The organism is Nocardia gipuzkoensis (assembly GCF_021183645.1).
Classification (GTDB): domain Bacteria; phylum Actinomycetota; class Actinomycetes; order Mycobacteriales; family Mycobacteriaceae; genus Nocardia; species Nocardia abscessus.
Window position 1 is genome coordinate 976895 of sequence record NZ_CP089225.1, and the last position, 57671, is coordinate 1034565.

Below are 57671 nucleotides of genomic sequence, written 5' to 3' on the forward strand. Positions count from 1 at the left end.
GCATCCCGCTGACCGGCGACCCGGTCCAGCGAGTCCGGGACGCCCGTGGGCGATCACCACGGGCGTGATCCGGTGCGTCCGTAGAATTGCGAGTTCTCCGCCGTCAGTCCTTCAGCGCGTCGAGCAGCGCCGCGCGCTGCCGCGCGCCGAGACCACCGATGCGGCGGTCCTCGGGGATCTCCGCCTGGTCCATCAGCTTGGCGGCCTTCACCGGGCCGACACCGGGCAGGGCCTTGATCACCGCGGCCACCTTGGTCTTCTTGACCAGCTCGTCGGAGTCGGCCTTCTTCAGCAGGTCCGCGACCGAAACCTTGCCCGCCTTCACCTTGCCGATCAGTTCGGAGCGTGCCTTGCGGACCGCGGCCGCCTTGGCCAGGGCCTCGGTGCGCTGCTCTGCGGTCATGGTAGGCAGTGCCATGTCTCCTCCGCTTCCACTCGTCACTCGAACATCTGGTTGACCGGACCGAGTAAACAGCACGGCACCGACAGCGCAAGCTCGACACACCGGGGCACGAACAGCGGAAATAGCGATGAATTTCCTCGCTCCACGCCGTCGGAATCGGTGAACGGCCGACGCCCGACGGGCGAAAAGGACGAAAGGAACACCACGTCATGGAGCTGTCCCTCACCCAGTTCGTCACGCTGGACGGCGTGTGCCAGGCGCCCGGCGGTCCGCAGGAGGACACCAGCGGCGGTTTCACCCACGGAGGCTGGTCGGTGCCGTTCGGCGACGAGGATTTCGGCGCGTTCGTCGATTCGGTCTTCGACCGGGTGGACGCGTTCCTGCTCGGACGGCGGACCTACGAGATCTTCGCCGGTTACTGGCCCAAGGTCACCGATCCGGATAATCCGGTGGCCACGAAGCTCAACTCACTGCCCAAGTACGTCGCGTCCCGGACCATGGAGCGCACCGAATGGGCGGGTGCCGAGCTACTGCGTGGCGATCTGGTCGCCGAGGTGACCGCCCTGAAACAACGGCCCGGCAGGGAACTCCAGATGCACGGCAGCGGGAACCTCGCGCGCGGCCTGCTGGCACACGGGCTGATCGACACCCTGTACCTGCTCACCTTTCCAGTGCTTCTCGGTACCGGTAAGCGCCTGTTCAGCGCCGATGTCCAGCCGACCGGCCTGCGGCTCACGGATTCGCGCGTGACCGGCAGCGGCATCGTCATCGGGACCTACCGCAACGCCGGTGCGCCTCGGTACGGCGACTATTCCGAAGCGGCCGCCGCCGCGCAGTAACACCGGGTGCACCATTCCCGACAGAGTCAGCGAACACCGAGCGCGGGTCACGGTTCAACGGCGAACCAGGTGGGGGATCAACGGCGATCCCCCGAATCCGGCGCAGTCGGCCCGCTCCGACGGCGCCGCTACCCGCGTCACACACCAGACCGCCGTCGCGGTTCCCCCGGCCGTGACAGCATGGCGGCATGGACCCGAGCACTCCGCCGGGAGCGTCCGCGGCACTGTGGCTGTGGGCCGGGCAGGCGATCTATCGCGGACCGTCGCTGCGCCTGGCGGCGCATTCGACCGCGGTCGACTGCCTTGCGGTCGGGGTGGACGCCCCGTTCACGCTCGAGGCCGACGACGTCGCGCGCACCGTACGCAGCGCGCTGATCCCGCCGCGCCGGGTACATCGCGTGCTCGCGGGCGGCGACCATATGATGTTCTGCTATCTGGATCCCGGATCGCGCACCGCTCACGCATGCCGCGACCGGATGATCCGGTGGCACGACGAATTCGGACTGGACCACCGGGCGGAGACCGCGCTCGTCGCGGCCGCGCGCGACGCATGTCCCGATCCGTGTTCCCTGGCGGAGCTCGTCGGTGCTGCGCCGGTGCCGGCATTGGACGACCGCGTGGCCGAGGCGATGGCGACCCTGCTGATCCATCCCGAGCGAGAACTCACCGCCGATCGGTTCGCCGCCGCCGCGCACCTCTCGGAGTCGCGATTCCTGCACCTGTTCTCGGCCCAGGCGGGCACCTCGTTCCGGAGGTACCGGCTCTGGGCCAGGATGCTCGGCGCCGGACGCGCGATCGCCGAAGGCGCGAACCTCACCGTCGCCTCGGCCGCCGCCGGATTCGCCAGCCCGTCTCATTTCAGTGACGCGTTCCGCGCGTTGTTCGGACTGTCGCCCACCGCGCTGCTGTCCACCGGAGTCCGGATCGTCGTGCTGGACCGAGCACACGGGGATCGAATCGGGCGCGCGAACTTGCTAGGCTGAAAACTAGAACACGTTTCACTTCAAAGGAGACTCGATGGCCAAGCAGATCCGCGACGTGGTCGAGCAGTACGTCAAGCTGGTCGGCTCGGGCCCGACCGAGGAGATCGTGCACCTGTACGCGCCCGACGCCATCGTCGAGGACCCGGTCGGCACCCCGCCCAAGCGCGGCCACGACGCCATCCGCGAGTTCTACGAGGTGATCGCCGCACTCGATCGAGAGACCGAACTGCGGCCCGAGGACATCAGGATCGCGGGCAACCAAGCCGCGTTCCCGTTCACCATCGTCACCAAGGTCGGCGGGCAGCGCTTCGTCCTCTCGCCGATCGACGTGATGCAGTTCGACGAGGAAGGCCGGATCACCGGGATGCGCGCCTACTGGAGTCAGGAGGACATGCGGGTCGAGCCCGAGTGACCCGCAGGGCCGCCGGGTGTGCCATGTCACAGCCGCGGCCCATCACATTCCGGCACGGTCTCTCGTCCGAGAAGTAGGAACCAGATCCGCTGATCGAAGGAGACCGCCATGGGCGTCACCCGCATCGCCGCCGTCACCCCGCAGCAGGCCGGACCGATGACCAAGCTGCTGTACCGGCTGGCCAAGCGCCGCTTCCGGGAAGTGCCGGAGCCCTTCGCCGTCACCGCCAACCATCCGAAGCTGCTCACCGCGAACGCGGTCCACGAGACCATGGTGGACAAGGCCAGTTCGGCCCTGCCCGCCGTGATCCGCGAAATCGCCGTCTACCGGACGGCGTGGACGATCGGCTGTTCGTGGTGCGTCGACTTCGGCGCCATGCTCATGCGCCTGGGCGAACTGGACGTCGCACGGCTCGAGCACATCGCGGACTACGCCACCTCGCCGCTGTACACCGACGACGAGCGCGCCGCCATCGCCTACGCCGACGCGATGACCGCCACGCCGACCGCGGCCACCGACGAGCAGGTCGCCGACCTCGAGCGGCGCTTCGGCCGAGCAGGCGTCATCGAGCTCAGCTATCACATCGCTCTGGAAAATTCACGCGCCCGGTTCAATTCGGCACTCGGGATCACCGCGCAGGGTTTCAGCACCGAGTCCTGCCGGGTGCCCTGGGCGTGAAAGTGGCCGCGGCGCTGTAAGAAAGGTCCAGCTGGCCCGGTACTTCAGCGTCGCGGGCACTCCGGACTGTCGCTGCGGCGTGGAATGCACTAAGAATAAGAGGTGTTGACCTCGCCGGCCGCGCCGTGGCCGGCGAGCTATCGTTTGCGAGCTCGGCTGAACGGTAGGCCGTACCGGCGTCCTCGGTTTCTCGAGTTCCCCTCCGCCCGACAGTTTGGAGCCGCATGCTCGACGAACAGACCCCGGACGACGACGTCGCACGGCTGGCGAGACGAGTCGAGAAGGCCCGCGGCCGCCTCGCCTACCAGTTCGACCCGGCACTGACCGGCGCTCTGTCGGAGGACGAACTGTTCGCCGAACGCGAACTGGCCGAACGGATCCGGACCCAGGATCGCGATCAGCGCTGGAAGCAGGCCGAGGCGTCCGCCGCGGCATCCGACCGGGCGCGGCACACCTCGGAGGCCATCGAGAAGGCCGAGATCAGGGATCTGCTGTTGGCGCGCAAGGCGATCGCCGCACAGCGCCGCGCGTCCAGCCCGCACGCCAGGCTGGCGTCGCTGTACCGGCACCGTTCGTGGTCGCTCGGTTCGCTGGCGGGCGTGGTCGCCGCCGGAATGCTGTGGTCGGCGGTCAACGTCCAGCACAACATCGCGCCGGGCGGGCCGACCGACCCGCTGTACTGGTTCAGCTACCTGCTCGAGGCGATGATCAGCGTGTCGCTGATCATCATCATGATCGGCACGAACAAGGTCACCGAGTGGGGTGTGCTGGACAACCGCAGCCAAGTGGCGGCGGCCGAAGTCTCCTTGCTCGCACTCACCGTGGCTCTGAACACCTATCCCTACGTGAGCGAGGGGCGGTGGTTCGACGCCGCCGTCCACGGGGTCGCTCCGGTGATGATCGGCGTCGCACTGCTCATCCACGACGCCGCGAGCGCTCGATACGGGCGCGCGATCAGCTACGCCACCGAGCAGGTACGGAATCTGCCCGACCCGATCGGGCACGAGCCCTTGCCGGAACGCTCCCCGGAAGACACTCGGTCCGGCGCCGACCTTCCGGTGAGTTTCCACGCTCAATTGGTCCACGGCGCGCACAGCTAGGCGGTACTTCGCGCACGCCGAGCGGTCCCGCGCAGCGGCGCGACGAAGGTCCCGGCAGGTCAGTACGGGTATCGCCGTTCGACCGCGTCCTTGGCCTCTTTCAACCCGCAGCCGGTGAGCTCGCGATACCGCTTGATCGCGTGAATCTTCTTGCCCTGCACCAGTAGTGCGTCGATCTCCGCCATGCCGTCGCCGCGCGGAATCGACGGCACGGCGCGCACCGGCGCGACCGGCGCCGGTGCCTCGATGCCCAGATGGGTCATGATCAGATCGAGCTTGACGTGCAATGCGTCGACCTTGCGCTCCAAGCGCCGGTTGGCAAACATGAACCGATCGTAACGACCGGCGCGCGGTTCAGGCGGCGGCGAGCACGGCGTCGGCGAGGCTCGGCATGACCTCGAAGCGCGCGCGATCACCGGCCAGCTGCAGCAGCCGGTCCACGCACCGCGGACCGGTGACCAGACGCAGCCTGCGACCGGTCTGCGCGAGCACGGAGCGTGCGTCGATCAGCACCTGCAGTCCGGGGACGCCGAAGAACGTGACTTTGGACAGATCGACAACCACCACCGGCGCCGCCGCGCCCAGCGAACCGATCAGCCTGCGGCGGAACACCTCGACGGTGAAGTGGTCGACCTCGCCCGCGAGCGCGCACAGCGTGACCAGGTCGCTCGGGGCGGTAACGGACATCTTGAGCCGCTCGGCCGGGTGATCGGCGTTGCGAACGGCGGGGAGAACGTACGTGGGGTTGGCCAAGCCTGTCGACATGAGGACCTCGGTCCTGTCGCCCGCGGCAATCTCGCACAGGTGCTCACGGGAATGATGCGCCCCGGACGAAACCCACGCCGGAACTGAGCTGTTTGCTCAACCCTCACGAAGAGGTACCCCCGCGAGAACGCCGCCACACCCGAACTACGCGGACTTCTCCCGGCGCTCCGCCCGCTGCGCCTTGCGCGGCACGATGGTGGGCAGGACGTTGTCGTTGACGGTGTCCGCGTTGACGACCACCTTGGCGACATCGTCGCGGCTGGGGATGTCGTACATGGCGGGCTGCAGGACTTCTTCCATGATCGCCCGCAGACCACGCGCGCCGGTGCCGCGCAGGATCGCCTGGTCGGCGACGGCCTCCAGCGCGTCATCGGTGAACTCGAGGTCCACCCCGTCCATCTCGAACAACCGGACGTACTGTTTGACCAGCGCGTTCTTCGGCTCGGAAAGGATCTTGACCAGCGATTCCTTGTCCAGGTTGGTCACCGAGGCGACCACGGGCAGACGGCCGATGAACTCGGGGATCAGGCCGAACTTGATCAGATCCTCCGGCATGACGTCCGCGAAGTGATCGGTGGTGTCGATCTCGGCCTTGGACCGCACCTCGGCGCCGAATCCGATGCCACGATGGCCGGTACGGTCGGAGATGATCTTCTCCAGCCCCGCGAAGGCGCCCGCCACGATGAACAGCACATTGGTGGTGTCGATCTGGATGAACTCCTGGTGCGGGTGCTTACGCCCACCCTGCGGCGGCACACTCGCCTGGGTGCCCTCCAGGATCTTCAGCAGCGCCTGCTGCACACCCTCGCCGGAGACGTCGCGGGTGATCGACGGGTTCTCGCTCTTGCGGGCGATCTTGTCGACCTCGTCGATGTAGATGATGCCGGTCTCGGCGCGCTTGACGTCGTAGTCGGCCGCCTGGATCAGCTTCAGCAGGATGTTCTCGACGTCCTCGCCGACGTACCCGGCCTCGGTGAGCGCGGTGGCGTCGGCGATGGCGAACGGAACGTTCAGCATCTTCGCCAACGTCTGGGCCAGATAGGTCTTGCCGCAGCCGGTGGGGCCCAGCATCAGGATGTTGGACTTGGCCAGCTCGACGGTCTCGCCGCGGCTGTCGCGACCCTTGTCACCGGCTTGGATGCGCTTGTAATGGTTGTAGACGGCCACCGCGAGAGTGCGCTTGGCGGTGTCCTGCCCGATGACGTAGTTCTCCAGGAAGTCCCGGATCTCGGCGGGCTTGGGCAGCTCATCGAGCTTGACCTCGCTCGATTCGGCAAGCTCCTCCTCGATGATCTCGTTGCAGAGATCGATGCACTCGTCGCAGATGTACACCCCTGGTCCCGCAATGAGCTTCTTGACCTGCTTCTGGCTCTTTCCGCAGAACGAGCACTTCAGCAGATCGCCGCCATCTCCGATGCGCGCCATCTCGTGGGTCCCTACTTCCTTGTCCGCGTGCAACCGTCCGTCCAGGTTGCCAGCTGTCCACCACTTTCGCAGCCGCAAACGCATCGGCTGATCCTGGACCGGTGGGCAGTGCTGTCAACCGGGAGCAAAGGTCCCTAGGTCGACCGTACCCGGTGTTCGGGATGGAGGTCGACAACTCGCGCATGTTTCTCGCGCGGGTTGTGCGTGTTGTCACGACGCCGAAAGACGATCCGCCCGCCGGACCGGCGATCGAGACCTCCCGACCGCCCGACACGCCGTCGCGAGGTTCGAACGAATTCTCGAACCTCGGCGGCGCGTGAGCGGTCCGGCCGGGCAGCATACCGCGTGGCATACTTCCCGGCCGGAATTCCCTGTTGCGAAGCAATTTCCAAGCGAACCGCCGCCGGGATCGGCAATTCGCCCTGTCGTCCCGGCCCGGCCGGAAACGACTATTCGCGACTTATTTCTGCGCGCTGAGCTTGCGGTAGTCGAAGACCGTGTCGATGATCCCGTACTCCTTGGCCTCTTCGGCCGTCAGGATCTTGTCGCGGTCGGTGTCCTTGCGGATGGTGTCGGCGTCCTTGCCGGTGTGCCGCGCGAGCGTGGTCTCCATCAGGCGACGCATGCGCTCGATCTCGGCGGCCTGGATCTCCAGGTCCGACACCTGACCCTGGATGCCACCCTCCAGCGACGGCTGGTGGATCAGGACGCGCGCGTTGGGCAGGCAGGCCCGCTTGCCGGGGGTGCCCGCGGCCAGCAGCACGGCCGCGGCCGAGGCGGCCTGGCCCAGGCAGACGGTGGCGACATCGGCGCGCACGTACTGCATGGTGTCGTAGATGGCCATCAGCGAGGTGAACGAGCCACCCGGCGAGTTGATGTACATGGTGATGTCGCGGTCGGGGTCCAGCGACTCCAGTACCAGCAGCTGCGCCATGACGTCGTTCGCCGAGGCGTCGTCCACCTGCACGCCGAGGAAGATGATGCGCTCCTCGAACAGCTTGTTGTACGGGTTGGACTCCTTGACGCCGAAGCTCGAGTGCTCGATGAACGACGGCAGGATATAGCGCGCCTGCGGGCTCTGCGGTGCGATGCCGGACAGGCCGGCGCGCGGGTCGATCGAATTGGCCATCTTCGTCTCCAAAGTCGGTGCGGCGGCCGGACGTTCGAGGTGTCCGGGGGCCTGTGGGTGATCCGGTGCGTTACTTCTTGGCGCCGTTGGCCTGGTTCGCGTGGCTGATCACGTGGTCGATGAAGCCGTACTCCAGGGCTTCGGACGCGGTGAACCAGCGGTCGCGGTCGGCGTCGGTGGTGACCTGCTCGACCGACTTGCCGGTGTGCAGCGCCTGCAACTCGTTCAGCTCACGCTTGGTGTGCGCGAACTGCTCGGCCATGATCGCGATGTCGGCCGCGGAGCCGCCGATCCCCGCGGACGGCTGGTGCATCATGATGCGCGCGTGCGGCAGCGCGTAGCGCTTGCCCTTGGTGCCCGCGGTGAGCAGGAACTGCCCCATCGACGCGGCCAGGCCCATGCCGTAGGTGGCGATGTCGCACTCGGCGAACTGCATCGTGTCGTAGATGGCCATGCCCGCGGTCACCGAGCCGCCCGGCGAGTTGATGTAGAGCGAGATGTCCCTGGTGGGATCCTCCGCCGAGAGCAGCAGGATCTGCGCGCACAATTTGTTGGCGATGTCGTCGTCGACCTGCGTGCCGAGGAAGATGATGCGCTCACGCAGCAGGCGCTCGTACACCGAATCACTGAGGTTGAGACCAGCAGTCGCGGTTGTCATGACCCCTGCCTGGTTGATTGTCACGGATACCTGCCTTCTCTCGCCGGCTCGTTGCGGATTGCCACATAGCCATCACTGGTTGGGTACGCCGCACCCGATCGGCCCGGGCGTATCCAACTTGCCGTCACAAACATTAACGAAGCAGGGCGGCACCGAACTCCCGGTACCGCCCTTTCTTCGCTCACAGCGCAATCAGCGCACCTCACGGGCGTCGACCACACCGACATTCCATGGAATTATTCGGCGTCCGCCGCGGCGGTCTCGCCCGCGTTGTCCTCGTCCGCGGAATCGGTGGGCTCACCGAACATTTCGGCGGTGTCCACCGGGTTGCCCGCGGAGTCGGTGACGGTCACCTTGCCGACCACGCCCGCCAGCGCCTTGCCGCGGCGCACGTCCGCGAACACCGCGCCGAGCTGGCCGGCCTGCTGCACCTGCTGGATGAACTGCTCCGGCGACATGCCGTAGCGCTGCGCCTGGAACAGGATCCGCTCGGTGAGCTCCTCCTGGCCGACCTGGGTGCCCTCCGCCTCGGCGATCGCGTCCAGCAGCAGCTGGGTCTTCACCGACTTCTCGGCGGCCTCCTTGGTGTCGGTGTCGAACTCCTCGCGGGTGCTGCCCTGCGCCTCGAGCGCCTCGGCGAACTTGGCCTCGTCGTGATCGAAGCCGTGCACCGCGTCGTGGGTCACGGCGTCGATCTCGGCCTGCACCACGGCCTCGGGCAGCGGCACCTCGACCTGCTCGAGCAAGGTCTCCAGCACCTTGTCGCGGATCTCGCCCGCCTGCTGCACCTTCTTGACCCGCTCGACGCGGCCGCGCAGGTCGGCCTTCAGCTCCTCCAGGGTGTCGAATTCGCTGGCCAGCTGGGCGAACTCGTCGTCGGCCTCGGGCAGCTCGCGCTCCTTGACGGTCTGCACGGTGACGGTGATGACCGCCTCCTTGCCCGCGTGCTCGCCCGCGACCAGCTTCGAGGTGAACTCCTTCGACTCGCCCGCCGACAATCCGACCAGCGCCTCGTCCAGGCCCTCGATGAGCTGACCGGAGCCGACCTCGTGGGACAGGCCGGTGGTGGCGGCCTCGGCCACCTCCTCGCCGTCCACGGTCGCGGAGAGGTCGATGGAGACGAAGTCGCCGTCCTGCACCGGACGCTCGACACCGGCCAGGGTGCCGAAGCGCTGGCGCAGCGACTGCAACTGCTCCTCGATGTCCTCGTCGCCGACGGTGAACGAGTCGACGGTGACCGCGATGCTCTCGTAATCCGGCAGGGCGATCTCCGGACGCACGTCGACCTCGGCGGTGAAGGCGAGCTCCTGGCCGTCCTCGATCTTGGTGATCTCGATCTCGGGCTGCCCGATGACCTTCACCTCGGAGGTGGTGACGGCCTCGCTGTAGCGACCGGGCAGCGCGTCGTTGACGACCTGCTCCAGGATCGCGCCACGGCCGAGGCGGGCCTCGAGCAGCTTCGCGGGCGCCTTGCCGGGACGGAAACCGGGGATGCGGACCTGCTTGGCCAGCGCCTTGTACGCACGGTCGAAATCGGGCTTCAGCTCATCGAAGGGCACCTCGACATTGATCCGGACCCGGGTCGGGCTCAGCTGCTCGACGGTGCTCTTCACGGACATGCTCCTTGTTCGTTGTTCGTACTGGTTGACGTTCGGTGTGCGGCGCGCCACCCCGCACTCCGGGGTCGGAATGGCGGACGAGGCGGCCCTACGCTGGCTGCCGCGCTCCCCCACCGGCGCCGATCCGAACCGGAGTCCCGGCCTCGGCCGAGACGACGAGGGGTGCGGCGTACGCCACGCATCCCGACCAGGTTAGTTGACCGGTCGAGCGGGCCTGCATCCGGCGGTGGCTCGGCGGGCCGCGCGGGCCGGGGCTACTTCCCCACCGAGACCGCGTCGGTGACGAAGACCAGCGTCTCGTACGGCGCGATGCCGCGCCCGCCCGCGCCGTAGCCGAGCTCCGGCGGCACGATCAACAGTCGGCGCGAGCCTTCTCGGACGCCGACGAGCCCCTGATCCCAGCCGTCGATGACCTGGCCTGCGCCGAGGTCGAGCTGGAACGGCTTGCCGCGATTGAACGAGCTGTCCAGCGTCTTCTTGTCCGACCAGGTCACCAGCGCGTAATTCATGGTCAGCGGCTGACCGGGCTCGGCGCCGGGGCCGCCGCCCTCGATCAGGTCCTTGGTGATCAGTTGCTTGGGCGGGTCGCAGTCGTCCGGGATGGTGACGGTCGGCGCGGCGCCGAAGTCGCCGGTGACGCGGATGTCGTCGGCGGTGCACTCCCGGCCCTTGCTCGGGGTGGCCGGGCGCTGCGCGGCGGAAGGGCCCACCGCCGCGGTGGTGTTCGTCGGGGAGACGGTCGCGGCGGTCGGTTCGTCGTCCGAGCCGCAGGCCGCCAGCGCGATGGTCGTCGCGGCGAGGGCGCCGATCCCGATGATCCTTCCCAGTATGTGCATGCCGCGGACCCTAGACCACGTGCGCCCGGTCCGCTCGGCCGGGCGCACGACCCTCCCGCGACGCGCGTGCGACGCGCCCGCCGCGGCGAAGCTCGCTAGGCTGGCGGTGAATTCTCCATCCGGCGTTGCCGATTGCGATCGGCGCCCGTGCACGACCCCGGGACAGTGGTCCCTCGAGACGCCGCTGTCCCCGATGCCCCGAATGTGAGGAGAGTCCGCGCATGACCCATATGGCAAGTGCAGGCGGCGATACTTCGGCGGACAACGTCGGCAGTACCGGTGGCCGTACCGTCGCCCCGCGTCCCTACCGGCTGGCGGACGTGCCGGGCCCACTGGCCCGCGACGAGTTGACTTCGATCGACGCGTGGTGGCGCGCGGCCAACTATCTCGCCGTCGGCCAGGTCTACCTGATGGCCAACCCGTTGCTGCGCGAACCGCTGCGACCCGAGCACATCAAGCCACGGCTGCTCGGACACTTCGGCACGGTGCCGGGCCTGAATCTGGTCTGGGCGCACGCCAATCGCGCGATCCGGCAGCGCGGCCTGAACGCCGTCTTCGTCGCCGGCCCCGGGCACGGCGGCCCCGGCCCGAATGCGTGCGCCTGGCTGGAGGGCACCTACTCCGAGTACTACAGCCACATCTCGCAGGACGCCGCGGGCATGGGTGCGCTGTTCCACCAGTTCTCCTTCCCCGGCGGGGTGCCGAGTCACTGCGCGCCGGAGACGCCCGGCTCCTTCCACGAGGGCGGCGAACTCGGCTACTCGCTGCTGCACGCGTTCGGCGCCGCCTTGGACAACCCCGATCTCACCGTGTTCTGCGTGATCGGCGACGGCGAGGCGGAGACCGGACCGCTGGCTACGAGCTGGCATGCGAACAAGTTCCTCAACCCGGCCCGCGACGGCGCGGTGTTGCCGATCCTGGCGCTGAACGAGTACAAGATCGCCAACCCGACCATCCTCGCGCGCATCCCGGAAGCGGAACTGCTCGCCTTGCTGCGCGGATACGGCTACGAGCCGATCGTCGTCGCGGGCGACGACCCCGCGGCGGTGCACCAGGCGATGGCCGCGGCCGTGGACACGAGCATGGACCGCATCGGCCGGATCCAGCGCTCCGCACGCGGCGGCGCCGACGGGGCGCGGACCACCTGGCCGATGATCGTGCTGCGCACGCCCAAGGGCTGGACCTGTCCGCCGACGGTGGACGGTGACCAGGTCGAGGGCACCTTCCGCGCGCACCAGGTCCCGCTCCCCGGCGCCCGCACCGACGCGGAGCACCGCGCGGTGCTGGAGCAGTGGATGCGGGCCTACCGGCCGGAAGACCTCTTCGACGACAGCGGCAGACCGGTGCCGGAACTGGCCGATCAGGTACCGCACGGCGATCGTCGGATGAGCGCCAATCCGGTCGCCAACGGCGGCACGCTCGTGCGCGACCTGCGCTTGCCGGACTGGCGCGATTTCGGCGTCGAGGTGCCCGCGCCCGGCGCCACCCGGCACGAGGCGACCAGGGTGCTCGGCACCTGGTTGCGCGAGGTCACCAGGAACAATCCGGCCAACTTCCTCACCTTCGCGCCCGACGAACTGGCCAGCAACCGGCTCCAGGACATCCTCGACGTCACCGGCCGGAACTGGCAGGCCGAGATCGACGCCCGAGACGAGAAACTCGACCGCGCGGGCCGGGTGATCGAGGTGCTGTCCGAACACATGTGCCAGGGGCTGCTCGAGGGCTATCTGCTGACCGGCAGGCACGGCGTGTTCACCTGTTACGAAGCGTTCATCCACATCGTGGACGCCATGTTCAACCAGCACGCCAAATGGCTCGACGCCAGTGCGGCGGTGCCGTGGCGGCGCCCGATTCCCAGTCTGAACTATCTGCTGTCCTCCCACGTCTGGCGCCAGGACCACAATGGCTTCACCCACCAGGACCCCGGCTTCCTGGACGTGGTCATGAACAAGAAGGCCTCGATCGTGCGGGTGTACCTGCCGCCGGACGCCAACACCTTGCTGTCCACCTACGACCACTGCCTGCGGTCGAGGCACTACGTGAACGTGGTGGTCGCGGGCAAGCAGCCGCAGGCCGACTGGCTGTCGGTGACCGAAGCCGCCGAGCACTGCGCCCGCGGGATCGGCATCTGGCCGTGGGCCTGTCACCGGGACGAAGCGGGCAGCGCACCGGACGTGGTGCTCGCCTGCGCCGGCGACGTACCCACGTTGGAGACCCTGGCCGCGGCCGCGATCCTGCGCGAACGACTGCCCGATCTGCGTGTCCGGGTGATCAACGTGGTCGACCTGATGCGGTTGCAGCCGCGGGACGAGCATCCGCACGGGCTGCCCGACAGCGAGTTCGACACGCTGTTCACCCGGGACCGGCCGGTGATCTTCGCTTTCCACGGCTACCCGTGGCTGGTCCACCGCCTGACCTATCGGCGCGCCAACCACGGCGGACTCCATGTGCGCGGTTACAAGGAGCGCGGCACCACGACCACTCCGTTCGACATGGTGATGCTCAACGATCTGGACCGCTACCACTTGGTGATGGACGTGATCGACCGCGTGCCGAGCCTGCGCGAGCGCGCGGCGAGGCTGCGGCAGGAGATGGTCGACGCGCGGTGGACAGCGCGAGCGTGGACCAGGGAACACGGCGAGGACATTCCGGAGGTCGCCGATTGGAGCTGGCCCTACCAGGACGCCTGAGCCTGCGGCCCGGTCGCCGGCCTCGTCACCGCTACGGCCGGTCGGGCGCAAGGTGCCGGGTGGAAAGTACGATCGACCGTATGGAAGGTGTCCAGCGAAACGCCGAGATCACCGACAAGCGGCTGCTGCGCGGCGCGCGAACTCGCGCCACCGTGCTGCGGCACGCGGTCGACATCGCCTCGCTGAACGGGTTGGAGGGCCTCAGCTTCGGCAGGCTGGCCGCGGACACCGGGCTGAGCAAGGCGGGGATCCAGACTCTCTTCCGCACGAAGGAAGCGCTGCAACTGGCCGCGGTCGACCACGCGCGCGACCGGTTCGTGGCGGCCGTGGTGGAACCGGCCCGGTCCGAACCGCACGGGGTGGCGCGGCTGCGCGCCCTGATCGAGCACTGGATGGTCTACGCCGAGACGCCGCTGTTCGCGGGTGGATGCTTCCGTGTCGCGACCATGGCCGAGTACGACAGCAAACCGGGGCCGGTGCACGATGCCCTGTTCCGGGATCAGCGGGACTGGGTGCGACTGCTGGCGCGAGAGTTGCGCGCGGCGGCGACCGCGGGCGAGATCGCCGAGCTGGATGCCGATCTGGCCGCCTTCCAGATCGATGCGGTGCTCTGCGCGACCAATACCGCGCTGCGGCTCGGCGATACAGAGGCCGCCGACCGCGCCCGCCGCATCGTCGAGGGGTTCCTCGCACCGGCGTGAGCAGATCCGATACGCATCGGGTATGACGCGCACCGAATCGTGAAAAGTCCAGGATATCCGGAACGTTCGGACAAATACCCCGCTCACCTTGTATGTTGCGGACAACGCGTGCAACGCGTTTCCGTAGCAACTCCCCATCCGTCGCCGTTGCCGGAGGGCGCGCAGAAGGGCGGTTCCCCATGAACCATGCAGCCGAAGCAACCGGGTTGGAAATCCTAGGCGCGATACTGATGGTGGCCTGGATGGTCGTCATGTGGGCCGCCGTCGGCGTCTTGGTCGTCGCCTTGCGTAGACCATTGCGGCCGTGGATGTTCCGCACCGCGCTCGGTGTGATCGCGCTGGGCGTGATCGCCCAGATCGGCCACTTCCAGGAGCACGTCGCCCAGGTCGGGTACTGGATCCAGCATCCGAACTCACCGGCGTGGATGACCCCGTGGGGCACCGGCTTGGCCAACGGTTTCGGTCAGGTCAACCACATGAAGCCTGCGCTGGGTATGGAACTGCTGCACCTGGTGGGCAACTTCCACTTCCTCGCCGGACTGGTCGGCATCGCCCTGGTCACCCATCACGCATTGGAGAGCAAGGCACGCAAGTGGGGTCGCATGGGCGTGCTGATGCAGGGCATCCACGGGCTCGAGCATCTCGCGCTGACGCTGACGGTCGCGTTCGGCACCAAGGCGATCGGCCTGTCGACCATCTTCGGCCTGCTCGACCCCGGAGCCGGTGCGGCGACCTACCGCATCTGGTGGCACTTCCTGGCCAACGTGATCGGCACATCCATCTTCGCCGCCGCGCTGTACTACCTGTGGCGCGAGCGCGCGATGATCGAGGCCCCGTTCCGCGACCCCGCGGCCGCGAAGCCGAGTCGCGCGACCGCGGCCAAGGACCCGGTGGCTCCCGCCTACGCGGCGGTCACCGAAGCCTGATCGACCCGTCCCGCACGCTCGCCATGCAGTAGCGGCGTGCGGGCGTTCCGACAACGACATAAGCCGTTACGGCCAGGACCGTAGCGGCGATCCGAGAAGAAGAGGGCGTCCGCCATCCCGGCGGGCGCCCTCTTCGCGTACGGGTTCGAATCACCATGCGCAGGGCCGCTTCCGGATCGCCCGAAAAGTTTTCCGCTGCCCGCGTGGTGAGTCGCGAGCGTCACCGCTGGTCACGACGTCGACTCCGCGACGGAAGACCATTCACTGTTCCCAGGCGTGAGAAAGCACTCGACAAGACATCGACCCGTCGATTAATGTGACGTTATCCAACGGCACGATAGATAGGGAACCGCCGATCGGACCTCACCGGCCCGATCCCCGATCCCGAGGTGGCGAGATGAACGGACGCGAACGATGACCGGCATCACGCCGCACCAGCGACGGACACAGACCTGGCTCGTCCGCCCGCTGATCGTGAGCGCGATTGCGGCCACGCCGGACACCCCGGCGCCGACCGAAGCGCTGGCCGGGCCCGACGCGACCGTCGCGGCACCGCGCCCCGCAGACCCGGGCCGCCACGGATACGACAGGCCGGGCTCCTCCCATCCCGACGACCGGGACCGAGCCGAACGACACCGCCCCGCGGACGACACCCCCGCGACGGATGCCGCCCCGATCCCTCCCCCGCCCCCACCTTGCGCGGCAACTCCGACCACCGACGTTCGCCGCACCGCCGCCTCGCGCACCGTGCCGCCACGCACAGCGCGAATTCCGAACGGAGACTTACGATGACCGCCAAGACCACCCCCCACGCCGCTCGGCGACTGCTCACCTGTGCCGCGATCGTCGGCGTGCTCACCGCGGGCGCCGCGGGGATCGCGGGTGCGGAGTCGCACTCGGGTCCCTCGAACCCGCGCAACGGCACCGGCGACACCACGGGCTGGCACCACATCGACCCCATGGGCCAGCACCACCGCAACAGCGATCGGCTCGACGCCGAGGAGGCCGACCAGGCCATCCGCGACTACCGCCAGCGGCAGAACCAGGCCGCGCCGGGCACCGTCACGAGCGACAACTCCAACGGCTCGAGCTGGTCGCGCGTGGCCCGCCCGGACGGCAACGGCTACACCGTCTGCCGCCCGCAGGCCAGCTGGTGCCAGTAACCACAGGCCCAGCACGCTCCCTCGCACCCGAAACCTTCCGTGACGTCCGCCTGGACTGATCGTACCGCTACCTATCGGCACATTACTTGAAGTATCACCATCCCGGAAATCCACTCCGGCCGGGATAGCACGAAAGAGAACACTCATGATCAAGATCAACGGGCTTCGCCGGACGACCGCGTGTCACAAGCGCGGCGGCACGGCACGGACGCTCACCCTGCTGGCGGCGGCAGCGGTGGCGGCGGGCGGCCTGAGCCTCGGCGCGGGCACCGCCGAGGCTCAGGGCGCTGCCTGCCTCTGGGCCGGTGGCGCCTACGGCCAGGGCACCACGGTCGTCGCGGGAGGCTGGACCTTCGCCTGCGGAACCGACGGAATCGGCGCTCCCTACTGGCACCGCGGACACGCCGTGCGGCAGGCCAGCACCGTGCCCAACCCGGGCGCATACGCCCACCCCGCGGGCCTGTTCAGCCCCGGCGCACGCCAGTACGGCACGGAATACAACGACTACTGCGTCGGAAGCCAGCTCATCGAAGGCTCCGAGGACGTCTACCAGGTGGTCTCGGACGGACGCGGCTCCGTGTGGTGGAAAGCCGCGGGATCGATCGACCAGTGGGCCTTCGATCCCGGCACCGGACCGGAGCGGTCCTGGCGGTCGTCGAGCCTGTGCTACGACGGCTCCCTGACCTGATCCACCGCTCTCACACGCCCGTAACCGTCGCGACGGTTACGGGCGTGTTCGCGTTCGCGCCGGCCTTCGCTCGGACTCCAGCCGGATCCGCTCGCCGAGGTGATCCGGTACGTGCCAGCTGATATCGGCCCTGGTGGCCGCGATCAGCTTCCGGCGCACGGACGCGACTTGGGCGTCGACCGTCCGGATCGAACTTCCCCTGCGCGCGGCGATCGCGCTGTTGGCCCAGCCCGCCGCCGCCAGCACGGCGACCTCGCGTTCGGCGGGCGTCAATTCGCCCCAGCGCGAGGCGGTCGACCTGACCTGCGGCCGGGGGCTCGGCAACTGGTCGGCGGGCAATCTGCCCAGTAGCAGCAATTGCAGTTCGTCGCGTTCGGGACGCAGGCGAGCGCCGCGCTGGACCGCCGCCGCATGGGCTTCGGCGCCGATGACCGCGGTGACCGCCGCGACGGCCTGGGCGGTGCCGCGGGCCACCAGCGTCACGCGGTCGGCGACGATGCCCATCGAGCGGTGCAGCGTCGCGATTCCGCCTTGCAGAGTGGCGATCTCGGTGGCGGCGGCGCATGCTTCGGCGCTGTCGGTGTCACCCGCTTCGATCCGGGCGGTCAGCAGGTAGGTCAACGCCATCATGCTGAAATGCGCGACCCAGCCGGCCGTCCAGGTGTCTCCCGTGGTCAGCAGGCGCTCCAGCGTGGACTGCCCGAGTCGCACCGCCTCCCGCGGATCGCCGTGCCGGGATACCGCGATCATCCAGGCCAGCTCCGCCCATGAGGTCGCCCAGCCCGCGTCGGAAGCGACGGCCCGGTCCAGGTGCCTGCGCGCGGCCCCCAGCGCGACGTCCGCGGTGCCCAGGTTCGCGTAGGTGAGCGCCTCGAACAGTTCACTGCGCTGCTCCCCCGCCCGGTCACCCAATGCCGCGAATTTCCGGCGCGCCCTGGCCAGCACGTCGACCGCGCGTAGGTCGAGGTGGATCAGCAGCAGTTCCAGACCCCAGGTGAACTCGACCGCGGCGGGCAGGCCGACGTCGGTCGCGGTCGTGTCGCGCCAGCCGCGGCGCAGGGCCGGGTCGGTCAGGCACTCCGCGGCGCATTCGTCCAGCAATTGTGCGGTGTAAGCGTGCCTGCCCTGCCAGATGGCGATCCATCCCACCAGCGCGGTCGCGTTGATGCGCAACCGGGTGGGCGGCGGCTCGACCTGCGCGGTGACTTCCAGCGCCTGTTCGGTCAGGCTGGTGATGGCGCGGTTGGACCCGGTGATGAACGGCACGCGCAACGCCATCAGCGTCGCGGCGGTCTCCAGGCCGACCACGGCCTCCTCGGGATCGGCGAGACTGGTCTCCACGGCGATGAGGATGTTGTCCCAGGCCGCCCGCGCCCACGCGATCCACTCCTGCTCGCGCGGGCCGTACCAGGTGGCCGGGCCCGCGGCTACCCGGTCCCGGTAGTGCCGCCGGTGCCGGGCGAGCAGGCGCGCCTGGTCCAAGTGGTCGCCGCGGGTGGACAGGCGGTCGCGCACGAACACCCGGACGCTCTCCAACAGGTAGTAGCGGACCGTGGCCGCGGTGATGTGAGCCGAGAGCAGCGAGCGTTCGACCAGGCGCTCCAGTAGTCCGCCGATCTCCTCCGCGGGCAGCGCCGCGTCCGCGCAGACCGCCACGATCGCGTCGAGTTCGGCTCCGCCGGAAGGGGTTTCGCCGTCGTCGGCATCGCATCCGGTGGCGAACACCGACAGGCGGTCCAGCAACAGTTGTTCCGGCGCGGTGCACAGACCGTAGGACCAGGCGATCACGTCGCGCACGCTGCGGTGCCGTTCCCCGACGCCGCCCCGGGCGCCGTGCGTCCACTGCAGGCGGCGATCATCGAGGTCGCCGGAGAGCTCGCGCAACACGATCGCGGGCGGCCGGTGCAGCAGCCGCGCCGCGGCCAAGCGGATGAACAGCGGATTGTTGTCGACGTGCCCGCAGATGCGCGTGGCGATGGCGAGCTGCCCTGGGTCCTCGGGAATCGGCCTGCCGGTGCGCTCGGCTCGCCGCCGGAACAATTCGAGGGCGTGCACGCTGGACAGCGGCGGCACGGTCACCAGGTGCTCATCGATCCAGCCGACCGGCTCCCGGCTGGTCGTGACGATGGTCAACCCGGGGACCGCCTGGAGCAGGCCGACGATGAGCGGGCCCACCCCGCCCAGCACGTGTTCGCAGTTGTCCAGCACCAGGATGGTCCGATGGGTCTCGTCGTCGGTGGCGCCCTCGGTGAAGGTCGCCATCAAGCCGTCCCAGGCGGAGCGGCCCGCGATGCCGTTCTTGGCGACGGACAGCAGGACCTCCTCGGCCACCGCCCCGGTCTCCACGCCGGCCGCGAGCCGGGCCAGGCGGGTCCAGTAGACCGCGTGCCGCGCCGCGCCGCGATACCGCCGCACGGCTTCGACCGCCAGCGTCGTCTTGCCGATGCCGCCGGGCCCGACCAAGGTGATCAGCCGGGCGCTCGACGAATTCAGCAGGGCATCGATCTGCCGTAGTTCGGCATGCCTGCCCACGAACTCACCGGGCGCGGCGGGGCCATTGCCGCCACCACTGTTCACCTCCGACATGCCGACACACCTACCGATCCGGGAAAACACCGCTCGGGCAGCCTAGTGGGCACGGCCGGGCTGAAGGGTTCGCAAGTACTACCGATCCCTGGTCACCCCTCGGCGGCGACGGCTGGGCCGCCGCTCGGACTCGTACCTGACTCGAGCGGCGAGTTCGTCGGGAATGTGGACGGCGATGTCGGCGCGGGAAGCGATCATGAGCTTCTGCCGGATGGCGGCGACCTGGGCGTCGACGGTCCGGACGGAGCTGCGCCGAGCGCCGGCGATCGCGCTGTTGGGCCAGCCCGCCGCAGCGAAGACCGCGACATCGCGTTCGGCCTCCGACAGATCGCTCCAGCGCGAGCCGGGCCGCCGCGACACCGGCCGGGAAGCGACCGGACGGTCCGGCCTCCGGGCGGCCGACGCCGGATCCTCGGTGGGACACAGCAGCGCGTCCAGCTCGGGACGCAGCCGGGTCCTGCGTTCGGCGGAGGCGTAGGCCCGGTCGCCGAGCACCGCGCGGGAGGCCTCGACGGCGCGGCGGATCTCGGCGGCGACCAGCGGAACCCGGTCGACGACGATGCCCATCGAACGCTGCCGGGTCTTGAAACCGCCCATCAGGTAAGCGATCTCCGTCGCGGCGTCGGCGGCCGCGGCGCGATCACCCCCCTCGGCCCGCTCGACGACGACCTGGGCCAGCGCGACGATGTGCGCGCCCACCGCCCAGCTCGCCGTCCAGGTGTCCTGCTCGCAGCGGTGGCGGGTGAGGACGCCCTGGGTCAGGGTCAGCGCCTCTGCGGCCGACCCGTGCTTGGCCAGCGCCACCGCGCGCGCGATCTCGGCCCACGCTCTGGACAAGGTCGATCCGGACGACACCGACCGCGCCAGGAATCGGGCGGTGTTCTCCAGCGCCTGCCGCCGGTCACCGACGAGCGCGGAGCAGAACGCCACGAACACGTCGCTGCGCTCGGCGCCGATGCGATCGCCCTGCTCGGCGAATTTGCGCCGGGCACGGGTGAGGACGGTGATGGCGCGCGAGTCGCCACGCACGAGCATCAGCTCGAGTCCCCACATCCACTCCACCGGGGCGGGCAGCCCGAAATCGATGTCGGTGTAGCGCGGGCCCGCGTCCGGGGGGAGGGCGGCGCGGTCCGCGAGCAGTTGCGGTATGTGCTCGGTGCGGCCTTGCCACAGCGAGATCCAACCGAGCAGTGCGGTGGCGAGATCGGCGAGCTCGGACGGACCGAGTCCGGCCGCCCGGGTGACTTCCAGGGCGCGTTCGGTCAAGCGGGTCAAAGCGCCGGCGCCGGACTTGACGTAGGGCACCTTCATCGAGAGCAGGACGGTGGCGGTCTCCAGCGCTACCACGGCCTCCGCCGGGTCGGCCAAGCCGGATTCGATGCCGAGCACGATGTCGTTCCAGGCCGACCGCGCCCACGCCAGCCAGGCCCGGTCCTGCGGGCCGAGCCAGATGGCCTGTCCGGCGACCACCTTGTCCCGGAAATACCGGCGGTGCCGGGCGGCCAGGCGGTCGAATTCCGCGCGGTCCCGACGGCGCAGCCGGTCGCGGGCGAACACCCGGACGCTTTCCACCAGGTACCAGCTGACCGTGGTCGCGGTGAGATGCGACGACAGCAGTGACTGTTCGGTGAGCCGCTCCAGCAGGTGTTCGATCTCGCGCGCGGGCAGGATGTCGTCGGCGCACACCGCGATCGCGGCGTCGAGTTCGATGGCGCCTCGTAGCGACTCGTCGTCGGTCTCGTATCCGGCGGCGAAGACCGACAGCCGTTCCAGCAGCAATTGCTCGGACGGGCTGCACAGCGCGAAAGACCAGGCGACCACGTCGTAGACACCGCGGTGGCGCTGCTCGGCGCCCGCCCGGGCCCCGTGCGTCCAGTGCAGGCGTTTGTCGTCCGCGTCGCCGCTGAGTTCGCGCAGCACCATGACCGGTGGCTGATGCCGCAGGCGCGCCGCGGCCAACCGGATGAACAGCGGGTTGTGGTCGACCCGGCGGCAGATCCGCGCGGCGACGGCGGTCTGCTCGCGCTCGTCCGGGATCGCCCGTCCGATGAGTTCGGCGCGCTGCCGGAACAGCTCGAGCGACTGCCGCGGCGAGAGCGGGGGCACGGCAAGGATGTATTCGTCGACCCAGCCGATCGGTTCGCGGCTGGTGGCCAGGATGGTCAGCCCGGGTGCGGCCTCGAGCAACTCGGCGATCATCGCCGCGACCGCGCCGAGCAGGTGTTCGCAGTTGTCCAGCACCAGGACCGCGCGCTCGACGGAACGCTCACCGCTGGTGAAGGTGCGTACCAGTGCGGCGCGGGTCGGTGGCGAACTCGGGTCGGTGCGCACGGCCGACTGCATCACATCCTGCGCGGTGGCGGTGCTGTCGGCTTCCAGCGCGGCCAGCCGCGCCCAGTACACCGGCCTGCGCCGGGCCGGCGCGCCGCGGCGCAGCGCCTCCGCGGCTAGGCGCGTCTTGCCGATCCCGCCCGGGCCGACCAGGGTGATCAGGCGGGCGTCGCCGTCCAGCAGCGCGCCCAGCCGGTCCAATTCGGTTTCCCGGCCGATGAATTCACTGGTGGATGCAGGCAGCACGTCGCCACGTGCCTGAACCAGGGACATAAAACGAAAGTTAGCCGACGACGCGGCAACGCGCTCGGCAATCAGAGGTTACATCGAGGTCAAGCCCCTGCTTTTGCGGGCGGCCCGCTCCTTTTCGTGTGGGTTGCTACCCGGCGGAGGCCATCTGCTGATAGTGCATCTGGACCACGGCGCTGTCGAAGGTCATCACGTCGACCAGTTGCAGCCCCGAGACCACCGCGGGCGTCGGGAACAGCGGAATCCCGCCGCCGAGCAGGATCGGATGCACGAACAACCGGTACTCATCGATCAGGTCGTGCTTCATGAACGCCGATGCCGTCTCCGCGCCGCCGAACAGGACCATGTCGCAGTCCGGCTGCGCGCGCAACGCCGTGATCTCCTCGACGAGATCGTCCCTGACCACGCGGGTGTTCCAGCCCGCGGTGGCCAGCGTGCGGGAGAAGACCAATTTTGGCGTCTGTTTCCAGCACCGCGCGAAATCCACGTAGAACTCCGAGATCGCCGGGTCCACGTCCGCCGTCGGCCAGAACGACGCCATGATCTCGTAGGTCTTGCGGCCGTAGAGGAACAGGTCGGCCGAGCGTAATTCGTCCAGGAACGACAAGCACAGTTCCTCGTCCACCACCGGCCAGTGGACTTCCTGATCCGGCCCCTCCGCGAAGCCGTCGAGCGACATCTGCATCCACAGTGTCACGGTTCCCATGTGCCCACACCCATCTGCTGCCCTTGTGCGACAGTCAGATTGTCGGGGTGAGCGACACTTCGGCGCATCGGTAGGTGGCCGCAAGACATACTTAAGTAGACGACCGTAGGTACCTTCGCTGAACTGCGAGCGCGCGGCGGACGACACCAATATACCGCTGATCAACGGCACGTTACTGCTACGTATCACCAATAATGGGAATCTGAAACAGAGATACTTCCGGTCGCCCCGACCGCACGGCGCCGGCCGATCAGGGCTGCGGCAAAGTCTCCGAGAGCTCAGCGTCCTGACCGAGATACCTTGCGACCAGCTGGTTTACCAGTTCCGCCGCGGAGTCGGCCGGGATCGCCCTGGTCTCCTCCAGCCGCCGCGCGAGTTCGGCGACCTGCTCCGGGCCACGCTCGGAATCCTGGAACGACGCCCACGCGGTCCGCCGGAACAGGTCCACGTAGCGGCGGGCGATCCGGTCCGCGTCGGCGCGCAGCTTCTCCAGCTCGCCGAGCGCCTCGTCGGCCGGGATGCCCGCGGCCGCCATGCGATCGAGGCTGTGCGCCAATCCGGGATCGGCGATCCGATAGTTCGCCGCGTCGACGGGTTCGTACAGACCCGCGGTGACGACCCGCGCCAGACCGTTGGGGACGTCGCTGTAACGCTCGGCGAGTTCGGTCGCCGCGATGGTGTCACCGGCGTCGGCGGTGAACGTCTCGTCCGCGCCGGGCTCGACCACACCGAGGATGTCCCCCAGGTCGTCACCCCGGTCCCAGGCGTTGAGCAATTCCTTGATGCCGTTGAGCTTGATCCCACGATCGAGCAACCTGCTGATGGTCCGCACCCGGTTGAGGTGGTCGGCGCCGTAGAACCCGGTACGGCCCTTGACCTGCGGGGGCGGCAGCACACCGCGTTCGTGGTAAACGCGCAGGCTGCGCACGGTCGTACCGGCCTCCCGCGCCAGCTCGTCGATCGTGTACTCCACACCCGCAGTCATACCTCAAGGAAACCACATCGCAACACGGGGCGACCGCCGGTGCACGGCCATTGTCCGGGCGACCGACCGGTCTCCGGCAACAAATTGGCAAACAGAGTCGGGGCCCGGGCGATCCGCCCTGCGAGGCGCGCCCGCCTGCGGCCCTTCCCGCCCCTGGAAATCCACTCGATGCCCCGCTGCGGCGCTGCGCCTATCCTTCCGGCATGGGTGAATCCGCGGGCCCTCCGGCCAGTCTCGCCGACCGCGAGCGCGCGATGCGCGAGCTGACCCACCACCTGGGCGCGGGCCGACTGAGCCTGACCGAGTTCGACGAACTCAGTGCGGTCGTCGCCGCCGCGACCAGCAAGAGTCAACTGGCCGAACTGTTCGCCGACCTCCCGGGCAGCACCCCGCCCGCACCCGAGGTCATCCCGGTCAACCCCCTGCCCCGTCTGGTCGTCCTGGCCGGGGCGGCGGTGATCTTCTCCGTAGTGCTCGCGGTGACCACCGGCAATTGGCTGTGGCTGCTGGTGATCTTGGCCGCGCCAGCGCTTTTCATGCTGGCCGCGCGCACCACCTGAGGCCGGTCACCACCTCGACTTCGGCCGCACGTAGTTGGCCAGGTCGACCAGCCGGTAACGGTGCAGACGATGCGGGGCGATCCGCGCGAGCGCCCGCAGGCTGGACTCGAGCCCGCGCTGCAGACCCATGGTCGTGAACGGGAAGCCGAGCAGGGTCGCCTCCGGCTCGGCCGCCTGGCCGCCCGCCCGTACCCACTCCAGCGCCGCGCCCACCACGATGACCTGCAGTTGCAGCGCCCGCGGTTCGTCCGGCGCCGCGTCCAGTCGCGCCGCCGCCTCGAGCAGGTCGGCTTCGGTGGTCTCCGGAATCGGTTGCGAGACCAGCAGCAGACATCCGGTCATCCGCGCCACGCTCTGATACCGCGACGCCTCCGGCACCTGATCCAGCACCTCCACGGCCTCCAGCAACCCACCATCGGCGGCGAGCCTGCGGGCCAAGCCGAAGGCCGCGCTCACCACGCCGTGGTTGGTCCGCCACACCGTGCGGTAGTACTCCTCGGCGAGCCGATTCCAGTGCTCGCCCGCGGCGTCCCCGAGGGACTGGAGGGTGAGTTCCGCAGTGGCCGCCAGGGCCAGCGCCGGGGCGATCTCGCCGGGCAGCATGCTGTGCACCAGATCGAAGTACTCGTAGGCGCGCTCGTACTGTCCGTCCAGCAGCGCGGCGACGGCGGAGTACCACTCGAGGCGCCAGTCCGTGCCGTAGTCGGGCCGCAGATCGGCGAGCCGATCGCAAGCGGGCACCACTTCGCCCAGGTCGAGGTGGGCGCGCACCGCGGTCAGCGTGCCCTCCAGTTCGAACGTCTCCGGCTCCGGGATCGTCCCGGAGACGATCCGGTCGGCGGTACGGCGCAGCGCGTCCAGTGCGTGCCTGGGATCGCCGTGCAGCAGCGTGGAGAGCAGGTCGGCGCTCGGATCTTCGCTGTCGATCAGCGGAACCGGCAGGGCCGCGACCACGCTGGGCGCGTCGAGGGCGGGCAGGCGGTGCCGTCCGTCGGTCATACCGTCGGTCTGCCCGATCAACGTCTCGATGCCGAAATCTCCGCGCATGGCGCCGAACTCGAGCGACGACTGCGGATGTTCCTTACCGGTGTCGTAGGCGAGCACCATGCGCAGGACACCGGCGAGCTGGCCGTACATCGCGTAGGCGGTCGGGAAGCGGCGCCGCGGATCCGGATCGGTCGCGCGGCACAGCAGCCGGTACAACGCAGGATATTCCCGCAGCAGCGGCTGATCCTCCGGCGAGGGGATGCCGGGCAGCTGGTGCCCGTTGGCGTTCTTGGGCATGTCCAGCACCAAGGCGGCCAGCGTCCGTCCGACGGTGTAGATGTCCGAGGCGACCGTCGGGCCGGTGTCGGTGATCTCGGGCGCTTGGAAACCGGGGGTGCCGTAGATGCTGCCGTAGGACTCCATGGCGGCGACCGCGCCGAGGTCGATCAGCTTGACCTCGTCCTCACTGACCATGATGTTGTCGGGCTTGAGGTCGTTGTAGGCCAGGCCGAACGAGTGCAGATAGTCCAGCGCGGGCAGGATCTCCATCATGAAGGCGATCGCCTCGGAGACCGGAATGCGGTCCGGTGCACGCAGATCCAGCATCTTCTTCAGCGAGCGCCCACCGACGTACTCCATGACGATGTAGCCGTCGGCCACGTCGCGCCCGGAACGGTGCTTGACGAAGTTGTGGATCTTGACGATGCCGGGATAGGCCACTTCGGAGAGGAATTGGCGTTCGGCGAGGGCGACCACGTGCGCCTCGAAGTCCAGCGGGTTCTGCAACCCTTTCAGCACCACCCAGCGGTCGCTGACGTTGCGGTCGACCGCGAGGTAGATCCATCCGAGCCCGCCGTGGGCCAGACAGCCCTGGACTTCGTACTGGTCGGCGACCATCTCCCCCGGCTGGAGCGAGGGCCGGAAGTTGAACGGCGAGGCGCATCGGCCGCACTCACCCTCCACGGCGCCGGCCCCCGCGTCGGTGGTGCGGCCGACCGGCTGCTGACATTTCCAGCAGAACCGTTTGTGCTCCGGCACTTCCGGGTTCTGCATGACCGCGGTGCGCGGATCGAGCGGGCTCACCTTGGGCATGGACACCAGACCGCCGCCCAGTCTTCGCACGCTCGGCCGCGAGCGCGCGCTGCGCCCGGAACCGGGTTCGGACTCGAGTTGGCCGAGCAGCAGCTCGGCGGTGCCGATGGTGTGCTCACCGGCGATGTCCGGGCCGGTGGCCGGTTCGACATCGCTGGGAGCCGAGTCGACGGCCAGGGCACGTTGTTTCTCGACGTACCGCGGTGTCGACCATGGGTTGGGGAGGGGCACCTCGGTTTTGAGCAGGTGCCGAGTTGCCCAGGGGTGGGAAGTTCGCCGAGGCACGTCGGTGCCGCGCATTCGCCGATTCGCCCATGGATGCGCAAGTGGGCGGTCGGATGCGCTGGGGTGCTCCGGCATACGAACCTCTCAGACCCGCCGTTGAATCGCGGTTTCATTCTGGTCCGCCGCCTGTCGATGCGCGCGAGTATTGTTCCCGGCATTGGGAATAGATCCGCCCCGGGCGCACGGCCCGGGGCGGATACTGCTTCACTCCTCGTCGTCGGGCTTGTCGAGGATCACCACGGTGTTGTCGCCGCTCGTCGCGCGGCGCTGGGGCCGCTCGGCCAGGACCGGGAACTGACCGGTGATGCCCTGGCGGATCTCCGCGATCTGCAGCACTCGCTTGCGGGCGAGGAACCAGCCGCCCACCAGCGCGGGAACCATGATGACGATCATCGCGATCACCGCACCGCGCTGCACGTGGTCGTCGCTGAACGCCATCAGCACGACCACGGTCGCCAGGAACACCAGCGTGGCGAAGCTGGTGTACGGAGCGCCGATCAGCCGGAACGACGGCCGTTCCACGCGGCCGGTGCGCGACCAGCGCCACAGCTGCAGCTGGCAGACCACGATCGCGGTCCACGCGAAGATGGTGCCCAGCGCCGACATGTTCAGCACGATCTCGAAGGCCTGCTCCGGCACCACCGCGTTCAGGCCGACGCCGATCAGCGCGACCGCACCGGTGGCGAGGATGCCGACGTAGGGCACGCCGCCGCCGGACATCCGCGCCGCGATGGTGGGCGCGCTGCCGTTCATCGACATCGAGCGCAGGATGCGGCCGGTCGAGTAGAGGCCCGCGTTCAGGCTGGAGAACGCCGCGGTCAGCACGACGAGGTTCATCACCGAACCGGCGCCGTCCACGCCGAGCCGGGAGAAGAACGTGACGAAGGGGCTCTCACCGTTCTTGAACGCGGTGTAGGGCAGCAGCAGCGCGAGCAGGACCAGCGAACCCACGTAGAACAGCGCGATCCGGGCGATCACGGAGTTGATCGCGCGCGGCATGATCTTCTCCGGGTTCTCCGCCTCACCGGCCGCGGTGCCGACCAGTTCCACGGCGGCGTAGGCGAATACGACACCGGTCGTGACCAGGACCAGTGGAAGGAGTCCGGACGGGAACAGCCCGCCGTTGTCCGAGATGACACTCGGGCCGGTGACCTGCCCGTCGACCTTGAAGCGGCCCGCGAGGAACACCGTGCCGATGATCAGGAAGGTGACCAGCGCGATCACCTTGATCAGCGCGGCCCAGAACTCGAGCTCACCGAACCACTTCACCGAGACCAGGTTGATGCTCACCACGACGGCGAGGGAGACCAGGGCGATCAGCCACTGCGGTATCGCCTCGAACGCTCCCCAGTAATGGACATATGTCGCGATGGCGGTGATGTCTACGATCCCGGTCATGCACCAGTGGAAGAAGTACATCCACCCGACGGCGAATGCCAGCTTCTCGCCGTAGAACTCACGGGCGTAGGAGACGAACGATCCGGAGGAGGGGCGATGCAGCACCAGCTCGCCGAGCGCCCGCAGGATGAAGAACACGAACACGCCGCAGATGGCGTACACGAGGAAGAGCCCTGGTCCCGCACTGGCCAGCCGGCCACCCGCACCGAGGAACAACCCGGTACCGATCGCACCACCGATCGCGATCATCTGCAGCTGACGCGGGCGCAGCGACTTGTGGTAGCCCGAGTCCTCGTCTTCGAGCGCGGCAGCCTGCGCGGGCGCGTCCGCGGGTGGTCGAACTGTGGTCATGTCGATGGCCTTTCAGGTGACGGCGATCATAACTTCGATCAATGTACCGTTAGACAGCGGCACGTTCAATAGCGATCCACATCTTGTAACACGCTGGACATCAAAGACTTTGAGAAAAGGGCGCCCGAGCAGCGGCGATCCCGAAGTTATTCGTTGAACGTACCACCGGTTATCGGTACGCTCGATGAGATATATACCGGATGAGGGAGCGCAGATGGCCTGGTTCGAGCGGGAGTTCGTCGCGGTCCCGGAGGACCGCAAGAATCAGCTGGTCTACAAGTGGCCGGATGTCAACATCCGCCGCTACACCCGTGCGATGGTCAACGCAGACCAGCTCGCCCTCTTCGTCAAGTCCGGGCAAGTGGTGGGCGCGATGGGCCCGGGACGCCACCGCATCGACGCCGACGAGCTACCGGTGCTCGGCGCGCTCGTCGACACCGTCACCGGCGGCAACTACTACCGGGCCGAGCTGTATTTCGTCTCCACGCGAGAGTTTCCCGGGATTCGCTTCGGCGGGCGGCTGGCCGACATCCTCGACCCGGTCAGCGAGCAGGTGGTGACGCTGCGGGTCTTCGGCGAGTTCGCGCTCACCGTCCGCGATCCGGCCGAGCTGATCACCGCGCTGGCGGGCACCGCCGATCTCACCGATCAGGACCGAGTACAGAGCTGGTGCGCCGACCTGCTCCTCAAGTCGATGAAAATTGCCGTCACGCAGGGTATCTCGCGCGGCGACTGGCAGGTGCTGGGCCTCTCGGCGCAGCTGCAGCCGATCGAGAGCGCGGTACTGCGCCAGACCAACACCGCGCTGTACGAATACGGGCTGCGGATCTCACGGCTGGGCAACTTCGACATCAGTCTGGCGCCGGAGGACGCCGACCGGCTGAAGCGACTCGCCAAAGACGTCAAGTACATCCGCCTCACCGGCGATTTCCAGCGCTACGCCGCGGGCGAGCTCGCGCTCGGTGCGAGCCAGGGTTTCGCGCACGGTCACCACCACGGCGCCGAAGGTGGGTTCCTCGGTGCGGCATTGAGTTTGAACGCCATCGGCCAGCACGTCGGCGGCCCTTCCTCCGCGCCGCCGCCTGCCATCGCGCCGGAAGCGGGCCAGACCACTTGCGCCGCTTGCCAGTCCGCCAATCCGGCGGGCGCGAAGTTCTGCATGAACTGCGGAGCGCGCCTCACGCCGCAGCCGCGGCACTGCCCGAGCTGCGGCGCGGAATCCAGTCCCAACGCCAAGTTCTGCGGCGATTGCGGAACGCCGATGCCCGGAGGCTGACGCCGAGCGCGCCTGCCTCCGGGCATCGTGCGGGAGATCAGCCCGCGACCGTCGTTGACACGGCCGTCGACTCACTGCCGCTCACCATGCCGCGGACCTGCCGCGCCGCCACCGAGAGCGCGGCGAGATCGTGCGTTTCGGCGGCGAAGATCTGCGCCAGCGACGCACCCGCACGGGCCAGCCGCGACCGGTTGGTCGACTCCCAGTACGCGATCTTCTCGGCGGTGCTGTCCTGCGGTTCGGTCGCGGTGAGCACGTCGAGGGTCAGCGACCGCAGCGAATCGTAGAGATCCTCGCGGACCGCGAGGCGCGCCAGCGCCCGCCAGCGCCCGCCACGCTCCAGTTTGCTCACCGCGGTCAGCAGCCGTTCGATCTGGAAGTGCTCGTTGAGCGCGTAGTACAGCACCGCGACCTCCGCCGCGTCGCGCTCGGCGATGTCGGCCAGATCGATCACGTCCAGCAGCGGGAACAGGTGGATCAGCCCGAACGCCTCCTCGGCCAGCTCCCGCGGCGCGCCGCGGGAGATCGACCGCCGCGAACGCTCGGCGAGATCGTCGGTCAGCTCGCCGGTCAGCCAGGCGGGCACCTGGCCGGACAGGGCGCGCACGCCCTCACGGTACCGGGCGATGTCGGCGCCGATCGCGATCGGCTGCGGCCGGTTGGACAGCAGCCAGCGTGACGCCCGGTCCAGCGTGCGCTTGGTTTCCAGCTCCAGTTCGTTGCGCGCCGCCGTGGACATCGGCGTCTGCCTGATCCGCTCCCAGAGGGTGTGCAGATCGAAGATCTCCACCGCCGCCTTGTACGCGCGCACCGCGTCGTCGGTGGTCGCCCCGGCCTCTTCCGCGAGCCGGAAGGCGTAGGTGATCCCGCCGTAGTCGACCATCTCGTTGACCACGACGGTCGCCACGATCTCGCGCCGCAGCGGGTGCCTGCCGATCGCTGAGGCGAACCGTTCGCGCAGCGGCGCCGGGAAGTAGGCCGGCAGCACCGAGGCGAACGCCGCGCTGTCGAGCAGGTCGCCGGCCAGCAGGTCGGCCTTGAGCGACAGCTTCACGTGCGCCATGAGATTCGCCAGCTCGGGCGAGGTGAGCCCGGTCCCTTCGGCCGCGCGGCGGGCCAGCTCCGCCTCGGTGGGCAACGCCTCCAGCTCACGGTCCAGACCGCGGCGCTGCTCGAGGTCGTTGATCAGCCTGCCGTGCACGCCGGACATGCCCGCCGCGTCGGCCCGCGACATCCCCAGCCGGAAATTCTGCGAGATGTTGTCCCGCAGCACGAGGTCGGAGACCTCGTCGGTCATCGAGGCCAGCAGTGGATTGCGCTCGGCGACGGCGAGCTCGCCGCTGGAGACCACGGCGTCGAGCAGGATCTTGATGTTGACCTCGTGGTCGGAGCAATCCACGCCCGCCGAGTTGTCCAGCGCGTCGGTGTTCATCCGTCCGCCGTTGCGGCAGAACTCGATCCGGCCCAGCGCCGTAGCGCCCAAGTTGCCGCCCTCGCCGATCACCTTGACCCGCAGCTGGTCGGCGTTCACCCGCACCGCGTCGTTGGACTTGTCGCCCACGTCGGCATTGGTCTCGGCGCTCGCCTTGATGTAGGTGCCGATACCGCCGTTCCACAGCAGATCCACGGGGGCCAGGAGAATGGCTTTGATCATTTCCGGCGGGGACAGCGTGGTCACGTTCGCGGGGAGGTCGAGTGCCGCGCGCACCTCCGGGGTCACCGGGATAGCCTTGGCGGAACGGTCGTAGATGCCGCCGCCGGAGCTGATCAGCGACTTGTCGTAGTCGGCCCACGACGACCTCGGCAACGCGAACATCCGCTGCCGCTCCCGATAGGAACGAGCGGCGTCGGGAATCGGGTCGAGGAAGATGTGGCGGTGGTCGAACGCCGCGACCAGACGGATGTGCTCGGACAGCAACATGCCGTTGCCGAACACGTCACCACTCATGTCACCGACACCCACCACAGTGAAATCCTGCGTCTGAGTGTCGATCTCCATCTCACGGAAGTGGCGCTTCACGCTCTCCCACGCGCCCTTGGCGGTGATGCCCATCGCCTTGTGGTCATAACCCGCCGAACCACCGGAAGCGAACGCGTCACCGAGCCAGAAGCCGTAGCTCAGGGCCACGTCGTTGGCGATGTCGGAGAATGTCGCGGTGCCCTTGTCGGCCGCCACGACGAGATAGGTGTCGTCACCGTCCCGGCGCACCACCTGCGCGGGGGGAAGCACGTCCCCGGTCGCGCGGTCGACGTTGTCGGTGATGTCCAGCAAGCCGGAGATGAAGGTGCGGTAGCAGGCGACGCCTTCCGCACCCAACGCTTGCCGGTCCGCGACGGGATCACCGGTGGCCGTGGGCGGTTGCTTGACCACGAAACCGCCCTTCGCGCCCACCGGCACGATCACGGCGTTCTTCACCGCCTGCGCCTTCACCAAACCGAGGATCTCGGTACGGAAATCCTCCAGCCGGTCCGACCACCGCAAACCACCACGCGCGACCGATCCGAAGCGCAGGTGCACGCCTTCCACGCGCGGCGAGTACACGAAGATCTCGAACTGCGGGCGCGGTTTGGGCAGTTCGGCGATCGCGTGCGGATTCAGCTTGACCGACAGGTAGTCCAGCGCAGCACCCGCCTCGTCGCGCCGGTAGTAGTTGGTGCGCAGCGTCGCCTCGATCAAGCCGAACAGCGCCCGCAGGATGCGATCGGTGTCCAGGCTGACCACGGCGTCGATCTCGGTCTGCACCCGCTGCGCGATGTCCATGGCCCGGTCGGACGCTTCCGCGCCGATGCCGTCCGGGTCGAAGTACGCGGCGAACAGGTCGATGCACGACCGCGCCGTCGCCGGATGGTTGAGCAGGACGCGCGTGATGTTGCCCAGGGTGTAGGCGAATCCGGCCTGCTGAAGATACTTCGCGTAGGCCCGCAGCAGGGCCACCTCACGCCAGTGCAGGCCGGCACGCAGCACCAGCTCGTTCAGTCCGTCGACTTCGGCGCGGCCGAACCACATCGCGGTGACGGCATCCGGAAAACGCCGTCGCACACTGGTTTCCGGCAGCGAGGCTGCGTCGACGGAATGCCCGGCCTGCGCGAGCGGCTCGCTGTCGAGCGCGTCCCGCAGCGCCGCGGCGGGCACGCGCAGCCCGAAGTCGTAGATCCAGCGGTCCGGCCGGTCCGCCAGCGCGATGCGGTAGGGCCGCTCGTCGACCACCTCCACACCGAGACTGTGCAGAACCGGCAGCACACGGCTCAGCGAGACGCCCTCACCCGCGACGTAGAGCGTGAATCGCCACTCCGCGGAGCCGGACTCGCCCTGACGGTAGAGATCGGTGTCGATCGCGCCGTCGGACAGCCGCTCGAGGCGCCGCAGGTCGGTGAGCGCGTGCGCGGGCTCGTGCTCCTGCTGGTAGCTCGCCGGGAAGGCCGCCGCGTAATCGGTGACCAGCGCCTGCGGCACATCGGGCACGCCCGCCGCCTCGGCGACCAGCCGGTCGCTCCAGGTCCAGGTCGTCGCCAGCAGCAGTTCCTGGATCCGCTCGCGATTGTCCTCGGAGATGTCGGCGGCGTCGGCGCCCGGCTTGCGGTGCACCGTGAAGTAGACGACGGCCAGCTCCGATTCGGTGGCCCGCGCCGAGTAGGCGATCTGTTCGGCGTCGAACTGCTCGCGCAGTATCTCGCCCATGCGCAGGCGCACCTCGGTGGAGTAGCGATCGCGCGGCATGTAGACCAGGCAGTAGATGGTGTCGCTGCGCGAATCACGCCGGATGAACAACCGCACCTGCCGCCGCAGGCCCAGATTCATGACGGCGGAGACGGTTTCGAACAGCCTGCGCGCGTCGGTGGAGAACAGCTCCACGCGCGGGAAGGACTGCATCATCTCCAGCATCGCCTGACCGGAGAACGAATCGAGGCCGAAACCCGCCCATTCGATGACCTGCAGCACGCGCCGCGAGATGATCGGGATGTCGAGGATGTTCTCGTGCAGGCCCGCGACGGTGAAAGTGCCGACGAAGACGTGTTCGCCCTTGACCATCTTGACGGTGTCGCCCCAAGACGCACGGCCGCTCGGATCGCTTGCCCCGTAGTCGGCCACGCTGATGAAGTACAGGTCGCGAGAGCCGGGCAGCAGCGAGTCCACCGAGCCGTTGGCCATGCGCAGGACCGTGCGCTTCGCGCCGACCACGGGCACGCTGATTTCGGCGTCGGCGCCGTTGCCGAGAACGCCGAGTCCCGTGCCCGGCAGCTGCCACGGCACGAAGTCGGCGTTCGCGCTCGGCGCGGAGCGGCGGAAGTGGTAGTAGCCGTAGCCGAGCGTGGTGAAGTGCCCGTCCGACAGCCAGCGCAGCAGCCCGGCGGTCTGCGGGATCTCCGCGTCACCGGCCCACTGCGCGGCCTGATCGAGCTGGTCGGCGACGTTGTTGAGCACCTCGACCATGGTCGGCGTGTCGACGGCCACTCGGCGCAGGTCGGCCAGCAGTGGCGGCAACGCTTGTTCGATCCGGTCCACCAGTTCGTCGGACAGGCCCGCACCCAGCTGTACGTGAATCCACGACTCGCGCAGGGGCTTTCCCTCGGCGGCTCCGGCCGTCTCGGCCACGCCGTCGCGGGGCGCGATGGACAGCACCCGGCCGTCGGCGTCGCGCGTGACGTCGAACACCGGATGCACGACTTCGGTCACCGTCGCGCCGAGGCGGCGCAGCGCGGCGGTGACCGAGTCGACCAGCAACGGCATGTCGTCGTTGACGATCTGAATCGCGGCGCCGAGCCCCGCGCTGTCGTCGGGCCGGTAGACCCGGGTGGTCGCCGAGCCGGGCGCGCGGGTGGCCGCCAGCTCCAGATGCTGCCGGAAGATCCGTTCGGCCCGATCCGTGATCGCCGACGCCGAGGATCCGGGCTGGATCCACCGGAAGTAAGCCGCCTCCAGATCGGTCGGATCATCGCGGAACCGCTTCGGTGAAATCGTCTGCTGGGTGGTTGCCACCATCGATCCGTTGCCTTCCCGAGAACTGCGCTCGTACGTGTTTCGTACCTCAAATAACGTACCGCTGAATAACGGCACAATCAATAGTGTAACAATAATTGGCTGCGGCCGGCATGGGTTGCGTGCGTCCGGATCAGGGATTTTCCGCGCCTCCGGTGGAGCAGGCGCGGTCAGCTCAGCGGACCAGTCCCGCCCGCGACATGAACGTCTGGGCGGCGGCCCGCCCGGCGAAGGTGCCCGTCTCCAACCGCAGACCCGTCCGGGTATCCGCGTACCAGACGGTTGCCGAGGGTCCGATCGCCGCATAGACGGGACCGTCGACGAGGGCGACGCCGCCGGAGCCGCGCCATCGAGAGATGCTGTCCGCCAAGCGATCCTGCTGCGCCAGTTCGACGTAGAAGATCATGTCCCGCCCGCCTGCGATGCCGCCGAACAGCATCGGGTGACCGGCCGCGACGACGCACTTCTCCCCTTGCCCACCGGCGTCGAGCCGCTGGCAGGTAGCCGCCGAGCGCAACGTGTCCGGCATGGCCTGCACGGGCGTCGTGGCCCCGGAAAGCGAGGGCAGGGACAGCGAACAGGACCGGACACCGAAGACGGCGGCCACGATCATCACCAGCAGGCCCACCCCGAGCGCCTGCCACTGCCAGCGCGGATAGGTCTTGTCCACAAACCTTTTCGTCCCCGCGCCGACCTTCTCGGCGGCTTCGGCGACCTGGGTCGGCACCCTCTCCACGGCGGACTTCGCCGCGTCCGCGGCCGAGCGCAGCGGAGCACCGCAGTGCGCGCAGCGGGAATCCGCACCGGTGTTGCGGTGCGAGCAGTACTGGCAGACCAGTTCGGGCAGCGTGGACACCTCAGCGCCCCGTGATGACGATCGAGGAGATCGCGGTGGTGTTGATCGACGGATCGCCCTTGGACTCCAGCACGGTCAGTACGATCTTCGCCGCGCTCACCGCGGGCTCGATCTTGGTCACCACCAGCGTCCGCTGATCGAGGGTCGGCTGCGTGTAGACGGTCTTGTTGCCGTCGTCGAACTGGTAGGAAACCCGGCTCGCGGTGCGGTATTTCGCCCACTGATCGGTGCCGTCCGCGCTGATGTGATCCCAGCCGGGCACGATGCCGATGGAGTCGATCTGATACGTCTTGCCCAGGTCGATGGTGATGACCTGGCCGTCGACCTTGTAGGCGCGCACGCACGACCACGCCTTGCCGGTCTGCCCGCCGAACGCGTCCATCGCCGACGTACTGCCGGGCGGGCACTTCGAGTCCGCGGACTTCGGCTGGATGATCGAGCCCGCCGCGGGCGCGGCCGAGGTAGTGGGCGGCGCCGAGGTCGGCGGCGGCGTGACGACCAGAAGTTGGTCCTGTGCCGTGTTCTTCTCCTGGCCGCCGGTGGTGACCAGCAGCAGCACCAGCAGTACGGCGACCACCGCGGCGACGATCAGCGCCACCCTGGGTTTGCGCAGCTGGACGAGCACGTCCTTGGCCATCTGCTGCGCGGGCGCGAGCCGGTCGGCCGGTGTGGCGGATACGCGTTCCGGCTGCGGTTCCGGGTCGGCCGGCGCGTTCGATCGCGCGGCCACCGCGGAGTAGTCGTTCCGGAGTTCCACTCCGGGGGCCGGCTCCTGCGCCTGCCCGTTCAGCAGCGCGAGAATACGCTCGCTCGCCTTCGGGCCGTCACCGGTGCGCCGCCGCGGGGCGACCTCCTGCGGCTCCGAATCCAGGTCGGGCAACCCGAGCGACGCGGCGCCGAACTCCGCGCCCGCGCCGAAATCCTCCGTGTCGCCGAGCGGCGCGCTGTCGGCGCGCGGCGCGGCGGAAGACCCGAGCGAAGGATCGGAGAGCAGCGCGTCGAGGACCGCGCCTCGATGACGGAGAAAGACGTCTCCCGGGTCCTCGGCGGGCATGGTCCGGATCGTATCCGGACCGAGCCACCCGCCGAGCCCACGCTATTCCCGCTGGAGAGAACAGCCGGCCCGTCTGGTCAGCGCTTCTTCTCCTCGGTCACGAAGTACTCCGGCGGCACGTCGAACACCCGTGCCAGCGCGATCACCAAGTCCAGGCGCGGGATCGCGTCACCGTGGATCAGCCGGTAGAGGCCGGACTGCGACACCGGCACGTCCGGGTAGGCCAATTCCAGGTGCTGTGCCAGCGAGTAGAGCGTCAGCGACCGCGTCGACCCGTCCTCGGTCGAGACGACGGACTCCGCGATCAGCTCCGACAACCGGCTGGAGAAGATCGCCGCCGCGGCCTGTCTCGGGGTTAGCGCGTCCCCGACGTCCGGATGAGGGATATCGCCGCCATCGGGATGGGTGTCCGCTACCACGGTGATAGACATTAACCGACCACTCCCATCAGCTCACGCGACGGCCACCGGGTTGCGGGGGTGCAACCACGGGTCCCGATGCCCCCGCACCAGGCGCGGGCGGTCCGTCGACGGAATCGAAATAACGTGTTTCGCCTCTCGGCTCGATGAGGTCGACCCGCACCGTTCGCATCGGGATGCTCACGTCCACCGCGGTAGCGCTGACCTGCTTGATCGCGAGATCGACCGCACGCCTGCGCGGACCGCCGGGCTCGCTGATGGTGACCGTCGTGTGCGCGTTCGACGCACGCGGCGGAAGGTGGTCGAAGACCGCGATGGTGGCCGGCTCCGCGGCCTCCGGTGCGCCCGGGTGATCCGCACCCGGATCGGCCAGTCGCATCGAGCGCTGGTCGCCGACCGCGGTCACCAGCTGGCGCCAGCTGTCCGGTCGCGCCGAGTGGATCTCGACGTCCGCGCCGACCACCATCGCCCGCAGAATGATCTGCTGGGCAACCGGCAGCATGGCCTGCACGTCGATGGTGCGCCTGCGCGGGTTGAACCGGGCCGGGTCGAACAGCGGCAGCGCCAAGGTGTGCCGCGGCTGACCGCTGATCGAGCCCAGGATCTGGCCGTTGGGGCCGATCGCGATGGCCAGGTCGGTGACAAGATCCTCGGGCGCGACGTCGGCGCCGGACTCGAAGCCGCGCAGGGCGCGCACCGAGGCGCCGGTCGGCAACGACGCCAGCAAGGCCGTGGACTGATCGCCGCCGAGTAGTCGCAGGTAGTCCGGCGGTTCGGTGGTGACCGCGGGGCCGATGAACCGGACCAGGGCGCGCGGACCGGCCGTATCGTCGGTCAGGCTCACCACGAGCGTGGTGCGGCCACGGTTCCAGGTCCAGCAATCGTCCAGGCCGACCCCGCCCAGGCGGGTCCAGTCGATCAGGAAGCTGGTCACACACCTGCCGGGCACCGACGACTGCAGATTGCTCCAGGTTTCCCGCAGATCGGAGAGTTCGACTCCCGCGTGCAGCAGGCGCGTCGCGTCCCGTAGGGCGGCGGCGGGCAGGGCGTGCGCGGCGATGCCACGCTCGCGCAGGCGTCCCGCGATCCGGTGCGTGGCGCTGGCCAGCGCTTTGGGAGCGACCACCGCGCACGGACCGCGCTTGCTCAGCGCCGCCAGGTTGCGTTCCTGGTCGAGCCGGACCACCAGCCAGGTCAGCCGGTCCCCGACCACCGGGTGCGATCCGATCAGCTGGTCGTAGAGCATGCTGTAGCTGCCCGAGGAGCGGACGCGCTGACCGGTCGTGACGATGTCGATGTCCACCGCGACGCCGAACTGGTCCAGCATCGGCAGCAGCAGATCGACCGGAATGGTGTCCTCGGTGTAGAGGGTGCGCTCGGAGATGACGGTCGGCAGATCCAGGTTGGGCGCGAGCTGGATCATCGCGATGAGAGTGTCGCCCACCTCGTTGACGCCGCACACGCCCGCGGCGACCTGCACGTCCCGGATCTGCGCGAGCTGCGTCCGTTCCTGCGCCCGTGCGGTCCGGCCGGTACGGTAGGCCGCCCAGTCGAGCAGCCAGCGAACACCGGTCCGTCCGTTCACGCGGACGGTCACCGTCACCACCAGGACCGTGACCACCACCGCGCTCACCCACCATGGCGTCTTGGCCGAAAGCCCGGCCAGTAGCGGGCTGCCTACGACGACGAAGGCGGCGAACGGACCACGCTCGACGCCGGCGACCCGAACGCTCGGAAAGCTCACCGGCGCCTCCGCATCACGGAGTTCAGGTGACTACCCGCGAGACCGAGCAGCACGGCCGCCAGGATGACGACGGTCGCGGTGATCGCGGGCCGCAGATCCTTCGCGCGCGGCGCGGGGGGCATGGGCAGTTCCGCGGACCGGAACAGACCGGCGGGCTGCTGCGGCGCCGTGCGGTAGCTCAGGGCGGCGAGCGGGTCGATCATGCCCGCGCCGACCATGTTGTCGATTCCGCGCGCCGGGGCGTGCGCGCTGGCTTGCAGGCGCGCGGCGATCTCGCGCGGGGTCTCGTTGGGGAAGCGCGACCGCAACAGGGCTGCCACCCCGCTGACGTAGGCCGCGGCGAACGACGCGCCGCCGACCGGCACGAGCTTGTCCGGTTCGCCGACGCCGTTGATCAGGCCACCGCCGCCGGGGCCGAGCGATTCGATGCCGGTCCCCGGCGCCGCGACCGAAACCCACGGCCCGGTCAGCGAATCCGGCATGGGCGCGCCGCTGGCCGTGGTGAATCCCACCGTGAGCACGTCGGCGCCGAACCAACCCGGCGTGGAAATGGTCTTCACGTCGCGCCAGTTGCGCGGGTCGGCGGGACGAGCCGGGTCGATCTCCGGATTCTGCGCGCAATTGGCGGCGCCCGCGCTGTTGCCCGCGCCCGCCACGATCAGCGCGCCGCGCACGTGCACCGCATGGCCGATGGCCGCCGACAGCATGGACTGATCCACCTGCGCGTCCACCGGCATACAGATCGGCAGCGACACGGTGATCACCCCCGCGCCTTGGTTCGCGGCGCGCGTGATCGCCCGCGCCAGCGTCCGGATTTCGACGGCCATTCGCTGGCTCTGATCCGAGCTCGGCCGTTCGGGGCTGAACGCACCGGAACGGGTGCGGATCGAGATGATCCGCGCGTCCGGCGCCACACCGGCGAATCCGTCGGTGGGATCGGGTGTCGCGCCGATGATCCCGGCGACCAGCGTGCCGTGCGCGTCGCAGTCGGACAGCCCGTCGCCACCGGCCGCGAGGTAGTCGCCACCGCCGACGAGGTTGGGCAGGCGCGGATGGGGCTGCACGCCCGTGTCGATCACCGCGACGGTCACTCCGGCGCCCCGGCTCAGCGCCCTGGCGCGGCGCAGATCCAACGCCAGTTCCGGTGGCGGAGTGCGGGTGAGGTCGCTGTCGGGCAGCACACCCGCGGCCAGACAGCCTTTCTCCTGCTTCATCGGCTGCTCGGGTCCCGGCGGGTCGTCCGCGGGCGGCACGCCCACCACGACCTGCGGCGGCTCCAGCGCGACGGCGGGGGCGGCGGTGACGGCCAGCATCACCCCGGCGAGAACCGCGACCGCGGCACTGCCGACCTTCATCAGATTCCTCGCATCGCCGTGTAGACGCCCATGATCCAGAACGCGATCACCGGAACCATCAGGATCAGCGCGTATTCCACCAGGTCGATGACGCGCCGGGTCACCGGAGACAGGCGCTTGCCGGGCAACTGGAGAGCGGCGACGCACGCCGCGCACGCGGCTGTGGCCACCACCAGGCCGACCACGAGACGCGCGACCGGGCTCTCGTAGGCGCCGATCAGGACGAAGCCGACGCCGCACACGGTGACGGCGGAGCCTGCGACCAGCGCGATCGCCTGCACCCGATCCGGGTGCCAGCGCGAGCGCATCGCCAGCAGGCCCGCGATGGCGGCGGCCATGACGATCTCGCGGATGCCACCGGGGCTGACCGCGGCCGTGAGCACCGCGGACACCGCGAGCACCGTCGCGATCGCGGCGATCAGGCCGCGCAGGCTGGTGACCGCCAGCCGGGCGCGGCCCTCGATACCGGCCTCGGCGTTGTGGCGCTGCTGTTCGCTGTCCACGGTGTGCTCGTCTCCGTCACGCACCGTCTCCGCGTCGAAGATGTCGGTGAGCGTCGTCGGCGCGACCTCGTTGCCCGGGTCCGGCAGATCCGGCGGCCGGATCCGCGCGATGGCCACGGCCAGGCGTGGCGCCATGGTGAGCAACACGATTCCGACGAACACCACGCCACCCGCGACCTGTCCGACGGACAGGTCCACATAGGTCAGCGGCAGGGCGGCCAGAGTCACCGTGACGCCGAGCACGGTCACGGCCATCAAGGTGGCGATGCCCAGCCCGCTCACCCGCATCATGGTGGCGGCGGCCACCGCCGCGACCACCGCCCCCGCCGCCAAGTTGGCGGCCGCGAACGGGCCGGGCTGGCCGTAGGCCGGTGGCACCAGCATGGCTCCGCCCGCGAACAGCAGCGGCGTCGCCGCCAGCGACAGGCCGAGGCAGATCTTCGCCGGGGCGCTGCGGCGCCGGGCCAGCGCGGCCGCCACCCAGCACAGCGCGCCGAGCAGCAGCGCGGGCAACCCGCACCACAGGGCCGAACCGGTCATCGTCCACGACCAGGCCAGCATCGCGGCCACCGCGGAGGCGCCGACGCCGAGCACGGTCAGCCCCACGATCGAAGCGGTGTTCGCGTCGAATTCGGCGAACTCGCGCTCGTTGATCAAGGCGAGCGCGTCGGTGATGTCCTCGACCAGCGGTGTGAACACCTCCGCCGATTCGACGACCGACAGCATCAACACGGCGCCGTCGGCGATGTCGTGGTCGGCCAAGCTGCGCCAGCGCGGGATCGGCGCCTCGCCAGGGCGGGCCAGGCTCCACTGGCCCTGTGGCGGAGTGAAATCGACGCTCTCGTCATCGATCGCCGAAGCCAGCACGACCAGCAGATCGTCGATGAAGGTCTCGATGGTGAACTTCGTCGGCACCACCACGTCGACCTGGTAGCTGGACACCATCACGGCGATCCGAGCCCGAGCGACCTCCGCCGACGGCTGCGTCCCGGCGGGCGCGGGCGCGACGGCAGTACTCATCGCCACCCTCCGCGGTCACCGGAGTTGTCCGCACCGCCGGAGAGGTAGCCGGGGAATCCATCGGCCAGCCAAGCGGCCAGCTCCTCGAACGCGAGCACGGTCTCCTTTTCCAGCAGCCGCAGGTCGATCTCGCCGCCCTCGGCCAGATGCGCGTCGTAGGGCAGCACACAGGTGGGGCGCTGCGCGGTCTCGAACAGCTTCTCGATCGCGTCCACCTCGACGGTCGGCTTCAGCGGCTGGTGATGCACGATGCCGACGATCGACTTGGCGATCAGATGTTGCATGCCATGCGAACTCAGCCAGTTCAGGGTGGCCACCGCACCGGTCACGCCGCCGACAGTGGCCGGGGTGACGACCACGACGGCGTCGCTGGTCTGCAGCACCGTCGCCGTCGCCGAATCGAGCACGCCGGTCCCGCAGTCGACCACCAGCAAATTGAAGTGCTTGCGCAGGATTTCCACGGCGGTGCTGTACTCGCGGCCCGACAGCGCCTCGGTGGCCTCGGTGCTCCACGGCGACGCGATCACGGCGAGGTCCGCCGAGTTGATCGAGGTGAACGACTGCACCGCGGAGAACGCGTCCAGGTTCTGCGACTGCGCCAGGTCCCGCAGCGTCAGGCCGTACGGATGCCGGCAGGTGCGCGTCGACAGATCGCCGAAGTCCGGGTTCGCGTCGATCGCGACCACTCGGTCCGGGCGCAGGCTGGCGAAGGTCGAGCCGAGCGTCGCCGCGGTGGTGGTGCGGCCGACGCCACCCTTCACGCTGATCACCGCGATCTGATAGGTGGTGGTGAGCTGGCGCCTGATTCGCGTTTTACGGTCCTCGGCGCGCTGCTCCGCGGGTGAAAGGCCGAGGTTGAACCCGACTTTGTTGAGCGCACCTCGCATACCGGAGTTGGAGCGCAGCTGCGCCCGCTTCGCGGCGGAGATGTCGGCGAGCAGTTCGATCGAGCTGAGCGCGGCGGGCAGTACCTCCACCCGAGGCATCGGCTCATGGGTCGAGCGGTCGATGCGCTCGGGAACCCACGGCGTCGCCGCTCCCGGCGCCCAGTCCTGGTTCGCGGACGCGGCCTCGTTGCGGGCGATCGCCTGGGCGGGCTCGGCGGCCCGTTCGGCCGCGTACTGCTGGGCGACCTGCTGCTGCGCCGAAGGGTGCTGGGCCGCCTGCGGTGGCGCCTCGGTCGGCGCGGCGGCGGGGAAGTTCCGCGGCGTATTCGCCTGCGGCGGCGGGACACTCGCTTGGGGAGGCGGCGTGCTCGCCTGCGGCGGACGGGGATTCACCTGCGGCGGCGGAACGCTCGCGCTGGGGGGCGGCGGCGCGACCACGCCCGGTGAGCGGTGCTCGGATTCCGCCACGGTGGGCGCCTGTGGCTCACGCGGCGGTTCGACGTGGGTGAACGTGTCGGCATCCTGACGCGTTTCGGCGGCGGGCCCCTGCGCGACGGCAGCGTCCGCCATTTCGCCGGTAGGTGCGAAGAACGCGTCGTAGCCGCCGTGCGCCCGCGCGGCCTCGGCCGAATGACCGTTTTTGCTCGGTGCTCGGTTCATTTCCGTCGTCCTCTCCACAACCACGGTCCGACGTTCAGTTCACTCTGCTGGTGTCGAACCAACTTCGACCGGGCAGCAGGTCGACCAGCGCTCCGATGCCGGACCGCAAGGCCGCGTCATCGCCAGGCGCATATCTCGCCCACTTCCGTCCGTCCATCGCGACGCTCGGAGTCACAATGATTCGCCCCGACAGGGTATCCACCACGTTCACGCTGAATACCGGCTGCGCCGAACTGCCGTCGTGGTGCTCGATGAGCACCACCTCCGCCCGTCGGACCACCTCGTCCAGCACTCGGCTCAGCACCGCGGCGGCGTGCGGTTCCGCCCCGAGTTCCACCAGTGCACGCCGCCGTTCGTCCTGGTCGTCGGGAATCTCACCGAATTGCTCCACCGTCGCGGCGATCGGCTCGAACTGCAACGCCGGTGCGGGACCGAGCGCGGCCAGAACGGCGGCCGGCAAGGTGTCGAGCTGGTCGTCCTGCTGGAACACCGACTGGATGACGACATGGTCGTCGGAGCGCACCGCGAGCACATGGGTCTCGCCCGCGCGCACCAGCGACATCCGCAGCATTCCTTTCCGCTCGCCATCCAAACCGGTGTCCAGGATCCGTACCACCATTTCCACGTCCGGCCGGTACAGGCACCGCAGCCAATGCTCGACGACCGGGTGCACGCGCCCGTCCTGGAGCACACCCACTTCGGTGAGCTGCGCGGCGACTACGGCGTGTACCCGATCCCGATCCTCGATGCGGTAGATGTTCGGCAGCAGCGCCAATACCGGCGGATAGGACTCGATGCCGACCAGATGCTGTAACAGCAGGGCGGCGTCGACATTCAGGTCGATTGCGACCGGATCGTCTTCCACACCTTCCTCGAATGCATTGTGATCATCTCCTTCGACCTGGATCTCGACCTCGGCGCGCTTCACCGAGGACGTTCTACGGAGGCGAGCACCGCTTCGTCTTCGTTGTCGTTTCGCTCGATAACGCCCACCGCCAGCACGGATTCGAGCATCGGCTCGTCTCGGCTGTCCCGGTCCTCGTACTCGATGACCCCGATGACGGGAGGTTGCTCGAGTACCGGAACATCCTGGGGTTCGCCCGGTACGAATACCTTCGACGACCTCTTCTCGTCGTCGCGGCGTCGTCGCATTCGCGCCTTGGGCGCGAGCGCACCACGCGGCGGGCCCTTCCGGGCCATCGGTCCGGACGTCGCTTGTTGCGGCATGGCGCCGAATGCCCGTCCGGCTCCGGCATTCCAGCCGGCGGGCAGCCGGAATCCGGTCGCAGCGCCCGGCATCGATCCGAGGCCGCCACGGGCCATGTTCAGCGCGACCAGGCTTCCGGCCCCACCGCTCAACGCGGCCAACGTCGGCGAGTTCTGCGACGTGTCATAGAACCAGGACTGGCCCAGGTCTCCGTCCCCCGCGCCGTTCATTCCCGAATCTCCGGACCAGCCATTGGCGTTCGGGTCCGGCGACAATTGCTCGGGATTGGTGGCGGGGTCCATGGGATCCGCAGGCTGAGTCGGATCCGCAGGCTGAGTCGGATCCGTCGGCTGAGTCGGATCGGTGGGTTTAGTTGTATCGGTAGGGTTCTGATCCCCGCCCGATCCCGTGCTGTTGTCCGATCCGGTCGGCCCGTCGCCCGTCGACGTGGATGAGATATCGGTCTGGGTGAAGTCGCTACCCTTGTAGTCGGTCGCGTTGTCGTAGGACGCGTAGTCCGTCTGCGGGCCCGGCCCTGGGCCGCCGGTCACGATCGGCGGCGCCTCGAGCGGTGGCGGCAGTGCGGCCAGTGTGGGCACCAGCGCCGCCGCGTAACCGGCCATCACCCCGAGGGCGGCCCCCCGCAGCGCCATCAACTCGGCTTCGGCTTCCAAGAACGCCGCCCCGCTCAACGGGCCGAAGCCGCCGCCGAGCGCGATACCCTCCTGTATCCGGACCTGGGCTGCCTTGGCAGCGAGGACCCCCATGGCGGCCTTCGCCGTGGTGGAGATGTCAGCCGCTCGGTCCAGCAACTGGCCGGTTGCCTCGGCCACCGCCGCCTGTTCACGCAACCACGCCGAGTGTTTGCGGAAGGCCGCCTGCGCCTGGTCCGCGGTGAGCGCTTGGAACGTCCCGCTCATCTGGAGCATCGAACTGTCGGTGTTGGCCGCGGCGGCATTCAACCGCATGGCCATAGCCGAATAAGCCTTCGCGGTCGCCCGCGTCGTGGCGACCCCATCGCCGGCGAGCACGGGGGCGATGATCCCCTCCGGCCCCAGCGCGCCGAGTACCACAGCAAGCATCTCGTCAGCTTTCGCTCGCGCTGTCCGCGGCTAGAACGCGGCTACTCTGCTGAGCACCTGGCCGCCGCCGGCCACGTCGCCGACCGCGAAGGCGGCGCCTACCTCGGGTAGAGCGACCGCGCCATCGGTTCCCAGGGCGATTCCGTTTGCCGTGGTGGGGAAGAACAACCCCGCTTGCTTGGCGCACGCGGTGGGGATGAGCGCGCTCACGTCATCGAGACCCGGCGGGGCCGGGACAGCGAGGGGAGCGGCCGCTCCGAGCATCAGCATCAGATCCTCCGCGCTGACGCCGAGCTGGGAAGCGATAACGGGGAGATGATCCCAATCGACAGCGAGATGCATGGACGTCTCCTAACAACCGGTACCCACTCTTGGCGAGTAGTACTTCGACATCGAGCGGTGCAATCAGAACGTTAAGCTATCCCCAGCATTGGGAATATCGAGTCGAACTCGCATTCACCCTGCGGGCAGCATCGTCGTCACCCGCAGATTCCCGCCCCATGCGAGTGGTGCGTCACGTGACACGAGTCCCCGGCACGTTTTCACGCCCTCACCGAACAGTATCCATGACATGCGATCGCCCTCGACGATGTTCGTGTGGACGAACTCGTCGAGGGCGACAGCGAGTATTTCTCGAGAACTCGGCAGTGATCCGAGCGCCGCGACAGCGTTCGAATCGACCATCGCCGGACCGGCTCGCGTCACACCGGACGATCGGCCGGGACCGGGATGGTGATTCGAACCGCGGAGTCGCTAGAGCCCGATCTGCGAGAACCGCATGGCCTGACCCTGGTCCACCACGCGGAACTGACCGTCGATGCCGGACACGCCCTTGGTGGCCGCCTTCAGCTGCATCAGCGCCTCGTTGTACTGGTCGATCTGCTGCTTGACGCGAGTCTGCAGGTCGCCGTTCGTGGTACCGGCGTCACCCTGGAAGTTCTGCGCGAGCAGTTTGGCCAGCGTGTCCCGCTCTCCAGCGTCGACCGTCATGTCGCTGAGCACCTTGTCGGTACGGATGACCAGGCCCTCGACGGCATCGTAATCATTCTTCAAAGCCATTTTCCGAAACCTTTCCCGATTTTTTTCTGCTGCAGATCCGGCATCAGAAATTGAGGTTGTATTTGTTGACCTGCGACGCGTTCTCCTGGTCCTGGCTGTCGAAGGTCGCGCCGGCGGCATTCAGCGCGTCGACAATCTCCATGAAGGTCGCGTGCAGCTTCCCGCCCTTGTCGAGGGCTCCCTGCATCGCCTGCTGGATGGCGTTTCCGGTCGCGCCCTGGACGGCGGGCGCGTACTCCATCTTGACGCCCTCGAGAATACCCATGTGGTTCTTGAAGGTGTCGGCGTGCGTGAAGAACTTCTTGGCGACAGCGTTGATCTCGGACGGGTCGCCGGTGTAGCCGATGGGCATATCTGTTCCTATCCTTTAAGGCGTTTACCTTGCCTCGGACGGGTTCGCCGAGGACGTTGACAGCGTGTGCGTCGGAATAGTCGATGCGCGATTCGGGCCATCGAAGTCCTCGACCACACCGATTACAGGGGGTTTCTCCAGTACCGGCACCTCCTGGGTTTCTCCGGGAACGAAAACCGCCGCCGGAGCTCGCTTTTCCCGTCGTTCCGGTGGCGTCCCGTCTTCGGCGCGACGGCACCGCACAACCGGCCTTCGCGCGGCTGCACCGCGGTGCCCTCCACCATTGTTCAGCCGTACCCCGCATGCGGTCGCCTCGCCTGGCTGCCGCTTCGCCGGTTTCCGCGAAGTGGTGGCGCCGCCGGAGATGGACCCGAGCGTCCACCGGGGGTCGGTCACGGCCTCCCGCACATCCGGCGGCGTGTTGCCGAGATCCGGGAGTGCCATGGCGAGACTCCAATCGAGCGTGACTACCAGCTCGGATCGAGCGGCTGCTAAGGAAAACGGTAAGTTATTCCCAACCTTGGGACGCACGCCGAACTCACATCTGCTGAGGTACCCAGGCCACCTGGACGAGATCTCGGCGGGAACTCATGGGCTCCACGTAGATTCCCCGTCCCGGCGGCTGCTTGGTGGCTCGCACGTCGCTGATCAATACGCCGTCGAGTTTGGAGCCGTCCATGATCAGACCCGAGGAGTTGAGGTTCTTCATCTGACCGATCACGTTGTCGTACAACGCGGTATCCGCTTGCGCGATGTTGCGCGCCGCGATGACGTGCAAGCCGGTATCGCGACCGTCGACGAGGATGTCCTTCAGCGGTTCCAGCGGGTTCATCGCACCACGCTGCGCGATCATGTGGTAGTCGTCGATCACGACGAAGACCTCGGGCCCCGACCACCAGGACCGCTCCGCGAGCTGCCGGGTGGTCACGTTCTCCGGTGGGCGCCGCGAGCGCATCTTCTCCACCAGCGGCGGCAAGGCGTCGCGCACATCCCGCTCGTTGGTCACATGGCCGATGAGCATCTCCTGCGGCACCGTCTCCAGATGCCTGCGCCGGTAGTCGATCAGCAGCACGCGCGCCTGCGAGGGATCGTACTGACGCTGAATGGACGCCAGCAGGGCGGCCAGGGTGGTGGACTTCCCCGAGCCGGTCGAGCCGAGCACGATGAAGTGCGTCGACACACTGAAATCGATCGTCGCGGGCTGCAAATCGGACTCCCGCAGACCGAACGGCACGACGAGGCGCTGCGCGAGCGTCTGAGGCGCCGGCCAACCGGCGCGCACCTCCTCGATGCTCACCTGCGGAGGCAGCAGTTTGACCTGCGGCGCCCGGCGGCCGGGATAGCGTTGTGCCACTTCGGCGCTCGCCGCGGCGAGGCCCTCCGGGGCCGAGTCCGGCTCGCCCACCCCGTCGATGCGCGGCAACGCCGTGAGCATGTGCAGGCCGTCGGTCGAGATGCAGCGACCGGGCCGGTTGGCGGGGATCGCCGCGACCACATTGCGGTGGACATTGAAGGTCGTGTCGGCCAGGTCGCCCAGGCGCATCTCGACGCGAGTCTGCATCAGGTCCTTGATGGCGGGACGGATGGCGATCCAGCGTGAACTGGCTACCACCAGGTGGATGCCGTAGTTCAGGCCCTGCAGCGCGATGGATTCCATCACGGGGGTGTACTCGTCGTAGTACGGGCCGTTCGTGCCGAACCCCACGTCCCATCCGTCGATGACCAAGAAGACGTCGCCGTAGGGATCGCGGTCCAGCCAAGGCGGCCCGCCCGGCGCGTCGCGCAGCGTGCGGAACTTCCGGATCGAATCGATCCCGAACTCGGCGAACGTCGATTGTCTGCTTTCGAGCAGATTCGTGATCAACGCGATGGTGCGCCGGATGCGGTCGCCGTCGCGGGCCGCGGCGACCGATCCCACGTGCGGCAGGTTCGCCAACGCCGACAACCCGCCGCCGGAGAAGTCCAGGCAGTAGAACTGCACCTGCTCCGGGGTGTGGGTCAGCGCCGCGGACAGGATGAACGATTGCAGCGCGGTCGATTTACCGGACTGGGTACCGCCGACGATGGCCATATGCCCACCCGCGCCGGACATGTCGACCGACCAGACGTCCTGACGCTGCTGACGAGGCTTGTCGACCAGCGCCAACGGCATCTGCAACGCCCCCTGCGGCACCGCGCGGATCATCCGCTCCAGCGTGGGCGGGGTGATCAGCGGCGGCAGCCACATCTTGTGCGCCGGCTGGCCGTGCCGGGCCAACTGCTGCAACACCGCTTCCATCACGGTGATCGAATCCCCGTCGGCGGCCTCGGGCGTCGCCTGGACGACCACCGGCTCGACCACCACGGGCCGGGTGTCGACGATATGGCCGGTGGTGAAGCGCTGCGGCGGCCGGTATCCCCCACCGGGCCGTCGGGCGCGCTGCGCGGAGGCCGCGGACACTTGCGCCGGGGGCGAGTACTTCTCCCCTACGTACGCGGCCTGGAACCGCTGGAGTTCACCGGAGCCGACCCGCAGGTAACCCGAACCCGGCTTCTTGGGCAGGTGGTAGGCGTCCGCGGTGCCGATCGCGTCACGCGAGTCACTGGTCTGGTTGGTGCGCAACGCGATCCGGTAGGAAAGGTGGGCTTCCAGCTCGCCCATCCGGTTGGCCGGCACTTTCTGCGACGCGAGCAGCAGGTGAATGCGCAGCGATCGGCCCAACCGGCCGATGGCCACGAAGAGTTTCGAGAAGTTCGGGTACTGCTCGAGCAATTCGGCGAACTCGTCGAGAATGATCAGGAGGGTGGGCAGCGGTCGCAGGTCCGCGCCTTGCTCCCTGGCGCGTTCGTAGTCGGCCACGCTGGCGAAATTGCCCGCGTCGCGCAGAATCCGTTGCCGCCGCGCCATTTCACCGTTGATGACGTCTTCCATACGGGTGACGAGGTCGGCTTCTTCCTCCATGTTCGTCACCACGGCCGTCACGTGCGACAGCCGGTCGAATCCGAGGAACGTCGCGCCACCTTTGAAGTCGACGAGCAGCAAATTCAGCACGTCCGGCGAGTGTGTCGTCACTGCCGAGAGCACCAGGGTCCGCAGGAATTCCGACTTACCCGATCCGGTGGCGCCGATGCACATGCCGTGCGGGCCCATGCCTTCTTCGGCCGATTCCTTGATGTCGAGGTAGGTGACACCACCGGCCGGATCATGACCGAACGGGATGTTCAGTCGTGCCCGGTCCTCGTCGCGCCGCCGGATCCACGCCTGCTCGACCCGGATGGCGCCGGGGTCGGCGATGCCGACCATCTCCTCCCACGACGTGCCGCCACTGGCCTGCTCGGCGGCAACGGCCTCCACCACCGTGGACAACCGGTACGGCGACAGACTGCGCGCCATGGCCGTCATCGCCGCCGTGGACAGCGTGTCGGCGACTCCGACGCGACGCAAGCCGCGCGGGGTCACCTCGTTCAGCGACCGGTCCTCGGTCACGGTGAAGCGCAGCGCGCGGGGCAGGTTCTGCTCCGTGGCGCCCAGCCGCAACCAGGTGCAGCCATCGATGCCGGAGATGTCACGGTCGCTCGCGGGCCCGCCGATGTCGACGATCAGCAGGTAGTGCGTCCGATCCAGAGTGGGCTGCGAATTCGCCGAGAACGGACCGCGATTGAGCCCGGCGAGCACCTTGGTGCGCAGCTCGGCGACGGTGCGATAGACCATCCGGCTGGAACCGATCGCGTCGGTCTCATTGGGATGCTGGGTGTGCGGCAGCCATTTCAGCCAGGACCACTCCGGCGCGTCCGGATCCGACAGCACCGCCGCGACCGCCACCTGGTCCGGGCCGTGCAGCACCGCGACCTCGGCGATCATCGCGCGGACCAGCCCGGCCACCAGCTGCGCCTCACCGTCGATGCCGACCTGCGGCGCCGACAGCAGATTGATCGCGACCGGCATGCCGCCGACCGTGGAATAGGCCTTGGCGAACCGGGTCAGCTCGACGACGCCGACCGGGTCCAGATCCGAGGTGGGCGCGGCTTCCGGGACGATCACGCGCACCTGATTGGCGATGCGCCCCCGGCCGACCCGGACCCGCAGGAACTGCGGACTCGCGACCTGCACTTCCCACATCCGCTTGCCGCCGATCAGGCGGGCGATCTCCTCGGGGCCGGGATGGGTATAGCGCAGGAAGGCATACAGTTCGGCTTCCGCCCCGTGCACCGTCTTGCGGTTGTCGGTGATACTGCGCAGGTAGTCTTTGCGTTCCTCGTTGAGGCTCGCCGCGCCGCCGCCGGAGTTGCCCGCGAACGCGCCGCCCATCATGCCGAACATCGACACCAGCATCATGGCGGGGAACATCAGCATCATCGGATTCATGGCTCCGCCGCCGCGGAACATCATGACCATCATTCCGCACATGGCCGCCACCATGACCACGGGCATGATCATGCGCAGCCGGGACGCCGGGACCGGCTTGGGCAGCTCGGTCGGCGGTTGCAGCCGCAGCTCGGTGACGGCCGGGGCTTTGGGACCGCGCACCGTCCGGGCGGGTCGGACGAATCGACGAGTGGTGGTCACTACGAACCACCGAGCCCGGCGACGATCTTGTTGTTCGGGATGCCGTCGTGCTGAATGCGAGCTTCCTTCTGGGACAGGGCGGGACCGACCGCGAACAGCGAGATGATGTTCCACGGCGCCGGGACCGGGGTCCGCATCCCGAGCGCGGTCAAGGTGGGATCGCCGGTGATGCCGCTGGGATCGGTGATGACGCCGTAGCGGACACCGCTGTCGGAGACCCAATAGAATGCTTCCCGCAGCGGTGATCCCGGTTCGGCGCCGGTCACCTGCACGAAACGGCCGGTGTCACGCGGCAGATAGGCCGCGTCCGCGGTAGTGCCACGCGAAGCGGAGGAGGTCACCAAGTCCACCGTTCGGCCCTGCTCGTCCTGGGTGAGCGGCAGTTGCCTGCCCACCAGCAGTTCGGTGGCCGCGTTCGGATCGTTCCCCGAGCGCGACCAGTGATAGCAGGTCACGCCGGACCGTTCGGGGTCGACCAAGCGGATGGGGCGGGTGGGGTAGGACGCGGTGCCCGGCCACTGCCCCGGGCGCAGATTGGCCGCGATCACGTCGGGCCCGACAGTGCGGGTGGACACCGCGCCTTGAGAGTTCGCGTTGCGGACCATCGCCGCCAAGACGGAGCTGATCCGGACCAGACCCGTCTGTGAGACGAGGTAATAGGAGACACCGTGGTCCGGCGTCGAGACGGTCAGCACCGACCCGACCGGCGTGGTGAATCCGTTGTTCAAGGTGATCGACTCGCCCGCGCCGGGTACGTCGGGCACTCGCAGCGGCGGCGCCTCGGGAATCGCGTTGACCAGGCCCTTGGACGCCGCCATCACCGGAGCGGTCGAATCGATGCCGAGCGCCATCGCCACCGCGGTGCTCGCGAGGTCGATCGCGGCGCGCACCACGCCTTTCTCCGCGTCGCCGTACACCAGCCAGGTCGTCGTGTCGTCGCGCAGCAGACGGGCCTCGCCTTCGCCCAGCTGGCGGATGGCGTCGCCGTCGACGGTGAGCGGACCGCCGATCGCCGTCGTCCGCACCGCGGAGCGACTCACCGTCGGCAGTCCGGTGGCGGGGTTCACCGGTGCCGCCGCACCGGTTCGCGCCGTGTCGCACACCGTCCACGACGAGTCCCGCTCGCCGGTGTCGACGATGCTGCTGGGAGCACCGGGAATGCCGACCCAGGGCCCGCGTGGATATTTCGACAGCTCGTCCCTGGACACCTTCACCGGGTTGTCGGGAGAACCGACGATCAATCGAGCGGAGGTCAGATTCAACGCCGGGAACAGCCGATTGTTCAGCCGCACGAACAACGCGCCGGTGTCCTTCTCCGCCACGATCTTCGCCTCCCCGACCTTCTTGGCCGGTTTGAAGAACGCCAGCACGGCGGCGCCCGCGATGATCACGCACGCGAGCGCGATGCCGATGGACAGCGCCGTGGAACGACCGCGCTGCGGGTCATCGATCATCGACGCGTCTCGACGGACCAGCGCATGCTCGATCCGGCGCAGCAGAAAACGCCAACCAGAGATCTGGTGTTTGGTCACAACCCGGAAGCGCGCCACCGGTTCTCGTTCCTTCCGCCGCCCTGCCGCCACACCGTAACCACCGGTTACAGCATGAATAAGACCCTTGTTCCCAGTACGGGGAATGCTGGGTCAGGGGACGCTCACACCCGCGCCGACGGCGCCAAACCCTCCAGCGCCGCGGACACGTCGAACGCGTCGATGGTCATGAGCTCTTCGTCGCTCATCGCCGCGATGTCCGCGTTCTCCCTGGTGAAGCGGTAGTCACGCTCGGCCTCCGCGGCCTCGACCACGTTTCGCACGAAACGGCCGTTGCCGGCCAGGTCGATCAGGCGACGGCCGTTCTTGCTCTGACCGGCCAGCTCCTCGCAGCGCAGGCGCAGCACCTCGCGCGCTTGCTCGGAGAGGATCGAATCCTTCTTCCGCGCGATGTGATCGGCGATCTGCACCAGTTCGTCGGCGTCATAGCTGGCGAAACGGATGCGCTTGGTGAACCGGGAGGCGAGGCCGTCGTTGGATGCCAGGAACCGGTCGATCTGGTCCTCGTATCCCGCGATGATCACGACGAGCTTGTCGCGGTCGTTCTCCATCCGGGCCAGCAGCGTGTCGACCGCCTCTTTGCCGAACGCATCGCCGCCCGAAAGCCCTTCTTGGATCAGCGTGTACGCCTCATCGATGAACAGCACACCGCCCAGCGCCGAGTCGATCAGCGCGTTCGTCTTCGGGGCCGTGTGGCCCAGGTGGGTGCCGACCATGTCGTTGCGGGAAACCTCGATGACCTCCGCGTTCTCCACGACACCCAGCCCGGCGAAGATCTTGGCGATCACGCGCGCGATGGTCGTCTTCCCGGTGCCGGGCGGACCGGAAAAGATCAGGTGCTGGGAACGCGAATCCACCGCGAGCCCGCGCTTGGCGCGCACCTGATCCATCAGCACACCGGATTTGAGCCGGTCGACCTGTTCCTTGACCGAATCCATGCCGATCTGCGCCTGCAGCAGATCCGAGGCCTCCGTGAGGAGACTCTCGCGCTCCGCGCGCGCCGCGCTGGCAGCCGCTTCGCGCGGGTCGTCCCCGGTCTTCGGGTCCCACTTGTTCGTGCGGGACGCGATAAGAGCTTCGGTGGCGACCTCGAACCGGTAGCTCTTGTCCCGCACCGCGCGCTGCCATTCCTCGCGCTCGGGCCACAGCGCGGAGCCCTGCAGTCCTTTGAGGACCTTGTCGGCGGCGTCGTGATCGCCGTTGTGCCGCATCAGCATGCCGAGCAGGAAGTGCGCGTCCGCCCAGATGTAGGACAGATTGCCCGAGGAGCTGTCCTCGACGATCCGCTGCGCGCGCGGCATGGCTTCGCCGAAACGGCCCAGGTGCGCCAGCGACTGGGCGGTCATCAATTCGGCGGCGATGTCCAGCAGCCCGTCTTCGAGCACCGGCCGGGCGTTGCGCGCCGCGAGCACGTCGGGCCACCGCTTGGTCCGGAAGAACAGCGACATGCGCACGAAGTCGGCGACGTCGTCGCTGGGGACCTCGTCGAGAATGGCCGCGGCCTCTTGCCATTCGCCGCCTTCGGCGTACGAGCAGGCCTGGGCGATGGCGATCTGGTCGCGATCGGCCATCGCGACGCGCAACCCGTACATGCCGATCTCGACCTGGCACCACAGAGCGCGGTCGACCAGACCGGCCCGCTGCTGGTCGCGATAGAGGTTGTGCACCGAGCGGTAGGCGCCGTAGATCACCTCCGAGGTGACCTCTCCGGCCATGGCGCGCCCGAGCCAGGCATCACACATGTCCGGGTCGAGGTCGGTGGCGGCCCGAAACGCCGCCGCCGCGTGCTGCTCGTTGCGCACGCCACCGGCGACCAACCCAAGATTCTGAACACCCGTGTAGAACGCGTCCTCGGCCGCTGACACTCGGACTTCCCTTCCGCCGAACCACCCTGCTCGAACGATAGATTCCGGCGGTCACGCCGCGGACACGAACCCTTCCCATCAATGGGAAGTTCGGCCGACGCTGCCACGGGTGAGCTACGCCCTCCGGGCTCGGCAACCAACCGGCTCACCCTCGAAACCCCGCTCCCCCGCTACGCGCCCACTCCACATGCCAATTTTGAACGTACCGTCATGTAACGGTATGTTTACCTGCGGGGTCGGCAATCATCCGCCTGCAGACGGCCCCTTCGGCGGCGGCTGGCCAGCCGCGATCCGGTCTCCCAGCCGCCGCGCCGCAGGTCGCAGCAGGTCCGAAAATTTCTTGCCGTTATTTAGGTGCACGCTATTGAACGTTCCGACAGAAGAGGGTACTGTCTGAACACAGATCGCCGGTCCCTCATCCCGACGATCTGAACCCAAAAAAGCAACGGCCGGTGGCACCGGCAGGCCACCGGCCGTTGTGGGGGTACGACACCCTAGGCATTCATCAGCCACCGCAGTGTGATTACGTCTACCACTGTTGCCACATCGACTCAGCGACCCATTCCCCGTCATTGGGAATGGGTATTTTGCGCTCCCTACTGGATCTAGCCGCGCGCCCCGGGCGGGTGCATGCGATCTGATGGCGGGGCAGTAACCCCGGACGGGGCCTTCGCGTCGGCCAGCCCGGCGTTCTCGGCGCCGCCCGCTTCGGCCTCCTTCTCCCGGATCACGTGCACTGGCGGGCGACCGGCGGAGGGAGCGTGCACCGCGGCGGGAACGTCCCGGGTGCGGCGGGCCTTGCTCCACGGCGTGACCGCGGGCCGAGGCACTTTCGGAGGGTTCTTCGCCGGTCGTTCGGCGGCCTCGCGCGGCAGCGGACTCCGTGGAGCCGGTTGCCCGCCGACGCGTCCCCAAGGGGTGCCCGCCGCTCCGGGGCTCTGCTGGGCCAGGGGCGCGACGCCCGGTGGAGCGCCCGAAACCGAACCGTCGACCGGCAGATGGCCTGCGGCCGAGGGCGAATCGAGCGCCGCGCCCGGCCGGTGCGCCTCGGCGTCGTACGCCGGCCCCACCGAATCGGTGAGCGCCGCATCCCGCGCCGCCACGGTTCCGGCCTCGGACGCGGCATGCGCGGACACCGGGCGCGGAGTCCCGAGTCCCGCGGATCGTTCTGCCGCACCCGGGTCCGGGCTGTTGGGGAGCACCCCCGAGAGCGGAGCGCTCCTCGCCGGCTCCGAGATCGAACTCCGGTGTTCTGTCCCGCCCTGCGGGACCGACGGTTCCGCGATGCCGCCCCGCGCACTCGAGTCGGCTGCGTTTCCGCTTCGATCGGCCTGCTTTTCGCCGGTATCGACCGCGTTCGCCCTGACGGGGACGCGGGCATCGTGGGTGCTGTCTCCGGCAATGCCACTCGGCCCCATCGGCACGTTCGGACCGAAGCGTGACTCGGAAGTCCCAGGGGGCCGCAACGAGGACTCCGCCGTCGGCGCGGCGGGACCGACAGGCGGCCTGACGCCCGTCGAGGTGGTGTCGGCCGCGGCGGGGTAGGTGTCGTCGAATCGCGATGCTGTCGTGAAATCGAGTTTCGCGACATTCTCGGCGAAGTTCGCCGCGTGCTGCATGATGTCGTCGGCGTGATCATCGAGCACCTTCGCGAAGCGCTGCACCTCGTTCGAGTCGATGTGCAAGGCCCGGGTTCCGCTCGACGGCGGAACGTCGAGCGCGTCGCGGGCCGCGTCGTAGACGATTCCGTCGACCATGTCTGCGATGGCCTGTTCGAGCGGCTCGATCGCCTTGCCGATGACTTCGGCGACGATGTAGCCGACCAGGTATTGCAACATCTGCTCGCACAGCCGCCGCGCCGCGGCCGCCACCAAGGGCGCGGAGGGCGCGAGCGGCGGCGTCAGCATGATCGCGGTGTAGGACGCGGCCAGCGCGGCGAGTTCGGCCAGCACGGCGACCTTCACCACGGTGATCACCGTGGCCGCCGCCTCGAGTGCCTGCCCCACGATCTCGCACGCGCTCTCGAGCTGCCGCATGTGGGTGGAGCTCATTCTCGCCCAAGTGGCCACCAGCTGCTGGTAGGACTCACCCGAGTAGAAGGCGCCCATCTGATCTATCACGCCGGTCGCCGAATCGTGCGTGTCCTGCACCTGGGCGGCGAAGGTGCGCACATGTCCGGCGAGGGCGCGCACATCGTCCTCGTTGATGTCGGGGTAGGGAATGCCGCAGATGTTGAGGAAGAGCGCGACCTCGCTGGGAATGTCTACGGCCACGCTGTGATCCTCTGCCCCGCCACCGCGTCAGAGGACCCGCACGACGACGGCCTCGCTCGGCATGCGGGACCACTTCACCGTCGAACCGGTGTAAGGCGCCTCGATCACCATGCCGTTGCCCGCGGCGAGCTGCACGTGCTCCGGCCCGCGCGCGCTGAACGATCCGGCGGGGAACACCAGATCACCGGGACGCACGTCGTCGGGGTGCACCCGGGTGCCGCTGTAGATCTGCTCGTAGGTGGTGCGGGGCAGCACCACTTCACCGTTGCTGGCCTGGGCGATGGCGTACTGCGTGAGGCCCGAGCAGTCGAATCCGCCGCCGCTCGGCCCGCCCGCACCGCCCCCGCCCCACACATAAGGCGTGCCGAGCCAGTTGCTGGCGGCCAGCACCGCGTTACTGCCCGTCGACCCGTCCGAGCGCACCATGCCTTTGCGGCGCA

At 68.6% G+C, this 57671-nt stretch carries 46 protein-coding genes (2 of these 46 running past the window's edge); 14 read left to right on the plus strand and 32 right to left on the minus strand.

All coding sequences use genetic code 11. From position 1 onward, the window contains the following. Positions 1 to 12, plus strand: partial view of a hypothetical protein gene (locus tag LTT66_RS04540; RefSeq protein WP_233064177.1) — the 3' portion only. 528 nt of this gene lie to the left of the window's left edge; only the last 12 of its 540 coding nucleotides appear in the window; its start codon lies beyond the left edge, outside the window; its stop codon occupies positions 10 to 12. Positions 13 to 103: 91 nt separating this feature from the next. Here the strand turns inward: LTT66_RS04540 and mihF are convergent, their stop codons facing one another. Then, positions 104 to 418, minus strand: coding sequence for an integration host factor, actinobacterial type (mihF, locus tag LTT66_RS04545; protein WP_029895202.1), 315 nt, complete (start codon positions 416 to 418; stop codon positions 104 to 106). A gap of 194 nt (positions 419 to 612) precedes the next feature. Here mihF and LTT66_RS04550 point away from each other — a divergent pair, with 194 nt between their 5' ends. The 5 genes from LTT66_RS04550 (at position 613) to LTT66_RS04570 (ending at position 4415) form a co-directional block, all read left to right on the plus strand. After that, complete coding sequence (locus tag LTT66_RS04550) at positions 613 to 1242, plus strand: dihydrofolate reductase family protein (RefSeq protein ID WP_181724711.1); 630 nt, start codon at positions 613 to 615, stop codon at positions 1240 to 1242. Positions 1243 to 1430: 188 nt separating this feature from the next. Beyond that, positions 1431 to 2225: a helix-turn-helix domain-containing protein gene (locus LTT66_RS04555; protein WP_233064180.1), complete on the plus strand. Its 795-nt coding sequence runs from the start codon at positions 1431 to 1433 to the stop codon at positions 2223 to 2225. 34 nt (positions 2226 to 2259) lie between these two features. After that, on the plus strand, positions 2260 to 2637 hold the full coding sequence (locus tag LTT66_RS04560; protein ID WP_043688619.1) for a nuclear transport factor 2 family protein: 378 nt from the start codon (positions 2260 to 2262) through the stop codon (positions 2635 to 2637). Positions 2638 to 2745: 108 nt separating this feature from the next. Then, on the plus strand, positions 2746 to 3315 hold the full coding sequence (locus LTT66_RS04565; RefSeq protein ID WP_233064182.1) for a carboxymuconolactone decarboxylase family protein: 570 nt from the start codon (positions 2746 to 2748) through the stop codon (positions 3313 to 3315). Between the two features lie 224 nt (positions 3316 to 3539). Continuing rightward, a complete protein-coding gene (locus LTT66_RS04570) occupies positions 3540 to 4415 on the plus strand; it encodes a hypothetical protein (RefSeq protein WP_233064184.1) in 876 nt (291 codons plus the stop codon). Between the two features lie 59 nt (positions 4416 to 4474). On the opposite strand, the gene LTT66_RS04575 is transcribed toward LTT66_RS04570, so the two are convergent. The 3 genes from LTT66_RS04575 to clpX all read right to left on the minus strand — a co-directional run bounded on the left by LTT66_RS04575 (position 4475) and on the right by clpX (position 6605). Further along, the gene (locus LTT66_RS04575; protein WP_233064199.1) at positions 4475 to 4741 is read right to left on the minus strand and encodes a ribosomal protein bL12; all 267 of its coding nucleotides are present in this window, start codon (positions 4739 to 4741) and stop codon (positions 4475 to 4477) included. 28 nt (positions 4742 to 4769) lie between these two features. Continuing rightward, positions 4770 to 5180, minus strand: a complete 411-nt coding sequence (locus LTT66_RS04580; protein ID WP_233064201.1) for an STAS domain-containing protein — start codon at positions 5178 to 5180, stop codon at positions 4770 to 4772. A gap of 144 nt (positions 5181 to 5324) precedes the next feature. After that, complete coding sequence (clpX, locus tag LTT66_RS04585; RefSeq protein WP_043688668.1) at positions 5325 to 6605, minus strand: ATP-dependent Clp protease ATP-binding subunit ClpX; 1281 nt, start codon at positions 6603 to 6605, stop codon at positions 5325 to 5327. A gap of 161 nt (positions 6606 to 6766) precedes the next feature. Here clpX and LTT66_RS04590 point away from each other — a divergent pair, with 161 nt between their 5' ends. Then, on the plus strand, positions 6767 to 6925 hold the full coding sequence (locus LTT66_RS04590) for a hypothetical protein (RefSeq protein ID WP_233064203.1): 159 nt from the start codon (positions 6767 to 6769) through the stop codon (positions 6923 to 6925). 140 nt (positions 6926 to 7065) lie between these two features. Here the strand turns inward: LTT66_RS04590 and LTT66_RS04595 are convergent, their stop codons facing one another. The 4 genes from LTT66_RS04595 to LTT66_RS04610 form a co-directional block, all read right to left on the minus strand. Beyond that, entirely contained in the window at positions 7066 to 7734 is a 669-nt protein-coding gene (locus LTT66_RS04595; protein WP_233064205.1) for an ATP-dependent Clp protease proteolytic subunit, read from the minus strand. Between the two features lie 70 nt (positions 7735 to 7804). Further along, positions 7805 to 8392, minus strand: a complete 588-nt coding sequence (locus LTT66_RS04600; RefSeq protein WP_228781663.1) for an ATP-dependent Clp protease proteolytic subunit — start codon at positions 8390 to 8392, stop codon at positions 7805 to 7807. 236 nt (positions 8393 to 8628) lie between these two features. Beyond that, positions 8629 to 10005, minus strand: coding sequence for a trigger factor (tig, locus tag LTT66_RS04605; RefSeq protein WP_408638746.1), 1377 nt, complete (start codon positions 10003 to 10005; stop codon positions 8629 to 8631). Between the two features lie 260 nt (positions 10006 to 10265). Further along, a complete protein-coding gene (locus tag LTT66_RS04610; RefSeq protein WP_195065451.1) occupies positions 10266 to 10847 on the minus strand; it encodes an FKBP-type peptidyl-prolyl cis-trans isomerase in 582 nt (193 codons plus the stop codon). A gap of 221 nt (positions 10848 to 11068) precedes the next feature. Here LTT66_RS04610 and LTT66_RS04615 point away from each other — a divergent pair, with 221 nt between their 5' ends. From LTT66_RS04615 to LTT66_RS04635, 5 genes are all read left to right on the plus strand, one after another. Next, on the plus strand, positions 11069 to 13537 hold the full coding sequence (locus LTT66_RS04615; RefSeq protein WP_233064223.1) for a phosphoketolase family protein: 2469 nt from the start codon (positions 11069 to 11071) through the stop codon (positions 13535 to 13537). An 80-nt stretch (positions 13538 to 13617) separates the two neighbouring features. After that, complete coding sequence (locus LTT66_RS04620; protein ID WP_233064226.1) at positions 13618 to 14238, plus strand: TetR/AcrR family transcriptional regulator; 621 nt, start codon at positions 13618 to 13620, stop codon at positions 14236 to 14238. A gap of 230 nt (positions 14239 to 14468) precedes the next feature. Next, positions 14469 to 15164 (plus strand): DUF6008 family protein, encoded by a 696-nt coding sequence (locus tag LTT66_RS04625; protein ID WP_332909664.1) that lies wholly within the window; start codon positions 14469 to 14471, stop codon positions 15162 to 15164. Positions 15165 to 15952: 788 nt separating this feature from the next. Next, a complete protein-coding gene (locus LTT66_RS04630; RefSeq protein ID WP_233064230.1) occupies positions 15953 to 16327 on the plus strand; it encodes a hypothetical protein in 375 nt (124 codons plus the stop codon). Between the two features lie 145 nt (positions 16328 to 16472). Next, on the plus strand, positions 16473 to 17015 hold the full coding sequence (locus tag LTT66_RS04635; RefSeq protein WP_233064232.1) for a hypothetical protein: 543 nt from the start codon (positions 16473 to 16475) through the stop codon (positions 17013 to 17015). 36 nt (positions 17016 to 17051) lie between these two features. Here LTT66_RS04635 and LTT66_RS04640 read toward each other — a convergent pair whose 3' ends face one another. The 4 genes from LTT66_RS04640 to LTT66_RS04655 all read right to left on the minus strand — a co-directional run bounded on the left by LTT66_RS04640 (position 17052) and on the right by LTT66_RS04655 (position 23872). Then, entirely contained in the window at positions 17052 to 19601 is a 2550-nt protein-coding gene (locus tag LTT66_RS04640) for an ATP-binding protein (RefSeq protein ID WP_233064234.1), read from the minus strand. A gap of 78 nt (positions 19602 to 19679) precedes the next feature. Beyond that, the gene (locus LTT66_RS04645) at positions 19680 to 22205 is read right to left on the minus strand and encodes an ATP-binding protein (RefSeq protein ID WP_233064237.1); all 2526 of its coding nucleotides are present in this window, start codon (positions 22203 to 22205) and stop codon (positions 19680 to 19682) included. 106 nt (positions 22206 to 22311) lie between these two features. After that, positions 22312 to 22887 carry a dihydrofolate reductase family protein gene (locus tag LTT66_RS04650; protein ID WP_228819808.1) on the minus strand — a complete coding sequence of 192 codons (576 nt, stop codon included), beginning with the start codon at positions 22885 to 22887 and terminating at the stop codon, positions 22312 to 22314. 250 nt (positions 22888 to 23137) lie between these two features. Beyond that, positions 23138 to 23872, minus strand: coding sequence for a MerR family transcriptional regulator (locus LTT66_RS04655; protein WP_233064240.1), 735 nt, complete (start codon positions 23870 to 23872; stop codon positions 23138 to 23140). Positions 23873 to 24075: 203 nt separating this feature from the next. Here LTT66_RS04655 and LTT66_RS04660 point away from each other — a divergent pair, with 203 nt between their 5' ends. Further along, positions 24076 to 24432, plus strand: a complete 357-nt coding sequence (locus LTT66_RS04660; protein WP_181724401.1) for a DUF1707 SHOCT-like domain-containing protein — start codon at positions 24076 to 24078, stop codon at positions 24430 to 24432. A 6-nt stretch (positions 24433 to 24438) separates the two neighbouring features. Here LTT66_RS04660 and LTT66_RS04665 read toward each other — a convergent pair whose 3' ends face one another. Both LTT66_RS04665 and LTT66_RS04670 read right to left on the minus strand, forming a co-directional pair. Then, positions 24439 to 26811, minus strand: a complete 2373-nt coding sequence (locus LTT66_RS04665) for a serine/threonine-protein kinase (RefSeq protein ID WP_233064242.1) — start codon at positions 26809 to 26811, stop codon at positions 24439 to 24441. A 189-nt stretch (positions 26812 to 27000) separates the two neighbouring features. Continuing rightward, positions 27001 to 28545, minus strand: coding sequence for an amino acid permease (locus LTT66_RS04670; RefSeq protein WP_233064244.1), 1545 nt, complete (start codon positions 28543 to 28545; stop codon positions 27001 to 27003). 214 nt (positions 28546 to 28759) lie between these two features. Here LTT66_RS04670 and LTT66_RS04675 point away from each other — a divergent pair, with 214 nt between their 5' ends. Next, on the plus strand, positions 28760 to 29821 hold the full coding sequence (locus tag LTT66_RS04675) for an SPFH domain-containing protein (protein ID WP_233064246.1): 1062 nt from the start codon (positions 28760 to 28762) through the stop codon (positions 29819 to 29821). Between the two features lie 37 nt (positions 29822 to 29858). Here LTT66_RS04675 and LTT66_RS04680 read toward each other — a convergent pair whose 3' ends face one another. From LTT66_RS04680 to LTT66_RS04765, 18 genes are all read right to left on the minus strand, one after another. Next, positions 29859 to 34802, minus strand: coding sequence for an NAD-glutamate dehydrogenase (locus LTT66_RS04680; protein WP_233064248.1), 4944 nt, complete (start codon positions 34800 to 34802; stop codon positions 29859 to 29861). Positions 34803 to 34974: 172 nt separating this feature from the next. After that, positions 34975 to 35655 (minus strand): hypothetical protein, encoded by a 681-nt coding sequence (locus LTT66_RS04685; protein ID WP_233064250.1) that lies wholly within the window; start codon positions 35653 to 35655, stop codon positions 34975 to 34977. Position 35656: 1 nt separating this feature from the next. Then, entirely contained in the window at positions 35657 to 36709 is a 1053-nt protein-coding gene (locus tag LTT66_RS04690) for a discoidin domain-containing protein (protein WP_233064252.1), read from the minus strand. A gap of 77 nt (positions 36710 to 36786) precedes the next feature. Next, entirely contained in the window at positions 36787 to 37140 is a 354-nt protein-coding gene (locus tag LTT66_RS04695; RefSeq protein WP_233064254.1) for a helix-turn-helix domain-containing protein, read from the minus strand. 16 nt (positions 37141 to 37156) lie between these two features. After that, a complete protein-coding gene (gene eccE, locus LTT66_RS04700) occupies positions 37157 to 38872 on the minus strand; it encodes a type VII secretion protein EccE (RefSeq protein ID WP_181724408.1) in 1716 nt (571 codons plus the stop codon). Next, positions 38869 to 40227 (minus strand): type VII secretion-associated serine protease mycosin, encoded by a 1359-nt coding sequence (gene mycP, locus LTT66_RS04705; protein WP_195065467.1) that lies wholly within the window; start codon positions 40225 to 40227, stop codon positions 38869 to 38871. Before mycP ends, eccE begins: the two co-directional genes overlap by 4 nt. Then, positions 40227 to 41750: a type VII secretion integral membrane protein EccD gene (eccD, locus tag LTT66_RS04710; protein ID WP_233064256.1), complete on the minus strand. Its 1524-nt coding sequence runs from the start codon at positions 41748 to 41750 to the stop codon at positions 40227 to 40229. The genes mycP and eccD overlap by 1 nt, the downstream gene beginning before the upstream one ends. Beyond that, on the minus strand, positions 41747 to 43297 hold the full coding sequence (locus tag LTT66_RS04715; protein ID WP_233064258.1) for a MinD/ParA family ATP-binding protein: 1551 nt from the start codon (positions 43295 to 43297) through the stop codon (positions 41747 to 41749). Before LTT66_RS04715 ends, eccD begins: the two co-directional genes overlap by 4 nt. A gap of 34 nt (positions 43298 to 43331) precedes the next feature. After that, on the minus strand, positions 43332 to 44225 hold the full coding sequence (locus tag LTT66_RS04720) for an ESX secretion-associated protein EspG (protein WP_233064268.1): 894 nt from the start codon (positions 44223 to 44225) through the stop codon (positions 43332 to 43334). Next, the gene (locus LTT66_RS04725) at positions 44222 to 45586 is read right to left on the minus strand and encodes a PPE domain-containing protein (protein ID WP_233064270.1); all 1365 of its coding nucleotides are present in this window, start codon (positions 45584 to 45586) and stop codon (positions 44222 to 44224) included. The genes LTT66_RS04720 and LTT66_RS04725 overlap by 4 nt, the downstream gene beginning before the upstream one ends. A 30-nt stretch (positions 45587 to 45616) precedes the next feature. Then, positions 45617 to 45928 carry a hypothetical protein gene (locus tag LTT66_RS04730; RefSeq protein WP_233064272.1) on the minus strand — a complete coding sequence of 104 codons (312 nt, stop codon included), beginning with the start codon at positions 45926 to 45928 and terminating at the stop codon, positions 45617 to 45619. Between the two features lie 411 nt (positions 45929 to 46339). Continuing rightward, positions 46340 to 46645 carry a hypothetical protein gene (locus LTT66_RS04735; RefSeq protein WP_195031501.1) on the minus strand — a complete coding sequence of 102 codons (306 nt, stop codon included), beginning with the start codon at positions 46643 to 46645 and terminating at the stop codon, positions 46340 to 46342. Between the two features lie 43 nt (positions 46646 to 46688). Beyond that, positions 46689 to 46997, minus strand: coding sequence for a WXG100 family type VII secretion target (locus tag LTT66_RS04740; protein WP_195098310.1), 309 nt, complete (start codon positions 46995 to 46997; stop codon positions 46689 to 46691). Between the two features lie 538 nt (positions 46998 to 47535). Continuing rightward, entirely contained in the window at positions 47536 to 51543 is a 4008-nt protein-coding gene (gene eccCa / locus LTT66_RS04745; protein ID WP_233064274.1) for a type VII secretion protein EccCa, read from the minus strand. After that, positions 51543 to 53093 carry a type VII secretion protein EccB gene (gene eccB / locus LTT66_RS04750; protein WP_233064276.1) on the minus strand — a complete coding sequence of 517 codons (1551 nt, stop codon included), beginning with the start codon at positions 53091 to 53093 and terminating at the stop codon, positions 51543 to 51545. The genes eccCa and eccB overlap by 1 nt, the downstream gene beginning before the upstream one ends. A gap of 104 nt (positions 53094 to 53197) precedes the next feature. Continuing rightward, positions 53198 to 54958 (minus strand): type VII secretion AAA-ATPase EccA, encoded by a 1761-nt coding sequence (gene eccA / locus LTT66_RS04755; RefSeq protein ID WP_181724417.1) that lies wholly within the window; start codon positions 54956 to 54958, stop codon positions 53198 to 53200. A gap of 605 nt (positions 54959 to 55563) precedes the next feature. After that, on the minus strand, positions 55564 to 57231 hold the full coding sequence (locus LTT66_RS04760) for a WXG100 family type VII secretion target (RefSeq protein WP_233064278.1): 1668 nt from the start codon (positions 57229 to 57231) through the stop codon (positions 55564 to 55566). 27 nt (positions 57232 to 57258) lie between these two features. Next, positions 57259 to 57671, minus strand: the final stretch of a protein-coding gene (locus LTT66_RS04765) for a C40 family peptidase (protein ID WP_233064280.1). 535 nt of this gene lie beyond the right edge of the window; the window shows 413 of its 948 coding nt (coding positions 536-948); its start codon lies beyond the right edge, outside the window — the gene reads right to left on this strand; its stop codon occupies positions 57259 to 57261.

What these genes read in the sequence shown, in the direction of transcription:
- LTT66_RS04630 (WP_233064230.1), top strand. Translation starts at nt 15,953, where the DNA reads ATGACCGCCAAGACCACCCCCCACGCCGCTCGGCGACTGCTCACCTGT.
- mycP (WP_195065467.1), bottom strand. Translation starts at nt 40,227, where the DNA reads ATGAAGGTCGGCAGTGCCGCGGTCGCGGTTCTCGCCGGGGTGATGCTG.
- LTT66_RS04565 (WP_233064182.1), top strand. Translation starts at nt 2,746, where the DNA reads ATGGGCGTCACCCGCATCGCCGCCGTCACCCCGCAGCAGGCCGGACCG.
- LTT66_RS04680 (WP_233064248.1), bottom strand. Translation starts at nt 34,802, where the DNA reads ATGGTGGCAACCACCCAGCAGACGATTTCACCGAAGCGGTTCCGCGAT.
- LTT66_RS04725 (WP_233064270.1), bottom strand. Translation starts at nt 45,586, where the DNA reads ATGCTTGCTGTGGTACTCGGCGCGCTGGGGCCGGAGGGGATCATCGCC.
- LTT66_RS04580 (WP_233064201.1), bottom strand. Translation starts at nt 5,180, where the DNA reads ATGTCGACAGGCTTGGCCAACCCCACGTACGTTCTCCCCGCCGTTCGC.
- LTT66_RS04640 (WP_233064234.1), bottom strand. Translation starts at nt 19,601, where the DNA reads ATGTCGGAGGTGAACAGTGGTGGCGGCAATGGCCCCGCCGCGCCCGGT.
- LTT66_RS04590 (WP_233064203.1), top strand. Translation starts at nt 6,767, where the DNA reads ATGGAGGTCGACAACTCGCGCATGTTTCTCGCGCGGGTTGTGCGTGTT.
- LTT66_RS04595 (WP_233064205.1), bottom strand. Translation starts at nt 7,734, where the DNA reads ATGGCCAATTCGATCGACCCGCGCGCCGGCCTGTCCGGCATCGCACCG.
- LTT66_RS04615 (WP_233064223.1), top strand. Translation starts at nt 11,069, where the DNA reads ATGACCCATATGGCAAGTGCAGGCGGCGATACTTCGGCGGACAACGTC.
- LTT66_RS04625 (WP_332909664.1), top strand. Translation starts at nt 14,469, where the DNA reads ATGGTGGCCTGGATGGTCGTCATGTGGGCCGCCGTCGGCGTCTTGGTC.
- LTT66_RS04670 (WP_233064244.1), bottom strand. Translation starts at nt 28,545, where the DNA reads ATGACCACAGTTCGACCACCCGCGGACGCGCCCGCGCAGGCTGCCGCG.
- LTT66_RS04715 (WP_233064258.1), bottom strand. Translation starts at nt 43,297, where the DNA reads ATGAACCGAGCACCGAGCAAAAACGGTCATTCGGCCGAGGCCGCGCGG.
- LTT66_RS04665 (WP_233064242.1), bottom strand. Translation starts at nt 26,811, where the DNA reads ATGCGCGGCACCGACGTGCCTCGGCGAACTTCCCACCCCTGGGCAACT.
- LTT66_RS04560 (WP_043688619.1), top strand. Translation starts at nt 2,260, where the DNA reads ATGGCCAAGCAGATCCGCGACGTGGTCGAGCAGTACGTCAAGCTGGTC.
- LTT66_RS04650 (WP_228819808.1), bottom strand. Translation starts at nt 22,887, where the DNA reads ATGGGAACCGTGACACTGTGGATGCAGATGTCGCTCGACGGCTTCGCG.
- LTT66_RS04610 (WP_195065451.1), bottom strand. Translation starts at nt 10,847, where the DNA reads ATGCACATACTGGGAAGGATCATCGGGATCGGCGCCCTCGCCGCGACG.
- LTT66_RS04740 (WP_195098310.1), bottom strand. Translation starts at nt 46,997, where the DNA reads ATGCCCATCGGCTACACCGGCGACCCGTCCGAGATCAACGCTGTCGCC.
- LTT66_RS04690 (WP_233064252.1), bottom strand. Translation starts at nt 36,709, where the DNA reads ATGCCCGCCGAGGACCCGGGAGACGTCTTTCTCCGTCATCGAGGCGCG.
- LTT66_RS04735 (WP_195031501.1), bottom strand. Translation starts at nt 46,645, where the DNA reads ATGGCTTTGAAGAATGATTACGATGCCGTCGAGGGCCTGGTCATCCGT.
- LTT66_RS04695 (WP_233064254.1), bottom strand. Translation starts at nt 37,140, where the DNA reads ATGTCTATCACCGTGGTAGCGGACACCCATCCCGATGGCGGCGATATC.
- mihF (WP_029895202.1), bottom strand. Translation starts at nt 418, where the DNA reads ATGGCACTGCCTACCATGACCGCAGAGCAGCGCACCGAGGCCCTGGCC.
- clpX (WP_043688668.1), bottom strand. Translation starts at nt 6,605, where the DNA reads ATGGCGCGCATCGGAGATGGCGGCGATCTGCTGAAGTGCTCGTTCTGC.
- LTT66_RS04655 (WP_233064240.1), bottom strand. Translation starts at nt 23,872, where the DNA reads ATGACTGCGGGTGTGGAGTACACGATCGACGAGCTGGCGCGGGAGGCC.
- LTT66_RS04600 (WP_228781663.1), bottom strand. Translation starts at nt 8,392, where the DNA reads ATGACAACCGCGACTGCTGGTCTCAACCTCAGTGATTCGGTGTACGAG.
- LTT66_RS04730 (WP_233064272.1), bottom strand. Translation starts at nt 45,928, where the DNA reads ATGCATCTCGCTGTCGATTGGGATCATCTCCCCGTTATCGCTTCCCAG.
- LTT66_RS04645 (WP_233064237.1), bottom strand. Translation starts at nt 22,205, where the DNA reads ATGTCCCTGGTTCAGGCACGTGGCGACGTGCTGCCTGCATCCACCAGT.
- eccD (WP_233064256.1), bottom strand. Translation starts at nt 41,750, where the DNA reads ATGAGTACTGCCGTCGCGCCCGCGCCCGCCGGGACGCAGCCGTCGGCG.
- LTT66_RS04570 (WP_233064184.1), top strand. Translation starts at nt 3,540, where the DNA reads ATGCTCGACGAACAGACCCCGGACGACGACGTCGCACGGCTGGCGAGA.
- LTT66_RS04635 (WP_233064232.1), top strand. Translation starts at nt 16,473, where the DNA reads ATGATCAAGATCAACGGGCTTCGCCGGACGACCGCGTGTCACAAGCGC.
- LTT66_RS04660 (WP_181724401.1), top strand. Translation starts at nt 24,076, where the DNA reads ATGGGTGAATCCGCGGGCCCTCCGGCCAGTCTCGCCGACCGCGAGCGC.
- LTT66_RS04675 (WP_233064246.1), top strand. Translation starts at nt 28,760, where the DNA reads ATGGCCTGGTTCGAGCGGGAGTTCGTCGCGGTCCCGGAGGACCGCAAG.
- LTT66_RS04550 (WP_181724711.1), top strand. Translation starts at nt 613, where the DNA reads ATGGAGCTGTCCCTCACCCAGTTCGTCACGCTGGACGGCGTGTGCCAG.
- LTT66_RS04555 (WP_233064180.1), top strand. Translation starts at nt 1,431, where the DNA reads ATGGACCCGAGCACTCCGCCGGGAGCGTCCGCGGCACTGTGGCTGTGG.
- LTT66_RS04620 (WP_233064226.1), top strand. Translation starts at nt 13,618, where the DNA reads ATGGAAGGTGTCCAGCGAAACGCCGAGATCACCGACAAGCGGCTGCTG.
- LTT66_RS04575 (WP_233064199.1), bottom strand. Translation starts at nt 4,741, where the DNA reads ATGTTTGCCAACCGGCGCTTGGAGCGCAAGGTCGACGCATTGCACGTC.